Raw genomic sequence first — 56,109 nt, 5'->3', positions numbered from 1 at the left:
TCTGCCTGCCGGCCAACGAAAAGATCGGTCCCGGGGACCGGTTCATTGCCAAGCAGCTGGCCAATGTCGGCAATAAGCCCATAGTCGCCCTGGTTACTAAAACGGATCTGGTGGACCGGCAGGCGCTGACCGAACAGTTACTGGCCGTGGCTCAGTTGGGCCGGGAGGTGCTCGGCGCGCAAGGGTGGGCGGACATCGTTCCCGTATCCGCCGCGGACGGGTTCCAGGTGGAGACTGTCTCCACCGTGCTGGCCGGCTTCATGCCGCCTTCCCCTCCGCTGTACCCCGATGGTGAGCTCACCGACGAACCGGTGGCCGTTATGGTGGCGGAGCTGGTCCGCGAGGCCGCGCTGGAAGGCGTCCGCGACGAACTTCCGCACTCCCTGGCCGTCGTCGTGGAGGAAATTATTCCGCGCGAAGGCAGGGCGGAGGACAACCAGTTCCTGGATGTCCGGGTGAACCTCTACGTTGAGCGTCCCTCGCAGAAAGCCATCATCATCGGCCGGGCGGGCTCGCGGCTCCAGGAGGTGGGCAGCGCGGCGCGCAAGGGCATCGAAGCGCTGCTGGGAACGCGGATCTATTTGGACCTGCACGTCAAGGTGGCCAAGGACTGGCAGCGCGATCCAAAACAGCTGGTCAAACTCGGCTTCTAAGGCCAACGGGTGGGGCACCGGCCGGGTAAAGGTTGCGTCCAGCTAAGTGCCCCTACACTTATCTGAGGTATTTATTGTCTACGGAAGGTTTCTCAATGGCGCGACGTCGTGCCCAGCAGGGTGCTGATGCCGGGCACCAGGGTGGGGCCCGCGCCGGTGCAGCGCCCGTCCGAACGCACGAAAACAGCGCGGCGCATGGCAGCAGCGGGCGGCACTTCCGTGCGGCCGGACGGAAAGCGCTGCGGCTGAAAATTATCGCAGCAGCGGTTGCCCTTGTTGTAGTCGGGGCCGTCGCCGTTGCCGGTTTCATGGTGATGCGGCTGCAGAACAATGTACAGGTGGGCGAACTGAACCTGGCTGACGGTGCCAGCGGCAAAGTTGTTCCCGTAAATAACAGCAAGGACGCCCTGCAGATCCTCATCCTGGGCACCGACACACGTGATGGCACCAATGGCGCCTACGGATCCTCGGCGGATGCCACGGGTGAGGGCCACTCGGATGTGATGATGTTGATGAACATCTCCAAGGGCAATAAACAAGTCAGTGTGGTCAGTTTTCCCCGCGACTTGATGGTGCCCCTGCCGGCGTGCAAGGACCCCAAGAGCGGGCAGACGTTTCCGGCGCAGGCGCTGGGACAACTCAATACCGCGCTCAACAATGGTGGCCCGGGATGTACGGTAGCGGCGATCAATCAGCTCACCGGTCTGCATATTGACCACTTTATGCTGGCCGATTTCACCGCAGTCAAGGACTTGTCCAATGTGATCGGCGGCGTCGAAGTCTGCGTCGACCACTCAGTGGACGATGTGAACGGCTCCGGGCTGGTTCTCCCGGCGGGGAACAGCCTGGTGCAGGGCGAACAAGCACTTGCCTTCCTGCGGACCCGGCATTCCTTCGGGGATGCCAGTGATATTGCACGGATTCAGGCGCAGCAGTATTTTCTCGGCTCGATGGTCCGCAAGATCAAAAGCGATGGAACCCTCTCCGATCTGCCCAAGGTCTACAACATCGCCGACGCGATCACCAAGAACCTGACGATTGACAGTGGCTTGGCCAATATCCCCGCAATGGTGGCAATTGCCAATCGGCTCAAAAACGTCGACCTGGCCAAGGTCGCCTTCATTACCGCACCCTGGGTGCCTTTCCCTGCGGACCCGAATCGGAATATCCTCTCCCAGCCTGCGGCCAATGAGCTATTCACCGCGCTGCATAATGGAACGGATCTGACCGGCGGTTCAGCCGCCGGCGCCTCGACGAGTCCGTCGTCCCCGGCAAGCCAGGCACCAGCTGTACCTGCGCCGTCCGCCGCTGCGTATGACAAGAGCATCCAGCCGATCAATGTCGTCAACGCCACCGGAATTCCGGACCGCACCACGGAGCTGACTGCCACGCTGCAGGGAGCCGGATACACCGATCTTTCGCAGATCCCGGAAAACACCGCCGCCACAACGACCATCGGTTACGGTGAGGGATTCAAGGACGTCGCTACTGACGTTGCGGCCCTCTTCGGAATACCCGCCAGCGCGCTGGTGGCTTCAACGGGAGTCAACGGCGTCCGGCTGAACATCGGCACGGACTTCGCCTCCGGAACCACCTTCGGCAAAACCGCGCTGCCGCCGGATATCGTAGCCAGCACGGCGGATCAGTCCGGAAAGTGCCTGACGGTCAATCCGGAGATGTACCCACCGAACTAGGGGTCGTTTCAGACAACAAAAAACCGTACGGCAAGGACGCTTGGAGGCAGCCCACCACTGATCCGCCGCCGGTGGATGGAGACTATCCAAAGTGTGTGCAAAGTCTGTCCGCTTGTGGAACACTTGCAGCCAGACGCCATGTCAGGGGTACGTTTTACCGGCGCGCAGGAGCGACGTGCTCACCACCTTGCCGTACCAGGGCCGCCCTTGAACGGGCCAACTATCTCTTTGGTGATCCAACCGCCGTAGAAGTCGCCAGCCTGGAAGGTGACCTGCTCGCCGTTGATCTCGCAGGAGTCCATCTGGCCGGGGTAGAGGGCCACCCGGGTACTGAGCGCGTCGAAACCCCTGGTTGGTTCCGGGTAGGTCCATCCGGCGCGGGGAACGACGGCTCCGCCGCCAACTAAGTCAAAGTAGTGCGCTTCTCCTTTGAACTCGCAGAAGCTGGTGCCGTTAACCGGGAGGAGGACACCGGCCGGGAAGGAGTCCAAGGGCAGGTAGTAGACGGGCGGATGACTCGTTTCCAGGACGCGCACTGCATCGGTGGTGTCCGCAATTAGCTGCCCGCCAAGGCGCACGATGACCCGTTCCGATCGCAACTCGACCCTTGGTGGCCGCGGGTAGTCCCACACCGATTCCTGGCCCGCCTTGGGCCTAATGGGCTGGGGCCGCCGGAGGAAGCCGGAAAAACCGTGGGCAGGAGTCATGTCCCCATCCTGCCATCTTCCGATGTGATGAGTGACTCTAACCGTCACAGGTGGCTGAGTTAGAACACCCTTTGCAGACAGGGACCCCCGCTGAAGCCGGCGTCCCTGTCTGCAAAGGGTGCTACCGGCGTGGCCGCCGGGTCGGCAGGATTACCAGATACGCACCCGATCCGCGGGGTCCAGCCAGAGTCCGTCCGAAGTAGTGACACCGAACGCGTCGTGGAAAGCATTGAGATTACGCACGACGGCGTTGCAGCGCAGCTCCGCGGGCGAGTGCGGATCCACGGTCAGCCTGCGCAAAGCCTCTTCGGGGCGGATTTTGCTGCGCCAGCATTCGGCCCACGAGAAGAAGAACCGCTGCGCCCCCGTCATACCGTCGATGACCGGTGGCTCCTGGCCATTGAGGCTGAGCAAATACGCCTGATAACCGATGGTCAGACCGCCCAGATCACCGATGTTCTCGCCCAAGGTCAACTCACCATTGACGAAGTGCCCCGGTGCAGCTTCCGGACTCAGGACGCTGTACTGTTCCACCAACTTGGCAGTGAGCTGGTCAAAGGCCGCTCGGTCGGCCTCGGTCCACCAGTTGCGCAACGCACCCGTGCCGTCGAATTGAGAGCCCTTGTCATCGAAACCGTGACCAATCTCATGGCCGATTACGGCGCCGATCCCGCCGTAGTTAGCGGCGTCGTCGGCGTTGGCGTCGAAGAACGGCGGCTGCAGAATAGCCGCTGGAAAAACAACCTCGTTCATCGTCGGGTTGTAGTAGGCATTGACCGTCTGCGGGGTCATCAGCCATTCGCCGCGGTCGATCGGAGCGCCGATTTTCGCCAGTTGGCGTTCGAGCTCAAATTCGTGGCTGCGCTCAAGATTGCCGATCAGATCCCCGGCGTCAATGACAAGGGAAGAAAAGTCCCGCCATTTGTCCGGGTAGCCGATCTTGGGGGTGAAAGCGTCCAGTTTCTGCAGGGCCCGCGCGATGGTTTCGGCGCTCATCCAGGTCAGCGCCGAGATGCTTTGCCGGTAGGCCTCGATCAGGTTAGCGACCAGAAGCTCCATCCGGACCTTGTGGCTTTGGGGAAAGTGCAGTCCCACATAGATTTGCCCGACCGCCTCGCCGAGGGATCCTTGCACCAGCGCGACACCGCGCTTCCAGCGCTCCTTGATCTCTTCCGTCCCGCTGAGCGTGGTGCCGTAAAACGCGAAGTCTGCCTCGACAAAGTCGTTGGAAAGGTAAGACGCAGCGCCGGAAATTATCCGCAGGGACAGCCATTCCTGCCAGTCACGCAACGGCTTTTGCAGCAGCAGCTGCGCAGCCCCGATGAAAAATTCGGGCGTAGCCACTACCAGCTCGACGGTCTTGGCTTCAGCTAGCGCCATGCCCTCGAACCATTGGGCCAGCAGCGGAAATAAGGCGAGCGCGTCTTCGCGGGTTTTCAGGTTGTACGTCTTTTGCGGGTCCCGCATGGTCACGGTGTCCCAATGCACGGCGGCAATATCCGTCTCCAGCGCTACGACTCTTACGGCAGCGGCATCCGGGTCCGGGACACCAGCCAGCGTGAACATGGTCGAGACGTAGGCGAGGTATGCGGCGCGGATCGGTGCGAATTGATCCTGGCGGTAATACGACTCATCCGGCAGGCCCAGGCCACCCTGGTACAGATGCAGCAGGCACCGCTGCGGGTCGCCGGCATCATTATTCACGTAGCCGCCGAACAGTCCGTCGTTACCGGTGCGGTCCAGCCGGCCCATTGTACGAACGAAGGATTCGATGTCTTCGCTGGCGGAAATTGTGGCCAGCCGTTCCCGCAGCGGAGTGGCTCGGGCGGCCTCAATGCCGGCCTCGTCCATGAAGCTGGTGTAAAGATCGCCGAACTTGGCCTCCACGGGCGATCCCGTTGTCACGGGCGATCCCGTACGTGCCGGGGAGGCGCCGTCGCCACCCTCTGCGCGCCCTGCCGCTTGTTCAATAATGGACCGGACGGCCGATTCCGCCTCGTCCCGGAGCGTTACGAAAGAACCGGTCAGGGCCCGGTCCGCGGGGATGGTTTCATGGTCAAGCCAATGACCGTTGACCCGTCGGTAGAGGTCATCCTGCGGACGGACCGACGGATCACCGTTGACGGAGCTGATCCCGCTGCTGCTGGCACGGCTGCCTGAGGCTTGCGCCGCAGCCCGCGCTCCGGGCCGTGCTGCGGCTTGCGCCACGGTGGGTGAGCCCTGTTGTGTGCCGACGGCTCTGGTCTCGGCGTGCTGCTGAAAGGGAGTTGTCATCCGCTGTCTGCCTTCCGTAATGGATTGTCCGCACCGATTCGTGGCAACAAATATTGTCCTCACAAAGGCGGAAGCGCTGGTTCACCATCATCCCACGCCCCGTGTTATGGTGAAAATATGTGCACTGGAATGCTTCTTCTTAGTTGCCGCGGTGAGGCCGAATACCCGTTGACCTGGACGTCGTGCAGCCCAGCCTGAAAATGGCTGCGCAGGCCCTCGGCAGGCAGCTGGCAGGCTAATCCCTCGCTGCGGTGTGTGTGGTGCCCGGCCGATCTCCATCGAAGAGCGAATAGAAAAGGCCAGATCAATGAGAAACGCCCAAAAACCCTCCGGGATGCCCGCCCACCGTTACATCCCGTTCCATCAGCAAATCACGGTGGAACTACCTGACCGGACCTGGCCGGATAAGACCATTACGAAGGCCCCGCGCTGGTGCGCCGTGGACCTGCGTGATGGCAACCAGGCGTTGATTGACCCAATGAGTCCGGCGCGGAAACTGAAGATGTTCCAGCTGTTGGTGAACATGGGCTACAAGGAGATCGAGGTAGGTTTCCCATCCGCTTCGCAGACGGACTTCGATTTTGTCCGTCAGCTCATTGAGGGTGGTCATATCCCGGAAGACGTCACCATTCAGGTGCTGACGCAGGCGCGCGAGCACCTGATCGAGCGGACGTATGAGGCTCTCACCGGGGCCAGGACGGCGATAGTCCATCTGTACAATTCAACCTCGGTATTGCAGCGCCGGGTTGTCTTCAACCAGGATCAGGACGGCATTTTGGACATCGCGCGGCAGGGTGCCCGGTTGTGCAAAAAATTCGAAGAGTCCCTCGGCGATACGCAGATCACCTACGAGTATTCCCCCGAGTCCTTTACCGGCACCGAACCCGAGTACGCCGTACGGGTCTGCAACGCTATAGCGGACATTTTTGAAGCATCCGCAGACAACCAGGTAATCATCAACCTGCCGGCAACTGTTGAGATGGCCACACCCAATGTCTACGCCGATTCCATCGAATGGATGAGTCGTAATCTGCATCCGCGCGAAGGCATCATTCTCTCCCTGCACCCGCACAATGACCGCGGAACGGGCGTGGCGGCAGCGGAGCTGGGCTACCTGGCCGGGGCGGACCGGATCGAGGGCTGCCTGTTCGGTAACGGCGAGCGGACGGGCAACGTTGATCTGGTGACGCTGGGGCTGAATCTGTTCAGCCAGGGCATAGACCCGATGATCGACTTTTCCGACATCGATAACATCCGGCGCACGGTCGAGTATTGTAATCAACTGCCCGTGGGGGAGCGCGTGCCATACGGCGGGGACCTGGTCTTCACGGCCTTTTCGGGCTCGCATCAAGATGCCATTAAGAAGGGTTTCGAAGCGCTCGAGCACGATGCCGAGCAGGCAGGCAAAAGTGTCCAGGACGTGACATGGGCTGTCCCTTATCTCCCGGTGGATCCGAAGGATCTGGGTCGCAGCTACGAAGCGGTTATTCGGGTAAATTCCCAGTCCGGCAAAGGCGGGGTGGCGTATCTGCTCAAAAACGAGCACAGCCTGGACCTGCCGCGTCGGGCACAGGTGGAGTTTTCCGGTGTCATTCAGCGCCGGACGGACACCGTTGGCGGGGAGGTCAGCGCCGCGCAGCTGTGGGAGACCTTTGTAGATGAGTACCTGCCAACCGACGACGGCGGCAGCACCAGCCAGTGGGGCCGCTACACACTTGGCTCGGTCACCACGCAGACCGACGACGACGCGCAGATCACGCTCACGGCCAACGTGACGATCGACGGCGTCCCACAGCGCCGCAGTGGTACCGGGAACGGCCCGATAGCCGCGTTGTTGGCCATCCTGCATGAGGACGGGGTGGATGTGCGGGTACTGGACTACTCCGAACACTCGCTCAGCGAAGGCGGCAACGCCCGGGCCGCCGCCTACGTCGAGTGTGCCGTGGGCGAGCGGGTCCTGTGGGGCGTCGGCATTGACTCCAATACGTCGATGTCCTCGCTGAAGGCCGTAATTTCCGCGGTAAACCGGGCAATCCGGGACCTACAGCCGTAAGCCCGGACTTTATGAGCTCGTAACATCCCTGGAAAACCGGCTAGTTATGGCTTAGCCCGTTGTGCAGCGCCCTGGCGGAAATACGGTTGCCGTATTGCTTCGGGCACAACTGCGGGATTATGGCTATCAGGTTGATACCGGCATCGGTGGCACGGGCGTCACCGGCGTGCTCAAGAACGGCACCGGATCCACGGTCCTGCTGCGCGCGGACATGGACGCCTTACCAGTGAAGGAGGACACCGGTGCCGCATACTCGGGCACCGTGACCGCGAAAGATGCCGAGGGCTATGAGGTGCCGGTCATGCACGCATGCGGCCATGATATCCAAGTCTCCTGCCTGCTCGGTGCAGCCAAGCTGACGGCCGACCGATCCGACCAAGGCATGGTTGACGACGGCATCCCGCAGCGCATGCCCGCGCCGGATGTCGCATTGGGCCAGCACGTGCTTCCCGGCGGTGCCGGCACTGTCGGCACCCACGCCGGTCCGTTCCTGACCAGCGCAGACAGCATGAAGGTCACCGTGTACGGACGTGCCGGACATGGTGCCATGCCGCAAAACACCGTTGACCCGGTCGTTCTCGTGGCGATGGTAGTGGTCAGGCTGCAGACGGTGGTCTCGCGCGAGACGCCGCCGGCGGAGACGGCGGTGCTGACCATTGGGAGCATCCAAGCCGGCAGCAAGAGCAACATCATCCCGCATCGCGCCGTCATCGCACTGAATGTGCGCACTTATTCCCCGCAGACCCGTCAGCGGATGCAGGAAGCGATCCGAAGGATTGTGCGCGCGGAGTGCCTAGCCAGCGGTTGACCCCGCGACCCGGATTTCGAGGTCTTCGACAGCTTTCCGGTCACCGACAACGGTAAAGCAACGGCCGACAAGGTGCGGCCGCCTTCCAGAATGACGTCCCCGCAGATCACTCCCCGCTGTTCCTGCCCGTCATGCAGCCCACCCTGCGCACCGGCACGGCAGCGCTGGTCGTTGCCTCGCTGGCCTGGCTGAAGACATCGAACTGACGGAACAGCCGCATGGTGTGGCAAAGGGGCGCCTAATACGCCGGCACTGCGGACAGCGGTTCGTGCTCACTCGTGGTCGATCACTGGCGCTTGCGGTGCGTTAAGGCTGTAGCGGATTCCTATCAGACGGATGAGGAAGCACACCGCCGCCGCTGTGATCGCGGCCGGAATGCCGTAGATCCCAAGAAGGGTGGCCGTCACGGTGATCGCGGCACCGATCAGCGCCGGCACGGCGTAAAGACCGCTCGTCAATACCGTCGGGACCCGGCGGAGCAGAACATCCCGCAGCGTGCCGCCACCGACGGCCGTGAGGGCTCCGAGAATGACGGCTTGTCCGGCGCCCAGACCGAACTCCAAGGCCTTGCTGGCGCCGGCAACGCAAAAGAAACTGAGCCCGAACGCGTCGACCACATCGATCGTCATGGTGAACCGTTGCAGCGGCCTTGCGAGGAAGAAAGCGACCAGCGCGCCGCCAGCCGCGACCGCCAGGTAACGCCAGTCGCTAAACGTTGCCGGCGGAAGTGAGTCGATCATGATGTCCCGCAATATTCCACCGCCCAGCGCTGTCACCATTCCCGTGGTGAGCACGCCGACGATGTCCAGCCGAGCGGCGCGGACCGCCGTCAGCCCGCCATTGAGCGCGAAGGCGAACGTGCCGGTCAGATCGAGCACAAGCTGCAACAAAGAAGGTATGGGCATGGGAGCCAGTGTCGCTTGGCTGCACCCGGGAATGCAACCACATTTCGAACCAGACACCAGTCTGTTCGAAAACGCGGCACGAAACGCCGGTGATCGTCTGCGGCAGCCGGCCAAGGCCGGGCAGCATGTAGATCTCCGCGAAACCCGAACCGCCCCGCCTGAACCGTCTGTCCCTGCTCGGGTGCGACAATGGACGGGTGTCCAGAAACTCTTTCGCCGTGCGTACTTACCGCGACGACGCCGTCGTGCTCCGGACGCACAAACTCGGTGAAGCGGACCGCATCATCACGCTGCTCACCCGCAACCACGGGCAGATTCGGGCAGTCGCCAAGGGCGTCCGGCGGACGAGCAGCAAATTCGGCGCCCGGCTGGAGCCATTCATGGTTGCCGATTTGCAGCTGGTTTCTGGCCGAAGTCTGGACATTGTGACCCAGGCCGTTTCCAAGGGCTCCTATGGCGGAAAAATCGCCGCCGATTATGACCGCTACACGGTGGCAGCGGTGATGACGGAGACCGCGGAGCGCCTCACGGATGTGGACGGCGAGGCCGCGACGGCACAGTACCTGCTGCTGGTCGGCGCGCTGGCGTCGCTGAGCCGCGGCGATCACGCCCCCGGGCTGATTCTGGATTCCTATCTTTTGCGTGCGCTGGCAACCGGCGGCTGGGCCCCGAGCTTCACCGATTGCGCCCGCTGCGGTGCCACCGGCCCGCATAGCGCCTTTTCCGCAGCCCTGGGCGGTGCTGTCTGTCATGCGTGCCGGCCGCCAGGCTCACCGTCGCCCGCGGCGGAGACTATGGAGTTGTTAGCCGCCTTGCTGTCCGGTCAATGGGCTGCGGCGGATGTCTCCGCGCCGCAGCACCGCCGGGAAGCTGCCGGACTCGTGGCTGTGTATTTGCAATGGCATCTGGAGCGGACGGTACGCTCCCTGAAACATCTGGAGCGTGCTTAGCCTTGGCCCAGCCTTTCCCCCGCGGCCTGCCCGGCCGGCGAACCACCTCGACTACGCGCAACGCGGACAAGCCCGCGGTGACCGCGCCTTGGCCGCATCCCGCCGGTGTCCGGATGCCGGAGGTGCCCGCCGACCTGGTCCCGGCGCACGTCGCAATCGTCATGGACGGCAACGGACGCTGGGCCAACCAGCGGGGCCTGCCGCGCATCGAAGGGCACAAGGCAGGGGAGCCTGCCCTGCTCGATGTCATGGCCGGAGCGATCGAGATGGGCATAAAATACGTCAGCGTCTATGCGTTCTCCACGGAAAACTGGAAACGGTCACCGGAGGAAGTCCGATTCCTGATGGGCTTCAATAAGGATGTACTCCGCCGCCAGCGGGACCAGTTGGATGCGTGGGGCGTCCGGGTCCGCTGGGCCGGCCGGAAACCGAGATTGTGGGGTTCGGTCATCCGCGAACTCGAACTCGCCGAGGAACAGACACGCGACAACGATACGGTGACGTTGACAATGTGCGTTAACTACGGTGGACGCGCGGAGATCGTCGATGCCGTGAGCGCCATCGCCGAACAGGTCGCAGCCGGGAAGATCAGCCCGCGCTCCGTCAGCGAAAAGACGATTCAGCGATTCATGTACACCCCCGACGTTCCCGACGTTGACCTGTTTTTGCGTTCCAGCGGCGAGCAGCGGCTCTCTAACTTCCTGCTGTGGCAGTCCGCCTATGCCGAGTTCGTCTTCATGGATAAGCTCTGGCCGGATGTGGACAGGCGTACCCTCTGGGAAGCCGTTGATGAGTATGCCCGCCGGGACCGCCGTTATGGTGCGGCGGTGGACGCGGCCCGGGGATAGCGCAGGCGGAGCCGGGTCCGGCCGGCCGCGTCGTCGGGGGCAAGCAGATAGCCGTGCACCCCGGCGCCGGAGCCGGGCGTAGGTCTCCTTGCGCGTCTGAACCGTCGCTCAGCCCACTTCAGCCGCCGCGGCCCGCCCGGCGCTCCGTCCGGAAAAGAGGCAGCCGCCCAAAAAGGTTCCTTCCAGCGCACGGGAACCGTGCACCCCGCCGCCCCCGAAACCGGCGGCCTCACCCGCGGCAAAGAGACCGGCAATGGGGGCCCCGTCGGCAGCGAGGACCCGGGACCGCAGATCTGTCTGGATACCGCCGAGGCTCTTGCGCGTCAGGACGGAGAGTCGGACGGCAATCAGCGGACCGTGTTCGGGGGCCAGCATTTCGTGCGGCGGGACAACACGCATGAGTTTGTCCGTCGCGAACCGGCGGGCGGAGCGAATGGCGTTAAGCTGCGTATCCTTGCCGAGCCCGCAGCGGACCTGCAGGTCCCGGGCGGCGATCAGATCATGCAGGGCTTCACCATCGATCAAGTCTGCACCCGTCAGCGCATTCATTTTCGCAGCCAATTGCGCAGCAGTTCCGGCTTGGAGGAAGTCGATCCCGCGGTCCAGGAAACCTTGCACCGGCCCGATGGAGCCCGGTAGCACCCTTTTGGCGAGCAATTTCAGGTCCTTACCGGTGAGATCAGGGTTCTGTTCCGAGCCCGAGAGCGCAAATTCCTTGTTGATGATCGTCCGGTTGAGAATAAACCACGAGTGTGTGTATCCCGTGGCCACGATGTGACGCAACGCCCCTTGCGAATCGAAGCCCGGGAACAGCGGAACGGGCAAGCGCTTGCCCGTGGCATCAAGCCACAGTGGAGACGGGCCGGACAAAATACGGATGCCATGGTTAGGCCACACCGGTTCAAAGTTGTGGATGCCCTCCGGGTAATGCCACATCCGGTCCGTGTTGATCAGCGATCCGCCCGCCTTCGCGACCACAAATTGAAACTCTCCATCCACCGAGGCCGGCACACCCGTGAGCAGATAGCCCGGTGCCTTGCCGCCGGGCCATTGCCGGCGGACGAGTTCGTGATTGCCGCCGATTCCGCCGGTGGTCACGATCACGGCACGGGCCCGGACGGTAAAGGTGCCGACGACGGTGCGGGAGCTCGGTGCGCCGCGCACGGCGTCCGAGGGCTCCAACACATCACCGCTGAGGCCAATCACGCTATCTGTTGTGCCTTCCACCGACTGAGGCAACGCGTGCGGCCCGGCCGCCCCCGCCGCGCCCGTCCCGGCTGCATCCGTCCCGGGGCCCGCAGTCAACAGCGCCGTCGCCCGATGCCTGAAGGCGTACCGAACCATGCCCGCGTCGACTCCCTCCGCAAGTTTGGCGAGAAATGGCTGCAGGATTCCGGGCCCCGTTCCCCAGACAACATGGAACCTCGGGACGGAATTACAGTGCCCTTGGGCGTCGTAGCCGCCGCGTTCGGCCCATTGCACCAGCGGGAAGAAACGCACGCCAAGCGAATGCAACCAAGCGCGTTTTTCCCCGGCGGCGAACGCAACGTACGCTCTGGCCCATTCCCGCGGCCAATGGTCTTCGACCCGGTCGAAGGCCGCCGAGCCCAGCCAGTCACTCAACGCCAGCTCGGCACTGTCCTTCACGCCAAGGTGCCGTTGCTCCGGAGAGTCCACCAGAAAGATACCCCCGAAAGACCAATGTGCCTGACCGCCCAAGGAAGCCTCCGGTTCCTGGTCCAGAATCAGGACCGACCGGCCCGCGTTATACGCTTCCGCCGCGGCGACGAGTCCGGAAAGCCCGGCACCGACCACCACCACCTCTGCTTCGAAACTGTCCGTATTTTCGCTGCTGCTCATCTGGCCATGCTAGCGTCCGCCGTCGCTTCGCTGCTGGTATCAGCCCTGCGAACGGGGACGTGGCACAAGGAATCTGCAGAACGTGCGGCACCGGTTTGGTGCTGGCGCCCGAAGACGGAAAACTGGTAACCATGCGCCTCTATCCGACCTTCTTCCGTGTCTGCTTTGCCTGGATGGACGCCGAGCGCGCCCACCGAATCGGATTTACCCTCATCAAAGCCGCACATTCCGCCGGAGCAGGGACGTTGCTGCGCCGGCTGACCGGGCCGCCTGCGTCACTACGGACAACGGTCATGGGCCTGACTTTTCCCTCACCCTTTGGCTTGGCGGCCGGATTCGACAAAGAGGGGCTCGGCATTGACGCACTGGCGGACCTCGGCTTTGGCCACATCGAAATCGGTACAATTACCGGGGCTGCGCAGCCTGGGAACCCGCAGCCCCGGCTGTTCCGCTTGGTCGAGGACCGCGCCGTGATCAACAGGATGGGCTTCAATAATGCCGGTGCCGCCGCAGTCGCCCCCCGGCTGGCCGCCGCCAGAGTCCGGCTGGTCCGGCGGTACGGCGCTCCCCGGCCGCTGATCGGCGTCAATATCGGCAAGACGAAGAACGTCGAACTTCCCGACGCGCTGGCCGACTACCTAATCAGCGCACGCGCGTTGGCGCCGTCGGCCGACTATCTTGTGGTCAATGTCAGCTCGCCAAACACCCCCGGTCTACGCCTGCTGCAAAACGTTGACTCGCTGCGCCCGCTGCTGGCAGGTGTCCGCGCGGCCGCTGATGAATCCGCCGGTCGCTACGTGCCGCTGCTGGTCAAGATCGCCCCGGACCTCTCAGACGAGGACGTCGACGACGTGGCCCAACTGGCACTGGATCTGGCGCTGGACGGCATAATCTGCACCAATACAACGATTGGGCGTTCCGACCTCAAGGCAGCAGCGCAGAAGGTTGCCGCCTGCGGCGCCGGAGGTCTTTCCGGGGCTCCGCTGAAGGAGCGTTCCTTGGAGGTGCTCACGCGACTGAAATCCACCGTGGGGGAGCGGTTGGCTTTGATTTCCGTCGGTGGGGTGGAAAACGGCGACGACGTTCAGGAGCGGTTGGCTGCCGGCGCCGCTCTAGTGCAGGGTTATACGGCGTTTCTCTACGAAGGCCCATTCTGGGCGGCCAGAATCAACCGAGAACTGGCCGCCCGGAAAAGGTAGCGTCTAGGCCACGCGGGTTTCGGGGCTTTGCGTCTTAGCAGGGTCCCGCTCAACGCTGCCGCCAAGGGCCGAATCGATATCCGCCATGAGTTCCGCCGGGATTTTCACCCCGGAGGCCTTGACGTTTTCGGCCACCTGCTCCGGCCGGGACGCTCCTACCAACGCAGTGGCAACGTTCGGGTTCTGCAGCACCCAGGCAATAGCGAGCTGGGACATCTTTAGGCCCAGCTGTTCGGCAATCGGCCGCAGCTTCTGCACACCCGTCAGGACGTCGTCGTCCATGAAGCGGCTGATCGTGTCCTTACCACCTTTTTCATCAGTCGCACGGGAACCTTCCGGGGCAGGTTTACCGGGCAGATACTTCCCGGACAAGACCCCCTGCGCCATGGGAGACCAAACAACCTGGGACATGCCCAATTCCTTGGATGCCGGAATTACCTCTGCCTCAATGACCCGCCACAAAGCGGAGTACTGCGGTTGGTTGGAAACAAGGGAAAAACCCGCATCCTTCGCCAGCGCCTGGCCGTCGCGCAACTGCTGGGCCGACCATTCGGACACCCCGATATACAGTGCCTTGCCTTGGCGGACGACGTCGGCGAAGGCTTGGATAGTTTCTTCCAGGGGCGTCTCATGGTCATAGCGGTGAGCCTGGTACAAATCGACGTAGTCCATCCCGAGCCTGCGCAGGGAGCCGTTGATTCCCTCCATGATGTGCTTGCGGGAAAGCCCGGTATCATTGGGCCCCTTCGGCCCCACCGGCCAATAAACCTTGGTGAAGATTTCCAAGGACTCCCGCCGCTGGTCCGCCAGGGCTGCGCCGAGGACTTCCTCCGCAGCGCCGTTAGCGTAGGCATCGGCGGTGTCAAAGGTGGTGATGCCAGCGTCCAGCGCCGCCCGGACACAGGAAGCAGCGACGTCATTTTCGACTTGGGAGCCGTGCGTGAGCCAGTTGCCGTAGGTAATTTCAGTGATTTTCAGGCCTGATTGGCCAAGGTATCGGTATTCCATCCAGCCAGCCTAGCCCCCTTTATCGGGAGTTACGGGTGCGCTACCGTCCCAGCGAACTCCGCCGCAGATCCCGTGGCACGGCGGCAGAGCTGGAGCCGGCTACTTTACCGCTGCCCCGCGCTTGATCATGGGCTTGGGCAACCGCAGCCTGCGGAACTGGAGGGAACGCATGGTGCCGTACCAGGCCACGCCCGAATTAATGGAGCCGAACTTTTCCCGTACCCGGCGCTTGAGCTTACGGGACAGAATCACACAGTCAATGGCGACTGCCACTACCATCAGCCAGAAGACACCGAAGACAATGATCTGGGTGTTAGCGGTTACCGGAACTACGAGCGACAGAATCACAATCGCGAGCGCGGCGAACATTACGTACTCGCCCAAGCTGAACCGCGAATCCACGAAGTCACGGGCAAAGCGCTTCTGTGGACCCTTGTCCCGAACCGGGAGGAAGCGCTCCTCCCCGGTATCCATAGCACGGCGCATCCGTGCCTGCTCTTCACGGCGCGCGTCCCGCTGCGCCACTTTTGCTGCTCCACGGTCGTTCGGAACGAGCGGGCGCTGGCGCGCTGCCTCCTGCTCCCTGCGGGTCGGGGTGGGAACTCCCTTTGCTGCCCTCGGGCCAACCTGACGTGCCGCCGCCTGGGCAGCTAAATCATCGGCGACAGACTGGGCGGAGGGGGCATCATTCTTACGTCCAAACACCACCCTAGGATACTCTGTTTCGGGACAGAGCTGCGACCGAGCCGTTTCAGCGCCCGCGGGGGTTCGCCGGGGTTGGCCGGGGTGGCCGGGGCTCGTCGGGGTTCGTCGGGGCAACGGAATACTGGTCTTCGTTTGCGCGGCCTCCTTCCGTCAGACACGGACAGGGAAACCGTGGCACCACGCACGGTCGCATCATGGCGCGGAAAGCTTTTCAAACTACTTTTCCACAGGTGCCTGCTTTGGGGTTTATTGTCCTGTTGACGTCAGTGTCTTTTCGTAGCCTTGGAGTAGTTGGAGATCGGGAGGATTTCCGGTTTTCTTTCCGGTTTTCTTTCCGGTGCAGGTGGCCGGTGAGGGTTGCCGGGTTCGGGTGGTGGGTGGTGTGGAGATTGATCGGGAGAATCTGGCCCGGGTGCTGGCTGCGGTCACGGCGAAGTATCCGCATCGGCTCGAGCGCGCGGGCCTAAGCTCCGGCCCCGTCCCTGTTCCCGGGACCGGCCAACCCGACGACGGAGGGTCCAATACCAGCGGGTCAGACGTCAGCGGAGCCGCCAGCTCGGCGGCTCCGGCCGACACCGCAGTTCCCGCTACCGTTTCAGCTGCTCCCGCTGGTGGCGGTTTTGTTGGTGGCTCAGCTGCTCCCGCTGGTGGCGGTTCCTGGGGAGACGGTTGTTGGGGAGGGTTTTGTGGCGGGGCCGTCGACGGGGATGGTGGCGCGGTTGGAGCAGGTGAACGTGTTGTTGGCGGAAGTTTTGGTTACGGATCCGCGGGCTGTGTCGCAGGAGGCGTGACTGTCGATTATTGGTGCAGTTGAAGGTACGTGGCGTCGGTTGGATGCGGTGTATCTGCACAGCGTCGCGGCAGCGGATCAGTGCGGGGTTGCGGGGTTGTCCGGGATCGGGACGAAGAATAGGGCGTGAGTATGGATCCGCAACACCCACCACGACAACCTCAAAGACGCCCAAAACTTCGCCCGCACCATCATCACCGGCCCCTAAACCAGCAGGTCCCACACCACAAGCCTTAGGATAATGTCGATCAGGCGCCGGTAGTTGTCTGTTCGAGATCGCGCCAGTTGGTCGTCCTGCCCCGCCCGGGTAGGGTGGCGCTCATGAATGAAGACTCCAACGGCACCCGTCAATTCCCGGACAATGAGGCGGCGGTCGCTGCCTCCGGATCGAAACAAGTCACTTTTGGGCAAGAACGATCTGGTGTGGATGTGTCGGCCCTCCGTGACAGTGTGGGACGCAGCTTCCGCGACACAATAGGTAAACTGATCGATTTGGTCGCTATTCCGGGCATTGCCTGGGACGCCTTTGATCCGGCAGAGCTGGAACGCAGCGCTGAGGCAGTGGCAGAGCTGATCCGTTCCTCGGGCCTAGAGGACGTAAGGATATTGCGCGTCGACAAGGCGGACGGAACGCCGGGAGGTCCGGCCGTCGTTGCCCGGAAACCTGCACACCCCGGTAAGCCGACCATCCTGCTATACGCCCATCACGATGTGCAGCCGCCGGGGGATGCAAGTCTCTGGGAAACGGAGCCATTTACGGCCGTCGAGCGTGACGGGCGGCTCTTCGGTCGCGGCAGCGCCGATGACAAAGCGGGAATTTTGACTCACCTTGGTGCTCTGCAGGCGGTCACAGACGTACTGGGTACCGACTTCGGCCTTGGCGTGACTCTCTTTATCGAAGGCGAGGAGGAAGCCGGCTCTCCTACGTTCCGGACCTTCCTGCAGACCTATCAGGATCAGCTGGCCGCCGATGTGATCGTCGTGGCGGATTCCGGTAACTGGGCCGTCGGCACGCCATCGCTCACCACGAGCTTGCGCGGCCTTGTCGACGGGACGATTGAGGTGCGGGTGCTGGACCATGCTGTCCACTCCGGCATGTTCGGGGGCCCCGTTCTGGACGCGCCAACGCTGTTGGCACGACTGATTGCTACCCTGCACGATGACGACGGCTCCGTCGCTATCAAGGGGCTCGTCGCCGTCGACGAAACGGACGTTGACTACCCTGAGGACACCTTCCGGGCTGATGCTTCTGTGCTCGACGGCGTGCGTCTGGCCGGGACGGGGTCGCTCGCGTCGAGGCTGTGGACGAAGCCTGCATTGTCGATTATTGGCATGGATGTTCCCTCCGTTGCGATGAGTTCCAACACGCTGTTGCCGTCGGCACGGGCTAAGTTCAGCCTCAGACTGGCGCCCGGGCAGGATACGGAAGCCGCCATGCAGGCTGTGCGCGAGCACCTGGCGCTGAATGCCCCGTTCGGGGCAGCCGTGACTTTCACTCCAGGGGAACAGGGACAAGCCTTTGCGGCTGACACCCGTGGTTCGGCCGCGAAGTCAGCTCTATGGGCCATGGGTACGTCGTGGGGCGTGCAACCGGTGCAGGCCGGCATGGGTGGCTCTATACCGTTCATTCCGGACCTGCAGGAGTTGTTTCCGGATGCTCAGATTCTGATTACCGGCGTGGAGGACCCGGACTCCAGGGCGCACAGTGCCAACGAGTCGCTGCATTTGGGTGACTTTGAGCATGGAATCCTGGCTGAGGCTTTGCTGCTCGCTACCCTGAACTCTGAAGGAGCCTGAACAGGCACCCCGGCCCAGCACCAATAGAGGGAACAGACGGGGCAAGAATTAGGTTCTAACAGTTACGGTCGGTGTGGTGCCGGCCGTAGCATGTAATAGTCACCCACGTTAGGAATTGCCATGAGCACTATCAGCCCTGAAGGGACCACGACTACCGAGGTCTCAGGCATTGCACAGGATACAACGAGCCACGGTGTCAATCTCACCGATGTCGCCGCCGGAAAAGTCCGCAGCCTGCTGGAACAAGAAGGCCGGACGGACCTGCGACTGCGTGTCGCCGTTCAGCCCGGCGGCTGCTCCGGACTGATTTACCAGCTCTACTTCGACGAAAGGCTGCTCGACGGCGACGCCGTACGCGACTTTGACGGCGTAGAAGTGGTGATCGACAAAATGAGTGTGCCGTATCTGGACGGCGCTGGCATTGATTTCGAAGACACCATCTCGAAGCAGGGCTTTACGATCGATAATCCCAACGCAGGGGGTTCGTGCGCCTGTGGAGATTCCTTCCACTAACGATCTCCGGCCCAACAACTGCCGGCAGACGGACACCGGCGGCGAAAACTACTAGGCTAAAGAGCGGCACTCGGTAGGGTTGACGAAACCACGCCACGTAAACCGGCCGATATGCACATTTTCCTGAGTGCGGGCGGTAAGCTCTACACCGAGTAGTAAAACTAAGATTTGCTCCCGCCGGAAGCCGGCTGGAGCAACAGCAAGAAGAGGAAGGGCCGTCTGTGAGTTCGCAGGACCGTACCGGCAGCCGACGTGCAAAGTTCATTCCGATATCGGGATTGCTCATTGTTGGCGCGTTGGCTTTGTCTGGATGTACCCCGGAGTCAAAAAACGGCTGGTTGCCGTCCGAGCGTAATGTCACGAACCATACCGGGCAGGTTATAGACCTGTGGGTGAATTCGTGGATCACAGTCATGATAGTCGGTCTCATTACCTGGGGCCTGATGATCTGGTGCATTATTGCCTACCGCCGCCGGAAAAACACGGTGGGTTTCCCTCGGCAGATCAGTTATAACCTGCCGTTGGAAATCTTCTACGTTGTCATTCCGCTATTCATGGTGATTGTGTTCTTCTACTTCACCGATGCGACCACGCAGTCCTTGGACGCCCGTGATCCTGCACCCGCCGTCACTATTGATGTCCGCGCCAAGCAGTGGTCCTGGGACTTCAACTACGTAGCCAAGCCCGACATTAATGACAACGTCATTGCCGAAAGTGTCTACGAGGGCGGCACGCAAATCCACCTGGACGGTACTCCCGTCGATCAGGACACGCTGCCTACGCTCTATCTTCCGGTGAACAAATCCGTGGAACTGCAATTGAACTCCAGGGACGTCATCCATTCCTTCTGGGTGCCGGCATTCTTGCGTAAGCTCGACGTCATTCCGGGAAAGACGAACTACCTGACATTGACGCCGACGGCGATTGGCACCTACGACGGCAAATGTGCCGAACTCTGTGGGGAGTACCACTCAGAAATGCTCTTCCGCGTGAAGGTCGTGTCCGAGCAGGACTTCCAGCAGCATCTGGCTTCCTTGAAGGCTGCCGGCTACACGGGCACACTGGAAAGTAAGTACGACCGCAATCCGAATCTGAACGCAAAGTAAGGGGGCGGAAAGTGTCGACCTACGAGTATTCCGCGACCGAGGCCGCTACATTGGCGCCGCGAGTAGTTCCCGTGTCCAAAGGACGAATCGTCGTCAACTGGATTACTACCACCGATCACAAGACCATCGGGTACATGTACCTGATCGCCTCGTTCATCTTCTTCTGCCTCGGCGGCGTCATGGCTCTGCTGATCCGTTCCGAGTTGTTTGAGCCCGGGATGCAGATTCTGCAGACAAAGGAGCAATACAACCAGCTGTTCACCATGCATGGTACGGTGATGCTCCTGCTGTTCGCGACACCGCTGTTTGCCGGCTTTACGAACGTGATGATGCCGCTGCAGATTGGTGCACCGGACGTCGCGTTTCCCCGTCTGAACGCACTGGCCTTCTGGTTCTTCCTTTTCGGCGGAATCATCACCTTGTCGGGCTTCATTACCCCCCAGGGTGCGGCTTCCTTTGGCTGGTTCGCCTACGCGCCGTTATCAAACACCACCTTTAGTCCTGGAGTTGGTGGGGATCTTTGGGTCTTCGGCCTGGCTCTGGCCGGATTCGGAACCATTCTGGGCGCGGTCAACTTCATCACCACCATCATTTGCATGCGTGCACCGGGAATGACGATGTGGCGGATGCCGATATTCACCTGGAATGCGCTGATTACCTCCATCCTCGTCCTGATGGCGTTCCCACCCTTGGCGGCCGCTTTGTTCGCGCTCGGCGCGGACCGACGGTTTGGCGCCCATATCTTTGATCCGGAAAACGGCGGAGCGGTGCTCTGGCAGCACTTGTTCTGGTTCTTCGGGCATCCCGAGGTCTACATCATCGCCCTGCCGTTCTTCGGCATTGTCACGGAAATTTTCCCGGTCTTTAGCCGAAAGCCGATCTTCGGCTACAAGGGGATCGTATTCGCTACCATAGCCATTGCGGCCCTGTCCGTGACGGTGTGGGCCCACCATATGTACGTGACCGGTTCGGTCTTGCTGCCGTTCTTCTCGTTCATGACAATGCTGATTGCCATACCAACCGGTGTGAAGTTCTTCAACTGGATCGGTACACTCTGGCGGGGGTCCCTGACGTTTGAGACGCCGATGCTTTGGAGCCTCGGATTCCTGGTAACGTTCCTTTTCGGCGGTCTCACCGGCATCATCCTGGCTTCTCCGCCGCTTGACTTCCACGTCTCTGACACATATTTCGTAGTGGCGCATTTCCACTATGTTGTTTTCGGCACTGTGGTATTCGCGATGTTTGCCGGATTCTATTTCTGGTGGCCCAAGTGGACCGGAAAAATGCTCAATGAGCGTTTGGGTAAAATCCACTTCTGGATGCTTTTCCTTGGCTTCCACGGTACGTTCCTGATCCAGCACTGGCTCGGCGTCATCGGTATGCCCCGGCGTTACGCGGACTACATGCCGGAGGATAACTTCACCTGGATGAACCAGTTCTCAACTATCGCCTCCTTCGTTCTGGGTGCCTCGATGATCCCGTTCTTCTGGAACGTATACATCACTTGGCGCAGCAGCAAGCGCGTCGAGGTGGATGACCCCTGGGGCTTCGGTGCATCGCTGGAGTGGGCAACGTCTTGCCCGCCGCCGCGGCACAACTTCACATCGCTGCCGAGGATCCGTTCCGAGCGTCCGGCTCTGGACCTGCATCACCCTGAACTGGCCCAGCAGCACACGTCCTCCTACCCCGCGCCCGTGGCAGCAGCGCTGGGGTCAGCCGATCAGAAGGATTCGAACCAGTGAAAATCGAAGCGTGGCTGTTCGGCGGAATAGGTTACTTCTTCGCGGTCGTCGGGGTCGTCTACGGGTTCCTGGTGAAGTGGGAGGAGCCCGTCGGCTTTCTGGCCCTGATCCTGGTCGGGGGACTGGCCTTCATGATCGGTTCGTACCTGAGGTTTACCGCCAAGCGCGTCGGAATGCGACCCGAGGACCGCACCGATGCCGAGATTCATGAAGGATCAGGCGAGCAGGGACACTTCAGCCCCTGGAGCTGGTGGCCTCTCGTTCTGGCTCTGGCCTGTGCGGCCGGGTTCCTTGGACTGGCCGTCGGCTTCTGGATCCTTTATATCGGCGCTGGCCTAGCGGTTATTGGGCTCGTGGGCTGGGTCTATGAATATAGCCGTGGAGACCACGCGCACTAGTCAGCTCGGGTCGTTCGCAAACTACTAAAGCGGGTCTCGCCTTCGGGTGAGGCCCGTTTTAGTAGTTTATTCAGCGTCGTTCGAGAGGTCAGTGGCCAGCAGTCCCGCGAGATTCTCCAGCTCCTGCTGGATGACCATAGGATCCACGTCCGGAGCAGTTACGCTGAGGACCACCTGGCACCCATGACCGAAATCGGCGGTCATTACCGCCAGTAACGATCTGGCGTCCACAGCGCTGTGCCCCGGCCTGGCAATGGTCACCGGGAGCCCGGTCCGGTTGACTGCGCCGACAAATTGCGCCGCCGGGCGGGCATGCAGGCCGACGACGGCTGCAACTGTTGCTAGGCGGTTATACATTGGTGCTCCTCGACATAGGGCAGCCGACCATTCAGGAATGCATCCGGAGCTGCTCTCAAGGGGATCTGCTGATAAGTGTGCGGCTGAACCACCTACCCGATAAGACTTGTGCGTGGTTAACCAGAGACACGGGAAGATGGGTCCTATAAAAGACCCTAGCGGCATCCTAAGCTGGGACAACACTGTCGACAGAAAGGACATTTTCGTGGCGTGCTCTGCGGCGGAGATTCCCGGTGAAATTGTGCGGGGTTCCGGGACAGCTATTCACGTCCAGCTGCGGGAAATCCTTCGGAAGTTTGTCAGCACCTCACTGGCCCCCGGCGCGGCGTTCCCATCAGAACGAGATTTGGCAGCGCGCTTTTCGCTGGCCAGGATGACCGTTCGTCAGGCAATTGATTCGCTGGTGGATGAGGAAGTACTCGATCGCATCGTTGGGCTCGGGACGTTTGTCACTCGACCCAAGTTCGATCTGCAGGTGAAATTGACGTCCTACAGTGAGGAAATGGAGCGTCGCGGCATGGTACCGGCGGCCCAGGTATTGAGCTTCGAACAGGTGGCAGCCACTGCTTTGCTGGCCCGTGAACTTCAGCTTGACGAGGGCCAGCCGGTGATCCGCTTTCGCCGGCTCCTGCTGGCCGACGGTGAACCCATGAGTGTAGATGAAAACTTCATCCCTGCGCACCGGGTACCGGGAATTCTCGACGAGCCGCCGCCGTCGTCCCTGTACAACGTTCTCAGCGAACGCTACGGTCTGGTGATGGAGTGGGGGGAAGATACCATCGAAGCTACCGCCGCCTCTGCGTCCATCGCCCGGCTGCTCAACGTGGATGTTGGGGATCCGCTGCTGAAGCTTCAGCGGCACGCCTTTGTTTCCCGGGCTATGGTGGATTTCTCGGTGTCGTTTTACCGAGCGGACCGGTACAAGCTTTGGGTTCCCCTGCAGCGGCCTGGTGGACGGAGCCGTCGGGCATATTCAGCCCGGCGGTAGGAGGGCGGTTCTGCCTGCTGCGCACGCGATTTGTGCACGCCTGCTACCTGCCGACTCTAGCCAAGGCCAACGACGCTTGCTCGACGAGGGGGTGCTGGCACGTTCACTGGCTCTCCCAAGACCTACGCTGCACCTAAACACTTCCGAGTTGACGTCGTGCTGCTTCATTTCTGAGATTTAGCTGTCTGCCCCCGAGACCGCTCCTAGGTCTCTGCCGGTTTTCGGGACGGTGGCAGTGCGCTGGTCTGTAGTGCAGTCCAGATTACGACGACGGCAACTAGAGCAATGGCGAGGAAACCGAGTCCGGAGTAACCGACCCAGGCGAGAACCGGGCCGGCCAACGCGCCGCCGACGGCACCGGCGGCATTCATGGTCAAGTCCGAGATGCCCTGGAGTGCGGGCCGGTCCTGGATCTGAACGGATTCTGCCACCATTGCCGACCCTGCCACCACCGAAGCCGACCATCCAAGTCCGAGCAGGATGAGGCTGACGGCGACGGCGGCGCGGGAGTCCGCCGCGACACCGGCGGTTAGCAGGGAAGCCAACAGCATGGCCTGCCCCAGCAGTACGACGCGAAGCCGCCCCGCTTTATCCGCCAACCAACCGAAAACGGGGGAGAGGGCGTACATTCCTGCAATATGTAAACTGATGGTGAATCCCACTATTACTAAGGACGCCCCGTGTTCGCGCAGATGAATAGGCGTCATGGACATTAGCGCCACCATGGTGGCGTGGCTGAGCGCTACAGCGGCTACCGCATAGCGGGCCCTCGGGTTCTGGCGCAGTATCAGCGTGCCGCTGCGCGCACGAGGCAACTGAACGCTTGTGTCCCGGATAGACATGGCCGCCAGCAGCGGGTCCGGTCTCAGCCCGGTCAGGTATACGAACGCCGCGGCAAGCTGCGCAGCCACGGAGAACGCAAAGGCGCCCGTCAGCGGTGGTAGGCCGAGGAAAGCACCTACGGTTTCGCCTGGGCCGAAGAGGTTTGGCCCTAGCACGGCCCCGATGGTCGTGGACCAGATAACGATGGAGAGGTCCCGCGCTCTGGTGCCCTGTTGGGCAAGGTCAGTAGCCGCGAACCGCGCCTGAAGATTGACGGCGGATCCCGCCCCGAGCAGCATCAGACCCACCAGGAGCAGGGGAAAAATAGACACCAACGCCGACGTAATGGCAAGCACAGCACCGGTTCCGGCGATGAACGCCCCGGTAGACAGCGATAGCCGCCGCCCCCGGGCCGCAGCGAGACGGGCGAGGGGTACGGCAGCGATAGCGGCACCGAGGGTACTCATGGTGGCAGCCATGCCCGACCAAGCCGGCGACCCGGAAAGCTCTGCCGCAAGCAGTGATCCCAGAGACAGCGTGGCACCCATGCCGACGCCGCCGAAGATCTGCCCGGCTACCAGGACGGAGACTACCTTGCGTTGCCGAGGGACGCCGGCGGCGTATCCGGACACTGGCGCGAGAGGTCTCGGCCCTGCGGGCGGGGGAGCTGATAGCACTTTGCCAGTATTACAGATACCCGAACGGTATGCAGGACATCAGGATGGCGTTGCCGAAGCTCGTGCCCGCGACAGTATCACCAACCGCTTGGGCCACCGGAATTCTTAAGAATAGGGGGAACGAAAAAAGGGAGCGGTCCCGGTGATAACCGGTATCGCTCCCTTTTGGGTTTCCGTGATCATGAGGAGGCTAGCGTGCTACCTCTTTGGTCTTGTCGGACGCTTCAATCTCTTCGTGACCATGACCGTGGGCCGCATGCAGTTCTGCCGGTGTGGCGGGAGCAACGCGGTCCTCGAAGAAGAACCGGCTGAGCAATGCACGCCGCTTTTCCTGCTTGGTGACAATGCCATTGCGGTTCGGTACCCCTGCGCTGGGCTCCGGGGATTCGTAGCCCACCAGTTTGAAGCGCTTGTAGTCGTCAACCTGGGCGTGGACTTCCTGGTATTCGCCGTGCGGCAGGCGTACAATCCTGCCGGTTTCACGGCCATGCAAGGCAATTTCGCGGTCTTTGCGCTGCAAGGCTAGTGCGATCCGCTTTGTAACCGTAAAGGCCACGATCGGGCCCAGGAACAACAGCGCGCGGAGCCAGTAGATCACGTCATTGAGGGAAACGTTGAAGTGCGTCGCGATCAGGTCAGAGGAGGCCGCGGCCCACAGTACGCAGTAGAACGTGAATCCGGCCATTCCGATTGCAGTCCGGGTCGGCGCATTGCGCGGCCGGTCCAGGACGTGGTGCTCACGATCGTCCTTGGTGACCCAGCGTTCGATCCAGGGGTAGATAAACAGCACTGTGAAAACAATCCCGGCCGGAACCAGTGCCGGAATGAGTACATTGAGCGATAGCGTGTTGACGCCCCAGGGGAAGGGAATGTTCCATTCCAACGGGATGCCCAAGAGCCAACCGGGCATCAGCCGAAGGGCACCGTCCACCCAGCCGATGTACCAGTCAGGCTGCGTACCGGCCGATATGGGCGAGGGATCGTATGGACCGTAATTCCAGATCGGGTTAATGGTGAACAGCGCAGCTATGGCTGCGATCACGCCGAAGATGATGAAGAAGAAGCCACCCGCCTTTGCCGCGTAAACCGGCCCCAGCGGGTAACCGACCACGTTCCGGTCGTTACGGCCCGGACCGGGGTACTGGGTGTGCTTATGCACTACGACCATGAAGAGGTGAATGGCGATCATGAGCAGAATCATGGCCGGCACCAGCAGGATGTGCAGGACATACAGCCGCCCGATGATGGCGGTTCCCGGGAACTCGCCGCCGAAGAGGAAGAAGGAAATGTATGTGCCGATTACCGGAATGGAGCTGATGACACCCTGGATAATGCGCAGCCCGTTGCCGGACAGCAGGTCGTCAGGGAGCGAGTACCCGGTGAAGCCGTCGGCCAGGGACAGGATCAGCAGTACACCGCCCACTACCCAGTTGAGCTCGCGCGGCTTGCGGAAAGCACCCGTGAAGAAAACCCGCAGCATATGCACGGCGATCGAAGCCGTGAACAACAGTGCGGACCAGTGATGCACCTGACGCATAAACAGGCCGCCGCGGATATCAAAGGAAATGTTCAGGGTGGAATTCATCGCCACCGACATGTCGACGCCCTTGAGCGGGACATAACTGCCGTTGTAAACCGACTCCGCCATGGACGGGTCGAAGAAGAACGTCAGGAATGTGCCGGAAAGCAGCAGGATGACGAAACTGTACAGCGCCACCTCGCCGAACATGAAGGACCAGTGGTCGGGGAAGACTTTGCGTCCGAATTCACGAAGAAGTCCGGAGCCACCGACGCGCTGATCAACGAAGTCGGTGATACGGCCGGTCGCTGTGGCCGGTTTGTAGGGTGTTTCGGCTGCGGTGCTCATGTTAGCCACGCTCCCAGAAGCTAGGTCCGACGGGTTCATGGAAATCGCTCTGCGCCACCAGGTATCCCTCAGAGTCAATGGAGATCGGCAGCTGCGGCAGCGGCCGGTTGGCCGGACCGAAGATAACCTTGCACTCCTGCGTCAGGTCGAACGTCGACTGGTGGCAGGGGCAGAGCAGGTGGTGCGTCTGCTGCTCGTAGAGAGCCACGGGGCAGCCGACGTGGGTGCAGATTTTGGAGTACGCAACAATGCCCTCGTAGCCCCAGTCCTCGCGGCCCTTGGAAGGATGCAGCAGGGAAGGTTCCAGGCGCATCAGCAGCACTACTGCTTTGGCCTTTTCCTCCAGCTTGCCTTCCTTCAGATCATTCAGACCGTCCGGAATGACGTGGAAAACCGACCCCAAGGTCACATCGGAGGCCATAATCGGGGTGCCTGTAGGATCCCGAACCAAACGTGTGCCCTTGTCCCACATGGTGTGGCGCAGAGCGTTACCCGGCAGCGGCCCCAGATCGCGGAACATCACGATGGCAGGGAACGGCGCCAGTGCCACGGCTCCGAGGAGTGTGTTGCGGATCAGCGGACGGCGCTTGATACCGGTTTCCTCGACGATGTCGTCAACAATCTTAACTGCTGCTTCACGGTCTGCTTCGCTGCGCAGCTCGTGTCGCTCTTCGGAGACTTCATGATCAGGCATCAGGGCCCGGGCCCAGTGCACAATACCGGTCCCAATACCCAGCATCGCAAACGCCGTACCGAGTCCCAGCAGAATGTTCTGCAGACGAAGGGTGGCGATGGTGTCATCAAGCCGAATGAAGAAGTAGCCGAAAAAGAACAGCAGCGTTCCCACGACCGAGATTCCAAAGAGAAAAGCCACCTGGCGCTCTGCCCGTTGGGCTGCCCTTGGATCCGTGTCAGCTAGCCTCTTACGGTGCGGAGGAAGCCCAGGATCCTGGAACTTCTCCACCTCGTTAAGACCAGCCCTAGCTACGGCGTCCGAGCCTGCCGGAATGCCGTCACTATGGTCGCCCATAATCCCCTCATCCTTCTTTTTTCCCGGTTTCCCGGGGTCGTAATTAATATCGCGTCCGGCCGCTGGGCGGCCGCAGAATGTCGGGCCGGTTGGGCCTAGGATGTCCTCGAAGTCAGCCACACCGTGAAGGCAATGACAACACCAAGGCCTGCGATCCAGATGAATAGACCCTCAGATACGGGACCAAGCGAACCCAGAGCGGCGCCGCCCGGGGACCCTGTGGCTTCAATGGTGTCCAGGAACGTAATGATGTCGCGCTTGTCACTCGGGGTGATATTTGCATCGTTGAAGACCGGCATGTTCTGCGGCCCGGTGACCATCGCCTCATAAATGTGCTGGTTCGACACACCCGCCAGCGCAGGAGCGAATTTACCGCGCGTCAGTGCTCCGCCGGCAGCAGCGGCGTTGTGGCACATGGCGCAGTTGACCCGGAACAGAACTCCGCCGTTGGCCGCATCTCCGCCGCCGTCGGTGTACTTTGCTTCGGGAATGGCCGGTCCGGCACCCAGGGAGGCTACGTACGCAGCCAGCTCGTGCGTCTGCTCGTCATTGAACTGTCTGGGCTTTTGCAGTGCCTGCGGTCCCTGCGCCTGCATCGGCATGCGTCCGGTAGCAACTTGAAAGTCGACGGCGGCAGCACCTACGCCGACCAGCGAAGGGCCGTCGGGGGAGCCGCTGGCACCCATGCCATGGCAGGTGGCGCAGTTGGCAATGAAGAGCTTGCCACCTTCCTGCACGTCGTTTGCGGAGTAGGTGGTGGCTGCCTTGGCCTGATTGGCGGTGGTGGCGACGGCGTAGAGACCACCGGTGAGCATAAGTCCCAGCAGCAGCAATGCGACGGCGGCTAGCGGATGACGTCGCTTCTGCGAAAGTGCCTTCACGTGGTGGTTCCTTTGTGTCGATCCTGCGGCGGCGGGTCAGCCGCTAATTCAATTGCTATTGCGTGGAGAGGGTAGAGAGCAGCCTACTTCAGGATGTAAATCACCAGGAAGAGGCCGATCCAGACAACGTCGACGAAGTGCCAGTAGTACGAAACGACAATGGCCGAGGTGGCTTCAAAGTGACCGAACTTCTTAGCGGCATAGGCACGTCCGATTATCAGAAGAAATGCGATCAGGCCACCGATCACGTGGAGTCCGTGGAATCCGGTGGTGATGTAGAAGGCCGAACCATAGGCATTCGAGGACAAGGAGACATGTTCGGAAACCAGGGTGGCGTACTCAGCAGCCTGGCCTGCGACGAAGATGGCGCCGAGGACGAATGTCCCCATGAACCACTCCGTCATGCCCCAGCGTGCGAACCCGAACAGCCCGCCGGTACGGCGCGGCTGCAGTCTTTCAGCAGCGAACACACCCATCTGGCAGGTGAAGGAGCTGGAGACCAGGACGAGGGTGTTCACCAGGGCGTAAGGAACGTTGTGCTTGGCTGCCTCTTCAGCCCACAATCCGGCCGAGGTTGACCGGAGAGTGAAGTACATGGCGAAGAGCCCGGCGAAGAACATCAGTTCGCTGGAGAGCCACACCACCGTGCCAACCGAAACCATATTGGGGCGGTTGAGCGTGGGGTGCGCGGGGATGCTGGGGGAATGAGTCGCAGTTGTCACATAGACATTATGTCCATAAAAACCGGTCCTGCCCAATGCAAAATGCGTTTCTTCGAATCTTTTTCTACAAAGCCGCGAAATCCTGCGGGCAGGAGCAGCGGCTCACCACCGGCCGGGACTGTCCGCTGGGCCTAAACGGCAGCGGGTTCGGTGCCGTTTAGGCCCAGCGGTGTTACATATTCGTTGCGGACCGGCATTGATCGCTAGCATCAAGAGGTGACTTCATCAGCTTCGGCCACCGTGGAAGAGCCCACCTGGCCCGTCCTGCTTTCTGCCCTCATCGCCGGCACCGATCTTTCGGCCGCTCAAACGCGCTGGGCCACGAACAGGATTATGGAAGGTGTGGCGACACAAGCCCAGATAGCGGGATTCCTGGTGGCTCTGCGGGCCAAGGGGGAGACCGTTGCCGAAGTTGCCGGGTTCGTCGATGCAATGATGGACAACGCCCGCCCGCTGACCGTGACGGGGGATACGCTCGACATCGTCGGCACCGGCGGGGACAGACTTAATACCGTCAATATTTCCACCATGGCGGCCCTGGTCTGCGCAGGAGCAGGGGCCAAAGTCGTCAAGCACGGCAATCGGGCGGCCTCGTCCGCCGCCGGCTCCGCTGATGTCCTGGAGGCTTTGGGCGTTCGGCTGGATATGTCCGTTGCCCGGGTCAGTGAGGCGGCGGAAAGCGTCGGCATCACGTTTTGCTTTGCTCAATTATTTCATCCGTCTATGCGCCATGTGGCGGTGCCACGGCGTGAGATGGGCATCCCCACGGTGTTCAACCTGCTGGGCCCATTGATCAACCCCGCACGGGTGAGCGCCTCGGCGGTCGGCGTCGCCGACGCCACCATGGCTCCCTTGATTGCGGGAGTTTTCGCCGCGCGCGGTACCAGGGCTTTGGTTTTCCGCGGCAGTGACGGTCTTGACGAGCTCACCACCACGGGGCCCTCCACCATCTGGGAGGTCCGGAACGGTGGCATCACCGTATCCGACCTCGATCCACTCAATCTCGGCATCGCGCGCGCCACGATCGAGGATCTGCGCGGTATGAACGCGCAGTACAACGCGCAAGTAGTCCACCGTGTGCTGGCCGGCGAACAAGGTCCGGTGCGTGACGCCGTCGTCCTCAACGCTGCTGCGGGCCTGGTTGCTGTGAGCGGCAGCGCCGAGGGCCCGCTGCCGGAGCGGATGGCCGCCGGTGTTGCCGCGGCGCAAAGGTCACTTGATTCGGGCGCAGCTGCACAGGTGCTGGCCCGGTGGATCCAGCACTCGGTGGCGGATCCGGGCTGGGGCTAAGCGGCTGCTCACGGCCGCCTGCGGGGCATCCGGGACAGCGATCTACAGCTGCGTATCGGGGAGCTAGTCATCGAAGCCGAGGGAAAACGCGGCGTCAAGGTCATGTTGGGAATATGCCCGGAAAGATATTTGCGTGGTAGTCGAGACGACTCCCTTTACCTTGGACAACCTGTCCGCAATTGCGTCGGCCAAATCTTCATGCCGGGTTACCCGCGCAATCGCGATTAGGTCCCATTCCCCGGTTACCGAATAGACCTCACTGATGCCGGCAAGCTCGGAAATCTCCTGTGCGGCCTCCGGAATACGCGACGCATCGGTCTTGATGAGCACAAAAGCAGTAATCATGGAAAAATCCAATCGTTGGAGCGGCGGGCCGGGACGTGAGCGCCGTAGCGGTTGTACGAGGCTAGTTCAAAAAACTTCCAGTCAGTCTAAAAGCCCTCGGCCGGGGCGTGTTTTGTCCGGCGGCTGAGCCGGCCGGCAACGGCACGGTGGCCAAGCAGGAAAACCGCCAGCACTATGAGGGCGACGACGACGAAGGGCAGCTGGGCGCTCTGGCCGGACAGCAGGCGAAAGACCATTCCTGCCGCAATTGTAATGGCCCAAACTGCGACGCCGTGCGGCCACAAGCGCAAGGGTGCCCGCCACGCCCGACTCGCAAGCCAGCCCAGCGCCAGGCCGGCAACAAAGGGCCACGCGGTGGCCGCTGCACCCAGCACCGGGTTTTGTTCTGCATGGCTGGCCCGGCCCACGGCAGCAAAGACCAGTACCAAGACAAGGTCCGCTATTCCGGCATAAATTACTGTGCCCGGACGGGGGAGGGAATCATTTCTTTTGAGCCGTTTGATCACCAGCCCAGCCTACCGGCCCTGCGGATTTGATTCCTTCCCCAGCACGTGGAAGGACTCTTCGTGCACGGACCGGCAGTTCCAGGGAAGGTGTCTTCGCGAACGGACGGATGCAGTGGATACCATGGGAGCCGCATCATTTTCAGGGACTGCCACGGTGGGCCATACCTAAGCCAGGAGCTGTCATCGTAACGTCCAAAAGCCACGAATCGCCCGTGAGCCTCCCGGGTGGTTGCACTGAACCTGTCGAACCTGCCGTCCCTGCCGCTGAATCCGCAACCATCCACTGGACCGAAGCGGGGATAGAGCAGCAGGCCCGCTGGCATTCCCAGAGCCGGCAGGCTGCCCCGGTCCGAATCGTGGTTGGCGACGACCGGCTGAGCGCAGACCGGGCGTACCGGCTGGTGCAACAGGGGACCGGAATCCTGTGGCGTGGAGACTTCCAGAACGCACGCCAGCTGCTCAGCGCTCTGGCCCGCCGCGTCGGCAGGCAACGGCAACCGCCGAGGAGCTCCGCCGCAGCAACCTTCCGCCAGCACCGGGAGAGCAGAACACGGCAGGCACAATTGCTGGGTTTGCTCCTTGTTCCGTTGGCATCTGATTACAGCGTTCCGCTGCGCCGGGCCCCGGACGTCGCGGTGGCCTGCACCGAAGCTTATGGTGTTGCCGCAGGGCCCAGCGTCATTGCGCTGCGTGAGTTGACCGGTGTCATTGGCGCCCACGAATGGCGCCACAAGGGCGTACAGATTCCAGCGCTCGGAGCCCGCATCTATCCGCATTATGGCGTTTTTTCCCCCATTCGAGGCGAGTATTTGGCCTTGGTGTCCGAAGCTCCGCTTCCCCAGGCCGTTTGTGCCTCCGGCGCTGTGGCGTTCGACGTCGGTACCGGCACAGGAGTGCTGGCCGCGATTCTCGGCCACCGCGGAGTGCAGCGCGTCATCGCGACCGATCAGGACCGGCGCGCGGTGGACTGCGCCCGGGAAAATCTCAGCAACCTCAACCTGGCCGGTCGGGTGGAAGTCGTGGAAACAGACCTCTTTCCCGCCGGCCGGGCCGCGCTGGTGGTCTGTAATCCGCCGTGGATCCCCGCGATGCCGGCGTCCACCCTTGACCATGCGGTCTATGACCCGGAGAGCAACATGCTGCGCCGCTTCCTGGCCGGTCTGAAGGACCATCTGGAACCGGAGGGGGAAGGCTGGCTGGTGCTCTCGGACCTGGCAGAGCATCTGGAATTGCGTTCACGCGGGGAGCTGCTGGCCATGATCGACGAGTCCGGACTCGTCGTCGTCGACCGTTCCGGCACTGCGCCCACGCACCGCCGGGCCGGTGACACCGGCGACCTCCTGCACGCAGCACGGTCAGCGGAAATTACCTCGCTGTGGCGACTCAAAGTGCGCTGACAGTGCATACTTTATTCCGGCCGACCGCCGTGCGCTGGGGGATCCGAAACCAATCCACGGCCTCTGCCGTTGTGGTGGTGGCGTGCGCGCTGCTGGCTGGGGGGGGTGCTCCTGCTCGTGCTGCTGCAGAATGCTTTGACAGTCGCAACGGACGACATGCTGCGAAGCAAGACCACCGATGTCGCGGAGGTGCTCAGCAGCGGGGAGATGGCGGAGGCCGGGCAGAACATCTCCTCTGCCGAGGGACAGGGACTGTTGATCCAGATCCTGGACGGATCGGGACGTGTTGTGCAAGCCTCGGATCCGGAACTGCTGAAAACTCCAATGGGATCGCTACGGCCCAACCCCGGCGAGAGTATGGCAAAGGAGGTCTCATTCCTCGTAGGGGTGACCGGGGATTCGGACGGGGAGTTTTACCTTGTGGCCACCGGTGCAACGTCCGGAACCGACACGTACGTTGTACTGGCGGCGCGGAGTATCCAAGTCCAGGCCGATACGGTGCGGACCGTGGCATTGTTCCTGCTGCTGGCCACCCCTGCGTTGCTGCTGATCGTTGGAATGGCGGTGCGGTTTCTGGTCGGTCGGTCCTTGCGGCAGGTAGAGATCACCCGCGCCCAGGTCGCTGACATCGATGCCGGACATCTGGCGGACAGGGTGGACGTGCCGCCTACCAATGATGAGCTGGCCGCCCTGGCCGTGACTATGAACGCGATGCTGGGCCGCATTGAAACCGCCGACACTCATCAACGCCAGTTTGTCAGCCACGCCAGTCACGAGCTTCGCAGCCCGCTGACCACGTTGCGTACGGGCCTGGAAGTGTCCGCCCAGGATCCTACGCATCGTACTTGGCTGGACATGGCGCCTTTGCTGGTGGCGGAGACACGGCGGATGGGGTATCTGGTGGAGGATTTGCTCACGCTTTCCAAAGCAGAAGACAACGGGCTGCAAATCCTGCGTGCAGACGTTGATCTCGATGACGTCCTGGCGGATGAGCTGCGGCGGCTCCGGTCCACCACGGGCCACGAGGTGCGCTCCCGCCTCGAGCCCGTCCGCGTGAGCGGGGATGCACGACGGCTTTCCCAGGTGCTGCGTAACGTCCTCGACAACGCAGGCCGGCACGCAGAACATACGGTCCGGGTGACTTTGACGGCCGACGACGGCACCGCGAGGCTGTGGATTGACAACGACGGTCCGCCGGTTCCGGAGGCCGAACGCGAACGCATCTTTGAGCGCTTCGTCCGTCTGGACGAAAGCCGTTCCCGGGACACCGGCGGCAGCGGCTTGGGGTTGGTCATCGCGCGGTCGCTGTTGGCCGCCCACGACGGAGCCATCATCGCGGGAGAGGCATCCGACGGGTTTTGCCGATTCGAGATCAGGCTGCCGCTGCTCGGATCCCGCTGATGTCCTTCTCAGCATCCTCTCAACGCTGAGCTGGCAGACTGTCCAGATGAACATTGATGGATTGAGCGCCGGAGGACACCAATGAACGAACCCTTGGAGCAAGGCCGTGCCGCACGGACGCCCGGGCAACCTGGCACAACGCCAGCGAGCAGGCCGGCGCCGCTGCTGCCGCTGGGTTCCTGGTTCTTGGCTCCGATTGGCGTAGTGCTCTTTGCCCTGACGCTGACCATCGGGCTGATAGCGAAATCCTATGGCCCCTTCAGCCCGGACCTGGCGCTGGATGTCGAGCTGAGCGAAGGGCGCGACCCATTCCTGAATGCCATTGGACTGGGCATCAATTACGGTATCGGCCCAATTGGCGCCGCTGTCATTTTTTTCCTGATCTGTTTCTGGGTGTGGTGGCGGCTCCGTGCGCCGTTGCGGGCGCTGGCCTTCGGATCGATCACCGCCGTGGGGTGGCTGAGCGCGGAGATCGGCAAATACACCGTCGCCCGGCTACGGCCACCCTCATCCGCCACGCACGCGCTCATCATCGAAACCGGTCATAACAGCTTCCCCAGCGGTCACACAGCCTTCGCGGCATCCCTGGCATGGGCGGTAATCCTTGTTCTTGCCCGGCCGGGCGTCCAGCGCAGGCTGGCCGTCGTCGTAGGCGCACTGTTCACGGCCGTGGTGGCTTTCTCCCGAATTTATCTTGGCGTGCACTACCCGACGGACGTCCTTGGCGGGGTGCTGATCAGTTCCGCCGGAATTTTTATCTGGCTCGCGCTGTGGAGCAATCTGATCGAGCCACGGCTACGGGGCGTCCAAGCCCTCAACCCGGTACCTCATTCGGCGCCAACGGTATGAACCCCGCTGCCGGTGGCCGGTGCCAACTTCCAGGGAAGCGGCATCGACCGTGCAGGGAGCAGCCACTTTAGAGCTCGGTCGTGTGACTTTCGCCGGCATCAATGCGCTGGCCGGTGAGGCGCGATTTCACCCAGCTGAGAACGGCTGCGACCGGACCGCCGGGAGTGTCCCAGTATTGGGCGGACTCGGACTCCACGCGGATGAGGACTAATCCGGGTGTGCCGGGTCCTTGGGGGAACCAGGCCTCAACTATGGGGTTCCACAACTGCTCTGCTTTAGCCCGGTCTTCGATCACCTCGGCCCGTCCGGCAACGGATACCCATTCGCTTCGATTACCAAAGCTGACATTTACCTCCTTCCGGGCACGCACGTGGGTTACCTGCGAGGTGTCTTTGTCGGTGAAAAACCACAGGTCACCGTCGTCGCGCACTTCCTGAGCAACCAGTGGACGGCTGACGAGGCCGCCGTTTTCGTTCGTCGTGGTGAACATGCCTATTTTGGTGTCATTGATGATGTCAACAACTTTTTGCACGTCCTCCTTCTGCTGACCGTTTTTCTGCTCGTTGTTCCCGTGGCCGCCGGCCTTTTCGTTCGTCTCTGTCATGACTGCCTTCTCGATAGTGATGCCTGCAGGTAGCAAGCCTGCTGATAAGTAAATACTCAAACTACTTACTTTTCAAGCTTCTGATCGGTACACTCTTTAGATGGCGGACTTGGATGTGGCGGAAACGCATGAGGAGCCAGATGCAGAAACCTCCGCATCGATTCTTCTGCGCAGAATCCTCACCGTCAACCACGAAGTGGAGAAGCATCTCGGCCGCCACCTAGAGGTGAACAACACCGATTTGGAAGCCCTGCAGCATCTGATGCAGCAGGGGCCATTGAGCCCCACCGAGCTGGCCCGTCTGTTGATGATCAGCACGGCGGCAGCCACGGCAGTAGTGGACCGGTTAGTGAATATGGGTCATGTGGCACGCCGTCAGCATCCCCATGACAGACGCCGTCTGCTCGTCGTCCCCACCAAAGAATCGGTGGACCGGGCACGGAGCCGGCTCAGGCCTATCATGACTGGCACCGACGCGCTGCTGGAGAGTTACAGTCCGCAGCAGCAGAGCGCCATCCTTGATTTCCTGTCGAGAACGACGGTCATCCTGACCACGTGGCTTGCCGTCGAACGGGACGGTGGCGCCACGGGCTCAGAAGGCGACGACACTGCGCACGACCGTAGCGAAATAGTAAGTTTGTCGGTACAGCACGGGACTAACCCGGCTGGGATAAGGGAGCGGTTATTGTGACGGACAAAAATACGAACGACGGCGCCATGAACAACGGCCATCAAGAGCGGGATCGGGACGACCGCAACGGGGAAGACAAGCAGGCACGAGGTTCCCGCGGCGGCGATGAGGTTCTGGCACCGGGGGAAGTGACGAAGGACGCGAAGGGGCTTGGCGCCGTCTTCGGGGACGCAGACCGGACGAATACGGATGACCCGGTCAAAACCCCGGGGGGCGCGGATGCGCAGGCCATCAAAGAGATGAATGAAAATTTCACCGTCTATGAACACGAGGGCGAAAGGTATGTGGAAGAAAACCCCAAGTAGGCTCCCCGCGGAAGCCGGACGGGATGGTTGTTTGCGGACCAGCCTATGCAGCCGCGAATCTACGCACCGGCGGGAAAATATAGTCCTTGTTCAAGCTGGCAAACGAGCCACGGGCTGAAGGCGAAAGGCGCCCCGGCCACGCTTTGCGATAACTTCGCAGGCTCCAGCCATGCCCATTCGCTGACTTCGCCGGGGTGGGGATTGAGCTCTTCCTGCGGATCCCCCGGATAATCGGCCCGATAAACCGGACAGATCTCGTTTTCGACGATGCCGGAAGCGTCAACGGCCCGGTACCGGAAATCCGGCAGTACGACGGCGGGCGTGGATATTGTCATTCGAAGTTCCTCGCGGGCCCGGCGACGGATGGCATCTTCCATGGATTCCCCGGGAGCGGGGTGCCCGCAGAAGGAGTTTGTCCACACTCCGGGCCACGTTGCTTTGGTCAGCGCCCTGCGGGTGACCAAGGTTCGTCCATATTTGTCGAAAACATGGCAGGAAAACGCCAGGTGGAGTGGTGTCGTGCTGGTATGGACGGTCCGCTTGTCCGCCACGCCGATGTCATTGCCCTGGTCATCCATCAGCCGGACCAGTTCGATACTTTGATTCATGCCTTGTCCTGCCCTTCTGCTTCGCTTCCCACCATAGCCGGAACACTGTCGGCTCCCGCGGCGGGCAGCCGGCGCGGGCCTCCGAGCGACAGGGTCGCCGCCAGGCCTGCAATCAAGAACCCAGCGGCGGCAAAGGCCGAATATTTTGTTCCATTGGAAAAGGCTTCCTTTGCTGCCGCCGCCGCGGCGCCGGTACCCGGTTGGGCCTGGAGGCCGGCGATGGCGGCCCCGGAAGATTCCACTACTGCGGTGACAAGCTGTCCACGACCTGCGTCGGTCATCTGTGTGTCCCGCAGTGAATTATCCAGCTGTACTGATGCCGTCGTGAATAAGATGGTGCCCAGAACCGCGATCCCCAACGCGGAGCCGATCTGCCGCGCCGTGCTTTGCGTCCCCGACGCTTGCCCGCTCTTGGCCGGTGGGACGTCCTTGAGCACCACACCCGTAAGTTGCGCTGTGGCCAGACCTACTCCGAAACCGTAAACGAAGAGAAAGGGAATGAGGATGCCCCAGCCCGTACTGGTACCTATCACCACTCCCAAGCCAAATATTCCTGCGATTTCCGCGACGATTCCGACCCGGACAATGACTACGGGTTCGACCTTGTTTCCGAAGGCGCCGGCAAAACCGCTGGCCAGAAACGATCCTGCTGCGAGCGCCACCAAAATCAGGCCGGTCTGCAGTGCCGAGTAGCCCAGGACATTCTGCAGCCAGATGGGGAGGGATAAAACGATGCCGAACTCGCCAAGGCTGACAATCATCGCCGCAATATTGCCGTTGCGGAAGGATCGGATACTGAACAGGCTGAAATCGAGCATGCTGCCCGCGCCGCGCCGGCTCCTTGCCCGGCCCCAGAAAATGAAACCAATCCCGGCAACCAGCATCAGGGCGAACGCAAAAGGAACGGGGGAGAGGTCGATCGACCATGTCCAGCGGCCGATCTCCATCGGCTTCTGTACCGTCCACCAGCCGTAATTACGGCCCTCAATTAACCCGAAGACCAGCGTGGCACTGACCACCACCGATAAGGCAGCACCCACCCAGTCAACCCGGCTGGCACCAGGATCCTTGGATTCGGTGACGGTGAAAAGCGCCCCGACTGTGATCAGGATTCCCAGCGGGATATTGATACCAAAGGCCCAGCGCCAGGAATATGCAGTGGTCAGCCAGCCGCCCAACAGGGGGCCCACGGCGGTCATACCACCGATGGTTGAGCCCCACACGGCAAATGCCATGGCGCGTTCTTTTCCTTGAAATGTTGCATTGATGATCGACAAGGTAGTGGGGAGCACCATGGCTCCGCCGATCCCCTGAATGACGCGGGAGCCGATCAGCAGGTCACCGCTGGGGCTGAACGCAGCGAGCAGCGAAGACAGCGCAAAGACGGCAACGCCTAATACCAGTAAGCGACGCCTGCCAAATCGATCGGCCAGGTTTCCAAAGACCAGCAGCAGGGCCGCAAAGACCAAAGTGTAGGACTCCTGCACCCACTGGACTTGGGTCGATGTGACGGATAGATCCTTCACTATCGAGGGAATCGCTACATTGACGATAGTGGAATCGACGATTATCAGCGCTACCGCAAGGCTGACAAAACCAGGGCAAACCATCGTGTGCGCGATGATGTGCTCATGACGCCGGACTGCTGTCAGCTGCAAGGCTCCGGACCTGCGTTCGCTTACTGCCTCGTATCCGCAGGACAACCGTTACGACGGCTACGCAGATACCGGCAATTATCGCCGCACCTGCTGCTGTGGCCGAGGGGAGCTCACCGGTGAGCCTGGACACTGCAACCCAGGCAAACCCCCAGATCAGCGTCGCTGCGGGGGCCAACCGGCCCTTACCTCCCACCGCCAGCCCAACCCCAATGAGCGCGGCAACGGCCAGCACGAACACTGCCCACCATCTTGGGTCTATGCCTGCCCCGGAAAAACCGGAGCTGACCAGGAGAGCACTGACATTGGCTGCTGCAGCTATACAAACCCAACCTAAGTACAGCCCCAGTGTGCCGTCACAGACTGCGGCCTCAAGCCATGATTGGGGTCGAGTTTGCACACATACGGCAAAAATCCAGGCCAGTACGGCGACCAGCAGGAAGATCACAGCCACGCTCAGGGCGAGCTGGCCCGCCTGGATGGAAAAGATCCATGCCGCGTTCAGCAGCGTAGATGCAGCAATGGGATAGCCAAGTCGTTTTTGCCGGTCCCCGAGCGCGCGTCCAGGCAGGATCTGCCAGCAGGCATAGGCAAACAAACCGGCGTAGATAATGCTCCAAACTCCGAAAGCCGGAACGGCCGGGGCGATCAGAGTGGCATCGGCACCTAATGCTCCGCCGGCGGCTTGTGCTATTGGAGTTCCGCCGAGCGCGCCGGAGCCGACGAAGGACCCCACAATGGCGAGTACGGTACTGAACATGACCACGGCTTTCCTTATCTGGTCCGCTGTTCTGCCGCCCTTGACTGTGGTTGTTGTAGTGGATGCCATCGGGTCAACCTCCTATTACTAAGCAACAATATTACTAGAATTATGTACTATCAAGAGTTGTAGGATTTTATGTTAGATTTGCTCTATGACTGATACTGGGCAAGGCGCACAAGCCCGGACGCGCGGGCCGGAAGCGTCGCGGCTGATGCGCAGGATTCTTGTTCTCAACCACGAGGTCGAGAAGCAGCTCGGCCGCGAACTGACTGTCAATTCCACAGACCTGGACGTAATGCAGCACTTAATGCAGAGCGGACCCCTAAGCCCGAGCACTCTGGCGCAGCTTTTGGGAATCAGCACGGCGGCAGTCACTGTCGCAATTGACCGGCTGGTCAAGCGCGGACATGTGTCCCGGCAGCCGCATCCAACAGACAGGCGGCGCCTGCTGGTGGTGCCGGCTCCGGATTCGACCCGACGGGCAATGGCTAACTTGTTGCCCATGATCAGAGAGGTTGATGCCCTGATAACCGCATATACGCAGGATGAGCAGAGCGCTATCACTGACTACCTCGCTAAAACAGTTGACATATTGGAACGCAAGGTTGCCCCTTCCGCCTCGACAGCAGAAAACAGGTGATGTCCCATGCTCATCCCCGATGTGAAGCTCCACGATCCCGGCGTTGTTACCCCACGCACATCTGAGCACCCGAATGCCGCAGCCGCCCAGAGCACCCGGCAGTTGGAAAATTATCTGCAGCACGTTGAAGTGGCTCTGCGTGATTTCTTTGCTTCGTCCAAGCTGCGCGGGCAGGCGTTGACTCCCCGCTTTGCACGGCTCTGGGAATCGCTTGAGGCTACAACGGACGGTGGAAAGAGGTTCCGCCCGCGGCTGGTCTTCACCGCCGGCCAGGGCCTGGGCGGTGTAGACCTGCCAACGGCCGCAGCGGTCGGAGCCGCATTCGAACTCCTGCATACAGCCCTGATTGTGCACGACGACGTCATCGACAGGGATTTTGTCCGTCGTGGCCGGCCCAACTTGGCTGGGCAATACCTGGCGCAGGCCCTGGATGCCGGACTGCCAGTGACCGAGGCGGAGCATCGGGCCATGTCGATCGGCATTGTTGCCGGAGATGTCGCTCTGGTCAATGCGTATCGTCTGATCGACCATGCCGTTTCCGGGCCAGTCCGGGACCGTCTGCTGGAAATCATGGACGAAGCGGTCCTCGCCTCTGCTGCCGGCGAGTTGCTGGACATTGAATTCTCGGTATGCTCTGCAGCACTCATGGTCGAGGACATCGTAGAGATGGACAGGCTGAAGACGGCCGTCTATTCCTTTGAGGCCCCATTGAAGGCCGGTGCGGTCCTGGCCGGTGCCAGCGAGCAGACGATTGCCGCCATCGGGCAGGCAGGACGAAGCATGGGGATCGCGTATCAGATTATCGATGACCTGCTGGGTGTCTTCGGCGATGAGGCCGGAACAGGCAAGAGCACGCTCGGAGACGTCCGGGAGGGGAAAAGAACCGTGCTGACTAATCATGCCAGCAGGGCGCCGCAGTGGTCCGCCATAGCGGCCCACCTTGGCAATCCGGACCTAACCCGGGAAGATGCGCAGGAAGTCCGTTCCCTGCTGATTCTCTCCGGCTCCCGTGACTACGCACAACGGCTGGCCGGGAGCTTCGGCGACCAGGCGCTTTCCAGGCTTGCGCGTGCGGACATCCCGGAGCCGCTGCGCCGCGAACTTGAACAGATCGTATCTTCCGTTCTCACCAGATCGAGGTAGCGCAGGATGGTCACCGCCAGCTCTGAATTTTATGACCAGGTCGCCGCCGCCGCCGCAAGCGTCGTTATTAAGCGGTATTCGACGTCATTCGGATTCGCGTCGCGGCTGCTGGGGAAACCCATTCGTCAGCACGTGGAAAATGTTTATGCCCTGGTCCGCATTGCCGATGAAGTGGTAGACGGTGCGGCCGCGTCAACCGAAGGAGGCGTGGCTGCAATTGGGCGGCAACTGGATGTCCTTGAAGCCGAGTGTATGCAGGCCATGGCCTGCGGCTACAGTACCAACCTGGTGGTGCATGCCTTTGCATCAACGGCAAGAGCGGCAGGCTTCGGCGCGGAGCTGACGAGTCCGTTTTTTCGCTCGATGCGGGCAGACCTGGCCCCCGTCCCGCTTACTGAGGAGACGTTCAAGGACTATGTATACGGCTCGGCTGAGGTAGTCGGTCTGATGTGCCTGCGGGTCTTTTTAATCGGACAACCCGCTGCGGAACAGCAATATGCTGCCTTGGCCGACGGCGCGCGCCGGCTTGGCGCGGCTTTTCAAAAGATCAACTTCCTGCGCGACCTCACGGCCGACTTCCACGAACTTAAACGCAGCTATTTTCCCGGAATCGATCCGACACGGCTCACTGACAGCGAAAAGGACACACTTCTGGACAACATCGACGCCGATCTGGCCGCCAGCGCAGCAGCAATATCCGCTCTGCCCGCCAACAGCATCCGTGCGGTCAGGCTGGCTCATGCACTGTTCACCGAGTTGTCCGTGCGCTCCCGCCGCACTCCTGCCCAGATGTTACTGCGCAACAGGCTGCGTGTTCCGGATCGGGTGAAACTGCGTATTGCAGCGTCCGTTGTCCTTGGTGCACCGTTCGGACGACCGCCCGTCAAGGTCAGCGCATGAAGCGCTCAGCGGCAAAGCAGAACAAAAAGAAGGAGCCTGGCGCACCCGGCCGCGTTGTCGTGATCGGCGGCGGGATTTCCGGACTGGCGACGGCGGCGCTCCTGGCCCGAAGCGGTCATGACGTTACGCTGCTTGAACAGCAGGACGCGGTCGGCGGACGCGCTGGCCGTTGGGAAGAACAGGGCTTCGTCTTCGATACTGGTCCCTCGTGGTACCTCATGCCGGAGGTCTTCGAACACTTTTTTTCGCTGCTCGGCACAACGGCCGGCGAGCAGCTTCGGCTCGTCAAGCTGGACCCGGCCTATCGGGTTATTTTTGAAGGCAACCCCATTCCTGTGGACCTGCCCGCGGGACGCGGGAACGTCGTCGACCTTTTTGAGAGCCTGGAGCAGGGCGCCGGCCAAAAGCTGGACAAGTACCTCAGGTCGGCACAGCAAACCTACACGCTGGCGCTGCGGCATTTTCTCTACACATCGTTTCAGTCGTTCCGGACCTTTTTTCGTCCAGAGGTACTGCTTCGATTGCCCAAGCTTGTTAGATTGCTGCTCCAGCCTTTGGACAGTTTCGCGGCGCGTTACGTCCGGGACCCGCGGCTGCGGCAGATTCTTGGCTACCCCGCTGTCTTCTTGGGGGCGTCGCCCTCCACTGCCCCGAGCATGTTCCACCTGATGAGTCACTTGGACATCACCGACGGCGTTCTCTATCCGATGGGCGGGCTGTATGAGGTGATCAGTTCCATTGAGCGGCTGGCATACACCGAGGGAGTGCGCCTACACACCGCTGCCAAGGCCACGCGGATACTGACTTCCGCTTCGGCCCGCACCCGACGCCCAGCGCGCGTCAGCGGGGTCCGTTACACCGCAGCCGACGGGCAGAGCCATGATCTGCCGGCGGACATTGTGGTGGGCGCCGCGGATCTGCATCATGTGGAAACGCAGCTGCTGCCCGAGCATCTGCAGACCTTTCCCCAGCGGTATTGGGACCGCCGGACCTCCGGCCCCGGAGCCCTCCTGATCTGCCTGGGCGTGGAGGGCCAGCTCCCGCAGCTGCAGCACCACACCCTGCTGTTCAGCAACGATTGGGATGAGAATTTTAACCGCATTTTCGGTCCTGCTCCCTCAATCCCGGATCCGCCTTCACTGTATATCTGCAAACCCAGCGCAACGGATGCCTCCGTGAGTCCGGCCGGCAGTGAAAACCTCTTCGTTCTGGTTCCGATCCCGGCCGACATTTCATTTGGCCACGGTGGTTTAGCCGGGGGAGGGGACAACCGTGTTGAAGAGCTTGCGGACGCAGTCATTGCACAGATTTCGGCGTGGGCCGGCATCGAGGACCTCGCAGCCCGCATCCGTGTCCGGCGGACCTTCGGGCCCGGAGATTTTGCTGCTGACCTGAATTCCTGGCGGGGAGGTGCGCTCGGACCCGCACACGTGCTGCGGCAAAGCGCATTCTTCCGCTCCGGAAACGTCAGCAAAAAAATTGACGGACTGATTTACGCCGGCAGTTCCACCATTCCGGGGATTGGCCTGCCGATGTGTCTAATCAGTGCAGAAATCGCACTGAAGCGGCTCAATGGCGACATGTCCAGTGGACCGCTGCCGGAGCCGCTGGCGCCGGATGCCCGCCGGCGCGGCAGTATCGGAACCCATTGATGGGCCTGGTCTACCTGGGCGGTCTATTGCTCTCGCTTGCGGCAATGCTGGCACTGGATTGGCGCCTGCGGCTTTTCCTGTTCCGCAGCCCGTGCCGCGCCGCGCTGGTGCTGGCCTGCGGTCTCCTATTCTTCCTGATATGGGATGTTGCAGGAATACGGCTGGGTATCTTCTACCGCGCCGAGACCGCCATCATGACGGGTATCCTGTTGGCACCGGACCTTCCCTTGGAGGAAGCGTTCTTCCTGACATTTCTGTGCTATCTGACCATGGTGCTGTTTACAACTTCGCTTCGATGGGCAGAATCGGGAACCTTTTGGCCACCGGCGCGGTCCTCGGCCGGTACCGGGAACAGACCGAAGGAGGACCTCTCATGACGTACTGGGCCCTGAATGTTATATTTCTGCTGGCCGCCGGTGCCGTGGCACTGGGTATCGGTCTGTTTCTGCGGAACTTGCGGCCGCGCAGCGGTGTGCAGCATACCGGGCCGCGGGACAGCGCGCTGCAGGACAGTGAACCGCGGCGCAGAACAGGGAAAATGTGCATGGCCGCGGCGGCAGTGTCCGCCGCGGTGCTGCTGCTTCTCACAGCGGTTTTTGACAACGTCATGATTTCCGCCGGCCTCTTTGGCTACGGCGCCGATAAGATTTCCGGGCCCATGATCGGGCGGATGCCGCTGGAAGATTTCGCTTACCCGTTGGGGGCGGTGCTGTTGCTGCCGGCTCTGTGGCTGTTGTTCAACCGAGGGAGCAGCACAGCTGCTGACCGAGAGGAAGCACATGACTGAGCAGCGGACTGCCCCTGATCGGTTCCGGACGCTGGTTGTTTCCTCCCGGCCGGTTTCCTGGGTCAATACGGCCTATCCTTTCGGCGCCGCCTACCTGCTGGCCACGGGCAGGCTGGACCTGACCGCCGTCGTCGGCATTGTGTACTTCCTGATTCCCTATAACCTGGCCATGTACGGCATCAACGACGTCTTTGATTATGAGTCCGATCTGCGTAATCCACGCAAGGGCGGTATCGAAGGCGCCGTACTGGGACGCGGCATGCACCGCACCACCTTGGCGGCAGCGGCCATCACCAATGTGCCCTTCCTGATCTACCTTTTTGCAGTCGGCAATCCGCTCTCCGCGGTGGTCCTCGTCATCAGCGTCTTTGCCGTCCTGGCCTACAGCGCGCCACGGCTGCGTTTCAAAGAGCGCCCCTTCCTGGACTCAGTCACTTCCAGCACCCACTTTGTCAGTCCGGCCGTGTTTGGACTGACCCTCGCAGATGCCAACTGGACCCCGCAACTGTGGTGCCTGCTCGGTGCTTTCTTTCTCTGGGGCGTAGCCAGCCACGCCTTTGGCGCCGTCCAGGACATCAGCGCGGACAAAGAAGCGTTCATCAGCTCCATCGCAACGGTGCTGGGCGGCAAGGCAACGGTGCGGCTCGCGGCGTCCACCTATATCCTTGCTGGTCTGCTGATGCTTGGCACCACATGGCCTGGTCCGCTTGCCGGCATCCTGGCCCTTCCTTACGCAGCCAATGCCGCACGATACTGGTTCATCAGCGAAGCAACCGCCGAGTCCGCGAACGGTGGCTGGAAGAGCTTCTTATGGATCAACTTCGGCACTGGATTTCTCGTCACATTGCTGCTGATTTGGTACTCGTTGGTGTGACCCGGCGCTTCCAGCGCTGCCAAGGAGGTTCTGCCGTCCAGTGAGTTTGCAGGGTGTGGAAGGCGCGCCGAAAACGCCTGCGGATCTGGGACCGGCCGGACAGCGCGCGGGCCGACATACCGACTCTTAGTCCGCGGATGTAGCGGATGCGGTAGTCCAGGCCCAAGTGCAGGCTCAGGCAGATGTCATCGTGCATTTCCGGGTCGCTCCGGTGAACCACCGAGGCGCCCGCCGTCCAGCAGGAGCGCCGGATGGCCAGGTTTGAGCCAAACAGCGGAAAGTGCGCCATCGCAGCACCCACAGCCAGAAAGTAGGAGCTCATGTAGAGGCGGGATAAAAGAAATCCCTGCAGGCGGGGCAGACCGTAAAAGGAACCGGGGCCGGTAAGGGCACCAAGGCCGGGATTCTGAAGAAACTCCGTACCAATCCGTTGAAGCCAATCCGCCGGCAGCAGGCAATCGGCATCACAGCGGGCAATGATTTCTCCGACGGCTGCGTCGTAGCCGGCCGCTGCTGCTGCTGGTATTCCGGGCATCATTTCAGTAATCAGCCGTACACCGTGCCGACGAGCCACGTCCGCGCTTTCGTCGTCGCTGTTATTGTCCACCACAATGATCTCCAGCGGCAGATGCGTCTGCCTGCCAAGGGACGCCAGGCACTTTTCCAGCAATTCAGCGTCGTTCCGGCACGGAATGACCACTGAGATGGACGGGTGACCAGGCAATATATCCTCTCGTGCCGTCATCAGTTCAGACTACCTTTCCCAGGCCCAGCGAACGTACATCCTGACGCCGTCGTCAGTGGTACGCAGGCGCCGTGCAACTGGCAACGGACCGTGACGGCGCCAAAGACCAGGACCGTGGCGTGCGCTGCGGCCGGGGCAACGTCCCGCTCCCTGGCTTCTGAACCAGGCCTTCGCGCTCCAAGCTGCAGCTGTACCGGTCCTCAGGGGCAGAAGATCCTGACGTTGCCTGACGTATTGAGGGACGCTGACCGTAGGGGGCTCACGCACCGGAGTAATCGGGAGCACGCCGCGCGTCGAGGGTGAGCGCGGATGACGGCCGCCTTGTCCGGCTCATATTTCCAGAGCGGGAGCACGCGGGACTTCGATTTTGTCATTGGTGCCGACGGCCTGCACGCCAGGGTGAGGAAGCTCGCATTCGGAGCGGATCAGTCTTTCGAGAGATTCCTCGCCATGGTCGTGGCCGCGTTCGAAGTGGACCAATATCCCCGGCCCGACGAGCTCGTGGCGTTCATGTACGCCGGCGTAGGCTTCTAAGCGATCAGACTTGCCTCTCGTGACAACGCCACACTTTTCCTTTTCACCCTTCGACATGACGGTGAGGTACCGGCAGACCGCAAAGGACAGGAGAGCCTGCTGCGGGCGAAGCTCAGCGACAAAGGGCGGGAAGTGCCCGACATGCTGGATCTGATGGCTCCGGCCAGAAACTTCTATTTCGACGCAGTGAGCCAGATTCGTATGCCTTCGTGGACGAAGGGGCGGGTTGCGTTGGTGGCCGATGCCAATGGTGGAGGCCTACACCGCACAACGGAGCTGACGACAATCGGTGACCACCGCACGGCCTTCGTCCGCTACCAGGACGGGCTGGCCCGGTTGCTGCACTCCAAACAGGACGCGGCAGTCGGTTTGGGTCTGGCATTCGAGCCGAAGAACAGACTTGAACTTATTGCACAAAATACAGAGATGCGCTTAATGGGACTTCCCAAGGTAGCCGACATCGTGGTGGAAAAAAACTTTCACGAGGCCGGTGAGCTCCCGCCGTTTCCCACAACGGACTCGGTCAGCTGAACGAATGGTAAGGCCACGATCCGCGAAACTACCGCCTCAGCAGCAGCCATCGATTCTGCCGGGCCGCGCTGTAGCACTACTACCTGCAGCTGGTGCGGACCCTCGGTGCTTCGCCGAAGCGGGCGGCATTCCAGACCGCACAAGGCGACCTTGAGCACGCATCACTGCCATGGATCGAACAGACCCTCGCCGCCAGCAAACGCGTGGGCGCAGTGCGCGAGGATCTGCCAACCACCCTGCTGATCGCCGTCTTGCTGGGAATGGGCGAGGCGATGGATCTCTGGCTCATGTCACAGCCACCCAACGACGGCACACTGCCGGAATTGATCAGCGCTCTCCTTAGCCTGATCCGGGGAGCGGTCAGCGCGTGAGGCGCGGGATCGATTCAGTGACCTTGGGGAGAACCCGATTCGCCACCGGCGAGAATCAGGCCCGGTCGCCTGGCCGCAGGCAGGCAGCGCCCTGGTTACGTGGCCATGTCGGGGCTGACGGGCACGAGTCCAATGTCATTTCGTCGATGGATATTCCGGGCCCTCCGATCAAAACCCTTGGCATCGAGGTTGTTCCCACGTCGGTAGGCCGCCAGAGCCTGGTCGTAAAGTTCATTGATCCTGGCTCCGGAGAATTGGCGCTGGGTGCCGTCGATGAAGGTGACGGCAATGGACATTTTATTGGGGAAGTGCCGGCTCATATGGATGAAGCCGTCCGAGTCCTGCAGGAGGTGGAGCACGCGGTTGCCGCCTTTTCATGGAGAACTTTAAGTGTCCCTCATGTGGGTGCAGGATTCGGATACCTGCGATGGCCGCCGAAGGAGCGGGACGCCCGCGCATTACGACGCCGGCCGCACAGTGGCCGCCCGTTGCGGAGCGATAGACAGCAGTGGAAATGGCCGTCACCGGCCGGTGGTCGGGATGACAGTCGTGCTAATGGTCACGATACCGGCGCGGGCAGCCGGCGAAGGGCTCATACTCCGCTACTTCGCCGGCTTGGCCGATCTGGCATGCCGCGGGCTCCCTGCCCTATGGACAGTGACGGTGCAGAGGATTTTCCTTGGCGCATCTGGAACGGGACCTACCCCCTAGGCTAGGCGGCTATTTTTAGAGGATTCCTTGCCGCATCGGACAAACCGTGCGGTGGCCAGTGACGCCTATACTTCAGTTCATGGCGGACGAACGTAGTGTGCTGGTGGTCGAGGATGACGCCGGGCTTGCTTCCATGCTGCAGGAACTTCTTGAAAGCGAGAGGTATTTCGTGACAGTGGTGCACGATGGCCAGCGTGCCCTGCATGCGGGGTTGAGCCGGCGTTTCGACGTTCTGCTGCTGGACCGTGGGCTGCCGGGGCTCGATGGACTGGATGTTCTAGGCCGGCTGCGTGCCAAGGGTGTCACCACGCCGGCGCTGATCCTGTCGGCACTGAGCAACCCTTCGGACCGGGTCGAGGGACTGGACCGGGGTGCCGAGGATTATCTGGGCAAACCGTTTGACATCGACGAGCTGCTGGCCCGGCTGAGGTCCCTGCTGCGCCGGCATGCTGCAGTCTCGGACGCGGTGCGAGTGCCCGGTGGACTGCTGGAGGGCACGAGCCGCACCGTCACCCTGGACGGTGGTGGCGTCGTTGTGCTTTCCGAACGGGAAAACGAATTACTGCTGCATCTGGCGCGCCGGCCGCGGCAGATTTTCACCCGCGATGCCCTCATTGGCAGTGTCTTTACCGAGGCCGACGACGAAGGCGTTGTTGATACCTATGTGCACTACCTGCGTAAAAAGTTGGGCAGACCCGTTGTTATGACGGTGCGGGGCGTGGGTTACCGTCTGGGGCCCATAGCTTGACCCCCCGGGACGCCTCTGAGCTTCGGCGCGCCGTGCGTCGGCTCGCCGTGCAACTCACGACCATGATCGTCGTTCTTTTCGTCCTGGTCGGCACTCTCGTCTACTCAATTGTGGCGGCCGGTGTTCAGGAGTCAGCCACCAGGTCGTTGGCAGATGCAATGCATATCGACTCACCCTCCGATGCGCCATTGGGGGTCTTCGTAGCAATCAGCACGGGAGGGAACGTGCTGCGCTCGCGGGAGGAGCCGGCTGGGTTGCCCGACATCGCGGCGATCCAGCGGGTGGCCCAGACGCAGCAGGAGGAGCAGGAAAACGTCACGAACGGTGGCAGGTCTTACACGATTTTGACCACCTACCGGGACGGCAGGGTCATCCAGGCAGCCGTTGACCGTCATGAAGGCCAGGAAGAGCTCACCCGGTTGCTGCTGGCCATGACTATCGCCGCTGTCGTCTCGGCTGTGCTGGCTGCGGGCCTCTCCGTCCTGATGGCCCGTCGGGCGATGCGGCCTATGGCTGAGAGCCTGGCATTGCAGCGCCGGTTCGTCGCGGACGCCAGCCATGAATTACGGACCCCGCTGACGCTGATCAGCACCCGCGCCCAGCTTTTGCACCGAAAGTTGAACGGGGACGAGACCAAGCCGTGCCAGAATGACGTGACGGCCGCGGTGGCCAAGCTGGTCGAGGACTCAAGGAGGCTCACCGGGATCCTGGATGACCTGCTCCTTTCGGCGGATCCACGCGAGACGGTGACCTACACCGTGGTGAACCTTGTCAGCCTGGCCCGGCAGGCAGTGTCCCAGGCCGGGCCGGAAGCCCAACAACGAACCATCCGGCTCACGCGTTCCGGTTCCGCCGAAACGGTCAGTGTCCGCGGCTCGGATGTGGCATTGCAGCGCGTCTTCACCGCGTTGCTCGCCAACGCCCTTGACCACGCCGAAACCAGCGTTGAGGTTGCGGTGGCCCGGCAGGGGGGCGATGCCGTCATCCGTGTCATCGACGACGGGCCCGGCTTTGACTCCGAAACCTCCGCACGGCTGTTCGAGCGTTTTGCATCGGCCAGGCCCGTCGCGAGTGACCCAGGCATGGCGCGCCACTACGGACTCGGACTGGCCCTGGTCGCGGAGATTGTTGCACGGCACAACGGCACGATCGCGGTGGAACGCGCTGCGGGGGGAGGGGGCGCCAGCGTCAACGTGACGTTGCCGCTGGCCGAACAATGAAGCCAGCGCCCAGCGCCGTCTAAGAAAGCGCAAAGAAACTGCGCGCATGATGAATGTAGACAGTTCGTCGTTTCGAGGACAGGAGAGGACCATGGACACACAAATCAGCGGCAGGCAGTGGGCCGCTCGCATCACCACGGCAGTCACGGCCGGAAGCTTGGCCACAGCCGGCATCGCCGCGGTGGCGGTTGATATGGCCACACCGAGCCACGCGGCCGCGACGACCTCCGTCACCAGCCAGGACGGCGGGTCGTCGCAGAATCCGTCCGGGGGCCAGGGCGCCGGCGATTCCGTCGGCAGCGCGGTTGAGCCCGGCACAGGCCGGACCGTCCATGGCCGCTCCTCGGGGTCCTGAGATGACAGGGGGCGCTGCGTGGACGGTATGGGGGTTAGACGCATCCATCGCCGTCACCGATTCCTCCCTCACCGGCAAGGCAAGCAGCCTGGTCCGTGCCGTGCTTGCTGACGTCGATGCCGCTTGCAGCCGGTTCCGCGCGGATTCCGAATTGGCCCGGATCCAGCCGGATCTCTCTGCCGGGGCCCAAATCAGCCCCTGGTTGGCAGTGCTGGTCGCGGGCGCACTTGACGCGGCACGTTGGAGCGGCGGTGACGTGGACCCGACTCTCGGCAATGAGCTCGACGCCCTCGGCTACGATCGCGACATCGCCGTGGTGCGGCTCCGGCCATCCGGCCCAGACACGCCGGGTGCTCAGCCGGCGCCCCGCGGGACCGGATGGTCCCGGGTGCACCTCGAAGACGACGTCCTGACGGTGCCTGACGGCCTTCGACTGGATCTGGGGGCAAGCGCCAAGGCTGTCGCGGCCGACCATGCCGCGGCCCTCGTATCTGCCGAACTGGGATGTGGGGTGTTGGTCTGCCTGGGCGGCGACATTGCCACGGCGGGCCCGGCACCGGAGGGCGGCTGGCAGGTCCTCGTCCAGGACCTCCCCGATGACCCCGCGCAGCAGGTCACCGTGGCTGCTGGTTATGCCATGGCCACCTCGAGTACCCAAAAACGCCGTTGGCAGCACGCGGGCCGATCCGTCCACCATATTCTTGACCCCCGCTTCGGGCTCCCTGCCGAACCCGTCTGGCGGTCCGTCACGGTGGCGGAGGCCTCCTGTCTGCGGGCCAATGCGTCCAGCACCGCCGGCGTGGTCCGTGGCTTCGCTGCCGTGGACTGGTTCCAGCGCAGCGGCGTTGCGGCACGCCTTGTCGACCAGCAGGGAAGGGTTGTCACCACCGGCGGCTGGCCCAGGGAAGAATTCCGGGGGACCATGGCCCAGGCGGGAGCGCAATTCCTTGGATAATGCGCTATGGGCCTTTGGCCGGGTGAGTGGCATCATTTCCCTCGTTTTGTTCACGGGTACCGTCCTCGTGGGGGTCTTGGCCCGTTCCGGCAGGCCGCTGCTGGTCGTTCCCCGGTTCTCGGTCACCCTGATCCATCGCAATATTGCCTTGCTGGCCACGGCGTTTCTTGTCCTCCACGTCGGCTCCCTGATGCTGGACTCCTACGCGAAACTGAACGTGACCGACGTCGTCGTGCCGTTCTTGGGACCGTTCAGGCCGTTCTGGCAGGGACTAGGCACCGTGGCTTTTGACCTGGTGCTGGCTGTCGTTGTCACTAGTCTCCTTCGGCACCGCATCGGACCGCGGACCTTTCGAGCGGTGCACTGGTTCACCTACGCGATGTGGCCGATCGCACTGGCCCATGCGATCGGCAACGGTACGAACGGAACCAGCAGGTGGTTCCTTCTGCTGGCCGCCGGTTCCGCGGCAGTCGTCGTTGGTGCGCTCGCGTGGCGTGTCTCGGCCAACTTTTTGGAAACCGCCAAAACCCGCCAAGGAGGCCTGCTATGACACCCGTGACCGCCGAAATGCCCAAGGTCGTGGATCGCCAGGGCCCCTCCGGGACGCACCGCCTGTTTGCCGCCGGAAACGATGCCGGGCTTGCCGAGCATGTCCAAACTTTTGGCGCGTTGCCCTTGCACGGCGTCGACGCGCGCCTCATCGACGTTGTGGAAGCCTCCGGGTTGACCGGACGCGGAGGGGCGGCTTTCGCCTCATGGCGAAAGATCGCCGCCACGGTGGATGCCCGTTCCGGAGCGCCCCTTGAACGCAAGCCGGTGGTGATCGCCAATGGTGCCGAGGGTGAGCCGCTGAGTTTCAAAGACAAGGCGCTGCTGGCCCACGCCCCCCACCTGGTGATCGACGGATTGCTCACGGCAGCGCGGGCAGTCTCCGGCGGCCAATTGTTCATCTACGCGACAGACGCCGGCCTTCCCGCCGTGGAGCGGGCCTTGGCGCAACGCCATGACTCCCGCAGTATCCGCCTGGTGGCAGCTCCCGAAACGTTCATCTCCGGCGAGGCCAGTGCCGTTGTGAACGGCATTGCCAACGGCCCCGCGCTGCCGACGGACCACCGGAGACGGCTCAGCGAATCGGGGTTTAAGGGCCGTCCCACGTTGGTGTTGAACGTGGAAACGCTCGCCCACATGGCACTGATCGCCCGCTACGGCTCCGCTTGGTTCCGCACTGAGGGGTCGGACAGGGATCCCGGCACCAGGCTGGTTTCCGTCTCGGGGCCGGCCGGCGATCGTCTTCTTGAAGTGGCCGGTGATGCGGGCCTGGGCGATGTGCTCTCCAGCGCCGATATTGATACTTCGAGCATCCAGGCCGTTTTGGTCGGCGGGTATCACGGGCGCTGGGTCCGGCCGATGGGCTACCGGTTGTCCCCCACGGGGCCGGCTAGCCATACGGTCAGGCCAGGTGCCGGCGTGGTCCATGCACTCCCGGACTCAGTGTGCGGTTTAGAGACCACGGCACAGATTGTCGGGTATCTGGCCAACGAGTCGGCCAAGCAGTGTGGCCCATGTATGTATGGCCTTCCCGCCATGGCGCGCGTCTTGAACTCGCTTGCCTACGGCGGCCGCGATCCGCAGCTGGTTCGCGAATTGGGAAGGCTCAGCCGAATGGTCACGGGCCGCGGTGCGTGCCACCATCCGGATGGCGCAGCACAACTGGTGGGCAGCGCTCTTGAGGCGTTTTCCGCGGAGGTAGCTGCGCACCTGGCCGGGACGTGTACGAAGAGAATGGGCCGACGGTCATGAGCGAGACACTGCACATTGACTGGACCAGATGCGATGGGCGCGGGCTGTGCACCGAGCTCCTGCCCACTTTGTTGGACCGCGACGACTGGGGATACCCGCTCGCGAAACGGGCAACCAACGGCGACCGCAGCAACGTGGCCGTCCGTCCCGCCCACTCCGAAGCGGCACGGGAGGCCGTTTATCTGTGCCCAAAGATGGCTCTCAGCCTCGCCAATCAAGTCGCTGGCTTCGGGCAGTAGGCGTGTACTGGACGGCCGAAACATCGCGGCTGCTTCCTGGCACTCCCGCTGGTCACCGGTTCCGGTAGTAGTCCTTCCAGATCAATCGGTAAACGGGTATTTTCCGTGGCACCGATCGCAAGCCGGGGATGAACGGGAGCAGGGTCAGCAACAGGGAGAGTCCCACCATGACGGCGACGACAAGGATGTCCGCGTTGGGGGAGGAGTTGAACGGCGGGATCTGGTAGGACAACGAGAAGAGCCACAGCCAGGATTGGCCCGGGGTGTTGCCTGTTTCGTTCATCACGCCCCATTGATCGCCGGTCAGGTGCGCCGCGTCGGCCAGGCCGGCAAAGTAAGTGCCGTCGCCCAGGAACAGGATCGTGGGCGTGTAGTTCAGGTTGTAGGGCTGGCCGCCGCTCTGCAGGACGCCGTCGAGGTTTCCGCTTCCAGCCATGGTCAGCAACGCGCCAGTCAGGGCCGGGACAGGCCCGTAGTCGCCGGGCGCCACTTGGGCCGGGTCGCCATTGGTGACGGCCGCCAGGGCGGTCGCGTAGTCGGTAGTCCATTTTGTCTGCTCTTGGGCGGTGGCGGCGCTCCAGATGGCCAGTGCCGGTGGTGGGGTGGGCAGCGTTTTAAGCGGAGTGAGAACGAAGTCGTTGGCGGTGTCAATGGGGATGCGCACTCCGGATAGGGCCTGCAGGTCGATGAACCCGAGTTTCTGGGTGGCATCGGGCGTCGCGCTGTAGGGCTGGCCATAGGCGGCCGTGTCGCTGGTTCCGCCGAGTTCTGCTGTTGCCGTCGCGATAAAGTCCGACGGCGCCACGGTCGCCCATGATTTCAGCGTCACCCCCGGATCGTCAGGCGAACTGAAGACGGCCGAAAGTCCCACCACGAGCAGACCGACGACGACCACACCAATGACGAGCTCCTTGAACAGGTCGTAGTCCCTCACACGTCCGCGCCAGGGCCTGCCGGCGATATTGTCGCCTCTGCGCCACGACATCGGCGACGGGGCCTTACTCATGGTTGATTCGCCCCCGGGCTAGTTTCGGCGGGGTGGTCTCGCGGAGCTGTGTGTCGGTCTCGGCTGCGTCCAGCGGCGGGACCACCCCGTGCGCGCGGACGAGCAGCACACGCAACGCGACGACAGCGCCAACGGCCAGCGGGAGTAAGGCGATGTGCCACATGAAGATTTGCCCCACGTTGGCGACGTTGAACCACGCCCCGACCCCGACGGCGTTCAAGGCGTCCTTGGCCTGGAAGGCAATCCATTGGGAATCAAAATTCGTCTGCAAAAGATAGCCGGTGAACGCCGTGACAACGGAGACGAGAAATGACACCATGCCGGTGATCCAGGTGAGAATCCGGCCGCCACGCCATGCGGCCATCCAGAATTTGATCCAGAGGTGGACGACGAGGAACATGAAGAACAGTTCAACGCTCCACAGGTGCATGCTGTTGACGAAGTGGCCAAAAGAGGACACGTGATACCACTGGGGTCCGTTGAGGGCGAGCACGAAACCTGAGGCGATCACGAAGACGAGCCCGGCAACGGCGCCCATCCCTAACACGTACGCCCAGGATGCGACGTAGCTTGGCTGGTCCTCCGGCAGCAATTTGTCCGGCGGGAGGTGGTTGAGGAACCAGCCGCGCGATTTTCCCGTCCAAGTGTGAGCGCTTGTCCCGGCTACGTCTGGGTCCGTGGCTGGGGTCGGCTCTTTGACTGTGCTCATTTTCGGCTCTTTCCACCGGGAAACGGCAGTACTAAAGCCAAGATGAAAAGGACGAGCATCACGACGATGACGATCAAGTTACCCAACTGGATGGATACGGCGCCCCAGCTAAGGTAAATTCCTTGACTGATCGCAGGTGAAGCAGCGCTGAGCAAGCCACGCATGTGATTCTCCGGTCTGGCTAGTGCCCAGGACTCCTGACATGAGATGGTCGGCTGTGTGGCTATGCCCTGCGTTCTCGGGGTTTCGTTGCCTGGGCGAGTGTTAATTTTGCCCTTTTTGTTATATAATTGAGTAGAGGAAATAATCGGTTGTTGAAGGGGTGGGATGATGGGTGTGATGACTGCCCAGGCACCCCTTCCGGTAACTGTTGAGGCCGGTGCCGTGCCGGTTGGTGCGGCGGCGTCGCTGCTGGAGGATG

Annotated in this window: 59 protein-coding genes (1 of these 59 only partly in view); 37 read left to right on the top strand and 22 right to left on the bottom strand. The window is 62.0% G+C overall.

Annotated elements, in window-relative coordinates; translation table 11 throughout:
- Together era and IV500_RS12630 are read left to right on the top strand one after the other, a co-directional pair.
- Positions 1-653: the 3' portion of a GTPase Era gene (era, locus tag IV500_RS12635; RefSeq protein WP_196397168.1), read on the top strand. Its footprint begins 316 nt before the window's first position; only the last 653 of its 969 coding nucleotides appear in the window; its start codon lies off the left edge, out of view; it ends in the stop codon at positions 651-653.
- A 95-nt stretch (positions 654-748) separates the two neighbouring features.
- Positions 749-2,347, top strand: a complete 1,599-nt coding sequence (locus IV500_RS12630; protein WP_230854899.1) for an LCP family protein — start codon at positions 749-751, stop codon at positions 2,345-2,347.
- Positions 2,348-2,526: 179 nt separating this feature from the next.
- Here the strand turns inward: IV500_RS12630 and IV500_RS12625 are convergent, their stop codons facing one another.
- Both IV500_RS12625 and IV500_RS12620 read right to left on the bottom strand, forming a co-directional pair.
- Positions 2,527-3,054 (bottom strand): DUF427 domain-containing protein, encoded by a 528-nt coding sequence (locus tag IV500_RS12625; protein WP_196397167.1) that lies wholly within the window; start codon positions 3,052-3,054, stop codon positions 2,527-2,529.
- Between the two features lie 150 nt (positions 3,055-3,204).
- Positions 3,205-5,328, bottom strand: coding sequence for a M13 family metallopeptidase (locus IV500_RS12620; protein ID WP_196397166.1), 2,124 nt, complete (start codon positions 5,326-5,328; stop codon positions 3,205-3,207).
- A gap of 307 nt (positions 5,329-5,635) precedes the next feature.
- Between IV500_RS12620 and leuA the strand changes: the two genes are divergently transcribed.
- The gene (gene leuA, locus IV500_RS12615; RefSeq protein WP_196397165.1) at positions 5,636-7,381 is read left to right on the top strand and encodes a 2-isopropylmalate synthase; all 1,746 of its coding nucleotides are present in this window, start codon (positions 5,636-5,638) and stop codon (positions 7,379-7,381) included.
- A 94-nt stretch (positions 7,382-7,475) separates the two neighbouring features.
- Positions 7,476-8,189 carry a M20/M25/M40 family metallo-hydrolase gene (locus IV500_RS12610; RefSeq protein WP_230854898.1) on the top strand — a complete coding sequence of 238 codons (714 nt, stop codon included), beginning with the start codon at positions 7,476-7,478 and terminating at the stop codon, positions 8,187-8,189.
- Between the two features lie 272 nt (positions 8,190-8,461).
- Here the strand turns inward: IV500_RS12610 and IV500_RS12605 are convergent, their stop codons facing one another.
- Positions 8,462-9,094, bottom strand: a complete 633-nt coding sequence (locus IV500_RS12605) for a trimeric intracellular cation channel family protein (protein ID WP_196397164.1) — start codon at positions 9,092-9,094, stop codon at positions 8,462-8,464.
- 197 nt (positions 9,095-9,291) lie between these two features.
- Between IV500_RS12605 and recO the strand changes: the two genes are divergently transcribed.
- Both recO and IV500_RS12595 read left to right on the top strand, forming a co-directional pair.
- Positions 9,292-10,044, top strand: a complete 753-nt coding sequence (recO, locus tag IV500_RS12600; RefSeq protein ID WP_196397163.1) for a DNA repair protein RecO — start codon at positions 9,292-9,294, stop codon at positions 10,042-10,044.
- Between the two features lie 26 nt (positions 10,045-10,070).
- Positions 10,071-10,892: an isoprenyl transferase gene (locus IV500_RS12595; protein WP_230854911.1), complete on the top strand. Its 822-nt coding sequence runs from the start codon at positions 10,071-10,073 to the stop codon at positions 10,890-10,892.
- A 108-nt stretch (positions 10,893-11,000) separates the two neighbouring features.
- On the opposite strand, the gene IV500_RS12590 is transcribed toward IV500_RS12595, so the two are convergent.
- A complete protein-coding gene (locus IV500_RS12590; RefSeq protein WP_196397161.1) occupies positions 11,001-12,752 on the bottom strand; it encodes an FAD-binding dehydrogenase in 1,752 nt (583 codons plus the stop codon).
- A gap of 131 nt (positions 12,753-12,883) precedes the next feature.
- Between IV500_RS12590 and IV500_RS12585 the strand changes: the two genes are divergently transcribed.
- On the top strand, positions 12,884-13,951 hold the full coding sequence (locus IV500_RS12585) for a quinone-dependent dihydroorotate dehydrogenase (RefSeq protein ID WP_196397160.1): 1,068 nt from the start codon (positions 12,884-12,886) through the stop codon (positions 13,949-13,951).
- 3 nt (positions 13,952-13,954) lie between these two features.
- Here IV500_RS12585 and IV500_RS12580 read toward each other — a convergent pair whose 3' ends face one another.
- Together IV500_RS12580 and IV500_RS12575 are read right to left on the bottom strand one after the other, a co-directional pair.
- Entirely contained in the window at positions 13,955-14,959 is a 1,005-nt protein-coding gene (locus tag IV500_RS12580) for an aldo/keto reductase family protein (RefSeq protein ID WP_196397159.1), read from the bottom strand.
- 99 nt (positions 14,960-15,058) lie between these two features.
- Entirely contained in the window at positions 15,059-15,664 is a 606-nt protein-coding gene (locus IV500_RS12575; protein WP_196397158.1) for a DUF3043 domain-containing protein, read from the bottom strand.
- A gap of 382 nt (positions 15,665-16,046) precedes the next feature.
- Between IV500_RS12575 and IV500_RS12570 the strand changes: the two genes are divergently transcribed.
- The 6 genes from IV500_RS12570 (at position 16,047) to IV500_RS12545 (ending at position 22,010) form a co-directional block, all read left to right on the top strand.
- The gene (locus tag IV500_RS12570) at positions 16,047-16,478 is read left to right on the top strand and encodes a hypothetical protein (protein ID WP_196397157.1); all 432 of its coding nucleotides are present in this window, start codon (positions 16,047-16,049) and stop codon (positions 16,476-16,478) included.
- Positions 16,479-16,775: 297 nt separating this feature from the next.
- Complete coding sequence (locus tag IV500_RS12565; RefSeq protein ID WP_196397156.1) at positions 16,776-18,251, top strand: dipeptidase; 1,476 nt, start codon at positions 16,776-16,778, stop codon at positions 18,249-18,251.
- A gap of 120 nt (positions 18,252-18,371) precedes the next feature.
- Positions 18,372-18,764, top strand: coding sequence for a HesB/IscA family protein (locus IV500_RS12560; protein WP_196397155.1), 393 nt, complete (start codon positions 18,372-18,374; stop codon positions 18,762-18,764).
- 221 nt (positions 18,765-18,985) lie between these two features.
- On the top strand, positions 18,986-19,870 hold the full coding sequence (gene ctaC, locus IV500_RS12555) for an aa3-type cytochrome oxidase subunit II (RefSeq protein WP_196397154.1): 885 nt from the start codon (positions 18,986-18,988) through the stop codon (positions 19,868-19,870).
- Positions 19,871-19,881: 11 nt separating this feature from the next.
- On the top strand, positions 19,882-21,612 hold the full coding sequence (ctaD, locus tag IV500_RS12550) for an aa3-type cytochrome oxidase subunit I (protein WP_196397153.1): 1,731 nt from the start codon (positions 19,882-19,884) through the stop codon (positions 21,610-21,612).
- Positions 21,609-22,010 carry a cytochrome c oxidase subunit 4 gene (locus IV500_RS12545; protein ID WP_196397152.1) on the top strand — a complete coding sequence of 134 codons (402 nt, stop codon included), beginning with the start codon at positions 21,609-21,611 and terminating at the stop codon, positions 22,008-22,010. The genes ctaD and IV500_RS12545 overlap by 4 nt, the downstream gene beginning before the upstream one ends.
- Before the next feature lie 66 nt (positions 22,011-22,076).
- Here the strand turns inward: IV500_RS12545 and IV500_RS12540 are convergent, their stop codons facing one another.
- The gene (locus IV500_RS12540; RefSeq protein WP_196397151.1) at positions 22,077-22,367 is read right to left on the bottom strand and encodes an HPr family phosphocarrier protein; all 291 of its coding nucleotides are present in this window, start codon (positions 22,365-22,367) and stop codon (positions 22,077-22,079) included.
- A 205-nt stretch (positions 22,368-22,572) separates the two neighbouring features.
- Between IV500_RS12540 and IV500_RS12535 the strand changes: the two genes are divergently transcribed.
- Positions 22,573-23,355, top strand: a complete 783-nt coding sequence (locus IV500_RS12535) for a GntR family transcriptional regulator (RefSeq protein WP_312875918.1) — start codon at positions 22,573-22,575, stop codon at positions 23,353-23,355.
- Positions 23,356-23,558: 203 nt separating this feature from the next.
- On the opposite strand, the gene IV500_RS12530 is transcribed toward IV500_RS12535, so the two are convergent.
- The 5 genes from IV500_RS12530 to ctaE form a co-directional block, all read right to left on the bottom strand.
- Entirely contained in the window at positions 23,559-24,809 is a 1,251-nt protein-coding gene (locus IV500_RS12530) for an MFS transporter (protein WP_312875917.1), read from the bottom strand.
- Positions 24,810-25,044: 235 nt separating this feature from the next.
- Positions 25,045-26,721, bottom strand: coding sequence for a cytochrome bc1 complex cytochrome b subunit (qcrB, locus tag IV500_RS12525; protein WP_196397149.1), 1,677 nt, complete (start codon positions 26,719-26,721; stop codon positions 25,045-25,047).
- 1 nt (position 26,722) lies between these two features.
- The gene (qcrA, locus tag IV500_RS12520) at positions 26,723-27,751 is read right to left on the bottom strand and encodes a cytochrome bc1 complex Rieske iron-sulfur subunit (protein ID WP_196397148.1); all 1,029 of its coding nucleotides are present in this window, start codon (positions 27,749-27,751) and stop codon (positions 26,723-26,725) included.
- A gap of 95 nt (positions 27,752-27,846) precedes the next feature.
- Positions 27,847-28,632 (bottom strand): cytochrome bc1 complex diheme cytochrome c subunit, encoded by a 786-nt coding sequence (gene qcrC / locus IV500_RS12515; protein ID WP_196397147.1) that lies wholly within the window; start codon positions 28,630-28,632, stop codon positions 27,847-27,849.
- Positions 28,633-28,715: 83 nt separating this feature from the next.
- Positions 28,716-29,354 carry an aa3-type cytochrome oxidase subunit III gene (ctaE, locus tag IV500_RS12510; protein WP_196397146.1) on the bottom strand — a complete coding sequence of 213 codons (639 nt, stop codon included), beginning with the start codon at positions 29,352-29,354 and terminating at the stop codon, positions 28,716-28,718.
- Between the two features lie 216 nt (positions 29,355-29,570).
- Here ctaE and trpD point away from each other — a divergent pair, with 216 nt between their 5' ends.
- Positions 29,571-30,644 carry an anthranilate phosphoribosyltransferase gene (gene trpD, locus IV500_RS12505; RefSeq protein WP_196397145.1) on the top strand — a complete coding sequence of 358 codons (1,074 nt, stop codon included), beginning with the start codon at positions 29,571-29,573 and terminating at the stop codon, positions 30,642-30,644.
- Between the two features lie 63 nt (positions 30,645-30,707).
- Here the strand turns inward: trpD and IV500_RS12500 are convergent, their stop codons facing one another.
- Positions 30,708-30,989, bottom strand: a complete 282-nt coding sequence (locus tag IV500_RS12500) for an Lrp/AsnC family transcriptional regulator (protein ID WP_196397144.1) — start codon at positions 30,987-30,989, stop codon at positions 30,708-30,710.
- An 86-nt stretch (positions 30,990-31,075) separates the two neighbouring features.
- Entirely contained in the window at positions 31,076-31,495 is a 420-nt protein-coding gene (locus IV500_RS12495; RefSeq protein ID WP_312875916.1) for a DUF3054 domain-containing protein, read from the bottom strand.
- Between the two features lie 212 nt (positions 31,496-31,707).
- Here IV500_RS12495 and IV500_RS12490 point away from each other — a divergent pair, with 212 nt between their 5' ends.
- The 3 genes from IV500_RS12490 (at position 31,708) to IV500_RS12480 (ending at position 35,142) form a co-directional block, all read left to right on the top strand.
- Positions 31,708-32,892: a methyltransferase gene (locus IV500_RS12490; RefSeq protein ID WP_312875915.1), complete on the top strand. Its 1,185-nt coding sequence runs from the start codon at positions 31,708-31,710 to the stop codon at positions 32,890-32,892.
- Positions 32,893-33,027: 135 nt separating this feature from the next.
- On the top strand, positions 33,028-34,293 hold the full coding sequence (locus IV500_RS12485; protein WP_196397142.1) for a sensor histidine kinase: 1,266 nt from the start codon (positions 33,028-33,030) through the stop codon (positions 34,291-34,293).
- Between the two features lie 81 nt (positions 34,294-34,374).
- Complete coding sequence (locus tag IV500_RS12480; protein ID WP_196397141.1) at positions 34,375-35,142, top strand: phosphatase PAP2 family protein; 768 nt, start codon at positions 34,375-34,377, stop codon at positions 35,140-35,142.
- A gap of 67 nt (positions 35,143-35,209) precedes the next feature.
- Here the strand turns inward: IV500_RS12480 and IV500_RS12475 are convergent, their stop codons facing one another.
- The gene (locus IV500_RS12475; protein WP_196397140.1) at positions 35,210-35,746 is read right to left on the bottom strand and encodes a pyridoxamine 5'-phosphate oxidase family protein; all 537 of its coding nucleotides are present in this window, start codon (positions 35,744-35,746) and stop codon (positions 35,210-35,212) included.
- A gap of 100 nt (positions 35,747-35,846) precedes the next feature.
- On the opposite strand from IV500_RS12475, the gene IV500_RS12470 reads away from it, so the two are divergent.
- Together IV500_RS12470 and IV500_RS12465 are read left to right on the top strand one after the other, a co-directional pair.
- The gene (locus tag IV500_RS12470) at positions 35,847-36,437 is read left to right on the top strand and encodes a MarR family winged helix-turn-helix transcriptional regulator (protein ID WP_196397139.1); all 591 of its coding nucleotides are present in this window, start codon (positions 35,847-35,849) and stop codon (positions 36,435-36,437) included.
- Positions 36,434-36,742, top strand: coding sequence for a hypothetical protein (locus tag IV500_RS12465; RefSeq protein ID WP_196397138.1), 309 nt, complete (start codon positions 36,434-36,436; stop codon positions 36,740-36,742). The genes IV500_RS12470 and IV500_RS12465 overlap by 4 nt, the downstream gene beginning before the upstream one ends.
- Positions 36,743-36,801: 59 nt before the next feature.
- Here IV500_RS12465 and idi read toward each other — a convergent pair whose 3' ends face one another.
- From idi to IV500_RS12450, 3 genes are read right to left on the bottom strand one after another with little or no spacing between them, the layout of a single operon-like run.
- A complete protein-coding gene (gene idi, locus IV500_RS12460; RefSeq protein ID WP_196397137.1) occupies positions 36,802-37,350 on the bottom strand; it encodes an isopentenyl-diphosphate Delta-isomerase in 549 nt (182 codons plus the stop codon).
- Positions 37,347-39,008, bottom strand: coding sequence for a DHA2 family efflux MFS transporter permease subunit (locus IV500_RS12455; RefSeq protein WP_312875914.1), 1,662 nt, complete (start codon positions 39,006-39,008; stop codon positions 37,347-37,349). The genes idi and IV500_RS12455 overlap by 4 nt, the downstream gene beginning before the upstream one ends.
- Positions 38,980-39,834, bottom strand: coding sequence for a TspO-related membrane protein (locus tag IV500_RS12450; protein WP_196397136.1), 855 nt, complete (start codon positions 39,832-39,834; stop codon positions 38,980-38,982). The genes IV500_RS12455 and IV500_RS12450 overlap by 29 nt, the downstream gene beginning before the upstream one ends.
- Before the next feature lie 85 nt (positions 39,835-39,919).
- Here IV500_RS12450 and IV500_RS12445 point away from each other — a divergent pair, with 85 nt between their 5' ends.
- The 7 genes from IV500_RS12445 to IV500_RS12415 are packed head-to-tail and all read left to right on the top strand — an operon-like array spanning position 39,920 to position 45,764.
- A complete protein-coding gene (locus IV500_RS12445) occupies positions 39,920-40,408 on the top strand; it encodes a MarR family winged helix-turn-helix transcriptional regulator (protein WP_196397135.1) in 489 nt (162 codons plus the stop codon).
- 6 nt (positions 40,409-40,414) lie between these two features.
- Complete coding sequence (locus tag IV500_RS12440; RefSeq protein ID WP_196397134.1) at positions 40,415-41,551, top strand: polyprenyl synthetase family protein; 1,137 nt, start codon at positions 40,415-40,417, stop codon at positions 41,549-41,551.
- Positions 41,552-41,557: 6 nt separating this feature from the next.
- Positions 41,558-42,451 carry a phytoene/squalene synthase family protein gene (locus tag IV500_RS12435; protein WP_196397133.1) on the top strand — a complete coding sequence of 298 codons (894 nt, stop codon included), beginning with the start codon at positions 41,558-41,560 and terminating at the stop codon, positions 42,449-42,451.
- Complete coding sequence (gene crtI, locus IV500_RS12430; RefSeq protein ID WP_196397132.1) at positions 42,448-44,103, top strand: phytoene desaturase family protein; 1,656 nt, start codon at positions 42,448-42,450, stop codon at positions 44,101-44,103. The genes IV500_RS12435 and crtI overlap by 4 nt, the downstream gene beginning before the upstream one ends.
- On the top strand, positions 44,103-44,480 hold the full coding sequence (locus IV500_RS12425) for a lycopene cyclase domain-containing protein (protein ID WP_196397131.1): 378 nt from the start codon (positions 44,103-44,105) through the stop codon (positions 44,478-44,480). Before crtI ends, IV500_RS12425 begins: the two co-directional genes overlap by 1 nt.
- Positions 44,477-44,890: a lycopene cyclase domain-containing protein gene (locus IV500_RS21950; protein WP_196397130.1), complete on the top strand. Its 414-nt coding sequence runs from the start codon at positions 44,477-44,479 to the stop codon at positions 44,888-44,890. The genes IV500_RS12425 and IV500_RS21950 overlap by 4 nt, the downstream gene beginning before the upstream one ends.
- Positions 44,883-45,764 carry a prenyltransferase gene (locus IV500_RS12415; RefSeq protein WP_196397129.1) on the top strand — a complete coding sequence of 294 codons (882 nt, stop codon included), beginning with the start codon at positions 44,883-44,885 and terminating at the stop codon, positions 45,762-45,764. The genes IV500_RS21950 and IV500_RS12415 overlap by 8 nt, the downstream gene beginning before the upstream one ends.
- On the opposite strand, the gene IV500_RS12410 is transcribed toward IV500_RS12415, so the two are convergent.
- A complete protein-coding gene (locus tag IV500_RS12410) occupies positions 45,730-46,509 on the bottom strand; it encodes a glycosyltransferase family 2 protein (protein ID WP_196397128.1) in 780 nt (259 codons plus the stop codon). The genes IV500_RS12415 and IV500_RS12410 overlap by 35 nt on opposite strands.
- A 309-nt stretch (positions 46,510-46,818) precedes the next feature.
- Here IV500_RS12410 and IV500_RS12405 point away from each other — a divergent pair, with 309 nt between their 5' ends.
- The 3 genes from IV500_RS12405 to IV500_RS12395 all read left to right on the top strand — a co-directional run bounded on the left by IV500_RS12405 (position 46,819) and on the right by IV500_RS12395 (position 47,945).
- Entirely contained in the window at positions 46,819-47,043 is a 225-nt protein-coding gene (locus tag IV500_RS12405) for a hypothetical protein (RefSeq protein WP_196397127.1), read from the top strand.
- 132 nt (positions 47,044-47,175) lie between these two features.
- On the top strand, positions 47,176-47,574 hold the full coding sequence (locus IV500_RS12400; RefSeq protein WP_196397126.1) for a Rossmann-fold NAD(P)-binding domain-containing protein: 399 nt from the start codon (positions 47,176-47,178) through the stop codon (positions 47,572-47,574).
- Positions 47,575-47,666: 92 nt separating this feature from the next.
- Positions 47,667-47,945, top strand: a complete 279-nt coding sequence (locus IV500_RS12395) for a hypothetical protein (RefSeq protein WP_196397125.1) — start codon at positions 47,667-47,669, stop codon at positions 47,943-47,945.
- 95 nt (positions 47,946-48,040) lie between these two features.
- Here IV500_RS12395 and IV500_RS12390 read toward each other — a convergent pair whose 3' ends face one another.
- On the bottom strand, positions 48,041-48,304 hold the full coding sequence (locus tag IV500_RS12390) for a hypothetical protein (RefSeq protein WP_196397124.1): 264 nt from the start codon (positions 48,302-48,304) through the stop codon (positions 48,041-48,043).
- A 431-nt stretch (positions 48,305-48,735) separates the two neighbouring features.
- On the opposite strand from IV500_RS12390, the gene IV500_RS12385 reads away from it, so the two are divergent.
- The 7 genes from IV500_RS12385 to IV500_RS12355 all read left to right on the top strand — a co-directional run bounded on the left by IV500_RS12385 (position 48,736) and on the right by IV500_RS12355 (position 53,973).
- Complete coding sequence (locus IV500_RS12385; RefSeq protein WP_196397123.1) at positions 48,736-49,404, top strand: response regulator transcription factor; 669 nt, start codon at positions 48,736-48,738, stop codon at positions 49,402-49,404.
- The gene (locus IV500_RS12380; protein WP_196397122.1) at positions 49,401-50,624 is read left to right on the top strand and encodes a sensor histidine kinase; all 1,224 of its coding nucleotides are present in this window, start codon (positions 49,401-49,403) and stop codon (positions 50,622-50,624) included. The genes IV500_RS12385 and IV500_RS12380 overlap by 4 nt, the downstream gene beginning before the upstream one ends.
- A 91-nt stretch (positions 50,625-50,715) precedes the next feature.
- Entirely contained in the window at positions 50,716-50,979 is a 264-nt protein-coding gene (locus tag IV500_RS12375; protein ID WP_196397121.1) for a hypothetical protein, read from the top strand.
- Position 50,980: 1 nt separating this feature from the next.
- Complete coding sequence (locus tag IV500_RS12370; protein WP_230854897.1) at positions 50,981-51,934, top strand: FAD:protein FMN transferase; 954 nt, start codon at positions 50,981-50,983, stop codon at positions 51,932-51,934.
- Positions 51,927-52,484: a ferric reductase-like transmembrane domain-containing protein gene (locus IV500_RS12365; protein ID WP_196397119.1), complete on the top strand. Its 558-nt coding sequence runs from the start codon at positions 51,927-51,929 to the stop codon at positions 52,482-52,484. The genes IV500_RS12370 and IV500_RS12365 overlap by 8 nt, the downstream gene beginning before the upstream one ends.
- Complete coding sequence (locus IV500_RS12360; protein ID WP_230854896.1) at positions 52,481-53,734, top strand: NADH-ubiquinone oxidoreductase-F iron-sulfur binding region domain-containing protein; 1,254 nt, start codon at positions 52,481-52,483, stop codon at positions 53,732-53,734. The genes IV500_RS12365 and IV500_RS12360 overlap by 4 nt, the downstream gene beginning before the upstream one ends.
- Positions 53,731-53,973, top strand: a complete 243-nt coding sequence (locus IV500_RS12355; protein ID WP_196397118.1) for a ferredoxin — start codon at positions 53,731-53,733, stop codon at positions 53,971-53,973. Before IV500_RS12360 ends, IV500_RS12355 begins: the two co-directional genes overlap by 4 nt.
- Before the next feature lie 52 nt (positions 53,974-54,025).
- Here the strand turns inward: IV500_RS12355 and IV500_RS12350 are convergent, their stop codons facing one another.
- Both IV500_RS12350 and IV500_RS12345 read right to left on the bottom strand, forming a co-directional pair.
- Positions 54,026-54,979 (bottom strand): hypothetical protein, encoded by a 954-nt coding sequence (locus IV500_RS12350; protein WP_230854895.1) that lies wholly within the window; start codon positions 54,977-54,979, stop codon positions 54,026-54,028.
- Positions 54,972-55,688: a cytochrome b N-terminal domain-containing protein gene (locus tag IV500_RS12345; RefSeq protein WP_196397117.1), complete on the bottom strand. Its 717-nt coding sequence runs from the start codon at positions 55,686-55,688 to the stop codon at positions 54,972-54,974. The genes IV500_RS12350 and IV500_RS12345 overlap by 8 nt, the downstream gene beginning before the upstream one ends.
- Positions 55,689-56,109: the final 421 nt, after the last annotated feature.

Source organism: Arthrobacter terrae (genome assembly GCF_015708085.1).
GTDB lineage: Bacteria > Actinomycetota > Actinomycetes > Actinomycetales > Micrococcaceae > Arthrobacter_M > Arthrobacter_M terrae.
Note: the sequence above shows the minus strand (reverse complement) of the source record. Positions and strands in the feature narration are given on the sequence as shown.

Coding starts and splice junctions, on each gene's coding strand:
- IV500_RS12630 (WP_230854899.1), top strand. CDS start 749: ATGGCGCGACGTCGTGCCCAGCAGGGTGCTGATGCCGGGCACCAGGGT.
- IV500_RS12625 (WP_196397167.1), bottom strand. CDS start 3,054: ATGACTCCTGCCCACGGTTTTTCCGGCTTCCTCCGGCGGCCCCAGCCC.
- IV500_RS12620 (WP_196397166.1), bottom strand. CDS start 5,328: ATGACAACTCCCTTTCAGCAGCACGCCGAGACCAGAGCCGTCGGCACA.
- leuA (WP_196397165.1), top strand. CDS start 5,636: ATGAGAAACGCCCAAAAACCCTCCGGGATGCCCGCCCACCGTTACATC.
- IV500_RS12605 (WP_196397164.1), bottom strand. CDS start 9,094: ATGCCCATACCTTCTTTGTTGCAGCTTGTGCTCGATCTGACCGGCACG.
- IV500_RS12590 (WP_196397161.1), bottom strand. CDS start 12,752: ATGAGCAGCAGCGAAAATACGGACAGTTTCGAAGCAGAGGTGGTGGTG.
- IV500_RS12585 (WP_196397160.1), top strand. CDS start 12,884: ATGCGCCTCTATCCGACCTTCTTCCGTGTCTGCTTTGCCTGGATGGAC.
- IV500_RS12580 (WP_196397159.1), bottom strand. CDS start 14,959: ATGGAATACCGATACCTTGGCCAATCAGGCCTGAAAATCACTGAAATT.
- IV500_RS12565 (WP_196397156.1), top strand. CDS start 16,776: ATGAATGAAGACTCCAACGGCACCCGTCAATTCCCGGACAATGAGGCG.
- IV500_RS12560 (WP_196397155.1), top strand. CDS start 18,372: ATGAGCACTATCAGCCCTGAAGGGACCACGACTACCGAGGTCTCAGGC.
- IV500_RS12540 (WP_196397151.1), bottom strand. CDS start 22,367: ATGTATAACCGCCTAGCAACAGTTGCAGCCGTCGTCGGCCTGCATGCC.
- qcrB (WP_196397149.1), bottom strand. CDS start 26,721: ATGAGCACCGCAGCCGAAACACCCTACAAACCGGCCACAGCGACCGGC.
- qcrA (WP_196397148.1), bottom strand. CDS start 27,751: ATGGGCGACCATAGTGACGGCATTCCGGCAGGCTCGGACGCCGTAGCT.
- IV500_RS12500 (WP_196397144.1), bottom strand. CDS start 30,989: ATGATTACTGCTTTTGTGCTCATCAAGACCGATGCGTCGCGTATTCCG.
- IV500_RS12480 (WP_196397141.1), top strand. CDS start 34,375: ATGAACGAACCCTTGGAGCAAGGCCGTGCCGCACGGACGCCCGGGCAA.
- IV500_RS12475 (WP_196397140.1), bottom strand. CDS start 35,746: ATGACAGAGACGAACGAAAAGGCCGGCGGCCACGGGAACAACGAGCAG.
- IV500_RS12470 (WP_196397139.1), top strand. CDS start 35,847: ATGGCGGACTTGGATGTGGCGGAAACGCATGAGGAGCCAGATGCAGAA.
- idi (WP_196397137.1), bottom strand. CDS start 37,350: ATGAATCAAAGTATCGAACTGGTCCGGCTGATGGATGACCAGGGCAAT.
- IV500_RS12450 (WP_196397136.1), bottom strand. CDS start 39,834: ATGGCATCCACTACAACAACCACAGTCAAGGGCGGCAGAACAGCGGAC.
- IV500_RS12445 (WP_196397135.1), top strand. CDS start 39,920: ATGACTGATACTGGGCAAGGCGCACAAGCCCGGACGCGCGGGCCGGAA.
- IV500_RS12440 (WP_196397134.1), top strand. CDS start 40,415: ATGCTCATCCCCGATGTGAAGCTCCACGATCCCGGCGTTGTTACCCCA.
- IV500_RS12435 (WP_196397133.1), top strand. CDS start 41,558: ATGGTCACCGCCAGCTCTGAATTTTATGACCAGGTCGCCGCCGCCGCC.
- crtI (WP_196397132.1), top strand. CDS start 42,448: ATGAAGCGCTCAGCGGCAAAGCAGAACAAAAAGAAGGAGCCTGGCGCA.
- IV500_RS12425 (WP_196397131.1), top strand. CDS start 44,103: ATGGGCCTGGTCTACCTGGGCGGTCTATTGCTCTCGCTTGCGGCAATG.
- IV500_RS21950 (WP_196397130.1), top strand. CDS start 44,477: ATGACGTACTGGGCCCTGAATGTTATATTTCTGCTGGCCGCCGGTGCC.
- IV500_RS12415 (WP_196397129.1), top strand. CDS start 44,883: ATGACTGAGCAGCGGACTGCCCCTGATCGGTTCCGGACGCTGGTTGTT.
- IV500_RS12410 (WP_196397128.1), bottom strand. CDS start 46,509: ATGACGGCACGAGAGGATATATTGCCTGGTCACCCGTCCATCTCAGTG.
- IV500_RS12405 (WP_196397127.1), top strand. CDS start 46,819: ATGACGGCCGCCTTGTCCGGCTCATATTTCCAGAGCGGGAGCACGCGG.
- IV500_RS12385 (WP_196397123.1), top strand. CDS start 48,736: ATGGCGGACGAACGTAGTGTGCTGGTGGTCGAGGATGACGCCGGGCTT.
- IV500_RS12375 (WP_196397121.1), top strand. CDS start 50,716: ATGGACACACAAATCAGCGGCAGGCAGTGGGCCGCTCGCATCACCACG.
- IV500_RS12370 (WP_230854897.1), top strand. CDS start 50,981: ATGACAGGGGGCGCTGCGTGGACGGTATGGGGGTTAGACGCATCCATC.
- IV500_RS12360 (WP_230854896.1), top strand. CDS start 52,481: ATGACACCCGTGACCGCCGAAATGCCCAAGGTCGTGGATCGCCAGGGC.
- IV500_RS12355 (WP_196397118.1), top strand. CDS start 53,731: ATGAGCGAGACACTGCACATTGACTGGACCAGATGCGATGGGCGCGGG.
- IV500_RS12350 (WP_230854895.1), bottom strand. CDS start 54,979: ATGAGTAAGGCCCCGTCGCCGATGTCGTGGCGCAGAGGCGACAATATC.
- IV500_RS12345 (WP_196397117.1), bottom strand. CDS start 55,688: ATGAGCACAGTCAAAGAGCCGACCCCAGCCACGGACCCAGACGTAGCC.